A 55,900-nucleotide genomic window follows, 5' to 3' on the forward strand; every position below is an offset into this window, starting at 1 on the left:
CCAAACAGACCAAAGCCTGCCCAGTCCGGGGTATAAAACAATTGGCACTGGCTTTACAAGCACCCTGTTGAGTTCTCAAAGAACAACCACACACCATCCGGAAGCTCTACATCGTAGAACCCCGTTTGGGGCAACCTCTCAAACTTACCCGACTCGACTTTCGCTGTCAACCTCGTGTCTGAGGCGATCAACTTGGTTCGAGTCGACCCACACTGACGCTCACCGTTCCCGGCGCTCGTTGCTCCCGTGGTTTTCGGCGGACCGGCCGGCGTCGCTCTCGCAACCACCCGCCCGGCTCCCTGCCGGCTTTCGAACCCTACCCGGTCGGCTTCGCGTTTGCAACTCCGTGTCTCCGAAGTCTTCCCGCACCGCCCGAATCCTCAGTCTGGCTCGGCGTCACCGCCACCAGCCCGGCGCCCGTTCTCGGCCGGTTTGCCCCGGCCTCCCGCGTGCAGAGAGAAAGTTACGCGGAGCCGCCCGCGAAGGCAAATCAATGATCGTCATTGCCTTCGCACGCCGCCGTCCGGCAGGAAAGACGCCTCGGAGCGGGACGCCCCGAGCCCGGCCGTGCCAGAGTGGTCGGCATGGCTGACCTCTCCCGGTCCCCGGCCCTCGCCGAGGAGGCCCTGCTCGGTCTCCTGCTGCCGTTCTGGCAGCTCGTCATCGGGGCCTTCGTGCTGGCCGTGCTGCTGCTGTCGGTGCGCGGTCTGATCCGGCGGGGTCCGTCGCGGATGACCACCGCGCTGCTGATCACCGCGGTCGCGATCGCCGGCTTCGCCGTGGTCGGCCTGCTCCTGGAGACCTGAGCCGGTGGGCCTGCTCCGGGAGACCTGAAGCGCGGGCTACAGCCGGCGGTTGGCGAGACTGGGCAGCTCGGCCCGGACGGTGCGGAGCCGGTCCAGGTCGATGTCCGCGACGGCCAGCCCCGGACCGTCGGCTACCTGGCTCACCACCGTCCCCCACGGGTCCACCACCATGCTCCGCCCGAAACACGTCCGGCCCGGCTCGTGGTCGCCGGTCTGGCCGGCGGCCGCCACGAAGCACTGGTTCTCGATCGCCCGGGCCCGCAGCAGCACCTCCCAGTGGTCGCGACCGGTGTGCATCATGAACGCGGCCGGCACCACAAGCAGTTCGGCGCCGCCGTCGACGGCGAGTTGCCGGTAGAGCTCCGGGAAGCGCAGGTCGTAACAGATCGACAGGCCGACCCGGAGCCCTTCCACGTCGACCGCCACCGGCTTCTCCCCCGGCGCGACGGTCGCCGACTCCTGATAGGAGACGCGGCCGGGGATCTCCACGTCGTACAGGTGGATCTTGCGGTAGGCGGCGGCGAGCGCGCCCCGGCGGTCGAAGACCAGCGAGGTGTTCCAGGTGTGGGCCGGGTCCGGGCCGGCCTCGTGGAACGAGCCCGCGATCACCCACATGCCGAGCCGGCGGGCGGTCGCGGCGAAGAACCGCCCCACCTCGCCGTCGACCGGCTCAGCCGGGGGCATCCGGTCGGCGGGACCGAGGTAGTCGACGTACTCCGGCAGGAGGGCGAGATCGGCGCCGGCCGCCGCGGCCCTGACCAGCAGGTCCTCGGCGGCGGCGAGGTTCGCCCCCCGGTCGTCGCGGGCGTTGAGCTGGCAGACGGCGACGCGCATGAACCCGAGGGTACGGGTTGGGGGCCGCCGAACGACAGGGCTCAGACGCTTGCCAGCACGAGCGCGGCGGCGGCGAAGCCGAGCCCGGCCAACTGCACCGGACGCAGCCGTTCCCGGTCCACCGCGAGCGCGAGCAGGACGGTGCTCGCCGGGTAGAGCGAGGCGATGGCGGCCACCACGCTGAGATGGCCTCGCCCGGCGGCGGCGAGGAACAGCGCGTTCGCCGCGGAGTCGAGCAGGCCGGCCGCGGCGGCCCAGCCGAGCACCCGCCGGTCCAGCCGCAGGCGCACGCCGGTGCGGGCGGCGAGCGCGAGGCCGAACGCGATCGAGCTGACGCGGACCGCGAGCACCGGCCACATGCCGGCGCCGGGGTCGGCCTGGCCGAGCAGTGCGAAGAAGATGCCGAAGAGCAGGCCGGCGGCGAGCGCGGTGCCGATGATCCGGCCCGAGACGCCGCCGGCGCCACCCCGCTCGCCCAGGCTGACGAGCGCGATCGCCACCACGGCCAGCCCGGCGCCGCCGAGCGCCACCGTCCCCGGGGAGTGGGCCACGACCAGACCGGCGACGATCGGCACCACCGCGGCGGTGATCGCGGTGACCGGCGCCACGACCGCCATCACGCCGGTGGCCAGCGCGCGGTAGAGCAGCACGACGCCGGCGGCGCCGGCCACCCCGGCGAGCAGCCCCCAGGCGAGGTCGACGCCGGTCGGTGTGCCGGGCACCACGAGCACCAGCACGACCAGCAGCGGCAGGCTGAGCATCTGCGACACCACGGTCACGGCGATCGGGTCGGCCCGGCGCGACGCCTTGCCGCCGGAGAAGTCGGCCGTGCCGAACGCGATCGCGGACACCGCGGCGAGCACAATGGGGAGCATCCCGTAGTCGTACCACAATAGTGACCGCGAAGGACAGTATGATGACCGAGGCCGGCGGACGGGTGGGCGCGGTGACCGCCGCGGTCGCCCGGCAGGTACGCGAGTTGCGGGCGGCCCGCGGCTGGTCGTTCGAGGAGCTGGCCGGCCGGTCCAGCGTCAGCAAGGGGATGCTGGTGCAGATCGAGGGCGGGCGGACCAACCCGAGCATCGGCACGCTCTGCCGGGTCGCCGACGCGTTCGGCGTCAACATCGCGCAACTGCTGGAGCCGGCCGAGGAGAACACGGTGCGGGTGACGTCTGCGGACGAGGCGCCGGTGCTGTGGCGCGGCGCGAACGGAGGGGCGGCGCGCCTGCTCAGTGGCATCGGCGAGCCGGACATGGTGGAACTCTGGGACTGGCGCATGCGGCCCGGCGAGGCGTTGCACTCCCCCGACCATCCACCCGGGACCCGGGAGATCCTGCACGTGCTGGACGGCGCCCTGACCGTCACCGTCGACGGCGTCGACCACGCGGTACGCGCCGGCGAGACGGTCGAGTTCCACGCCGACCGGCAACACGGCTATCGCACGGCGGGCGACGGGCCGGTGCGCCTGATGATGGTGACGGTCACCCCGTCGGGCGAGTGGGACCGGCGGACCCGGTCACGCGAACCGCGCCCGAGCTGACCCGGGCGCGGTCGCGGCGGCGGCTCAGGCCGACTTCTCCTCGCGGTCCCGGCGACGCCGGCCGGTGAACTCGCGGGGCACGATCGTCGGGTTGACGTTCTCCAAGACGACCTCGCGGGTGATCAGCACCCGGGCGGCGTCGGGGTTGCTCGGCACCTCGTACATCACGGAGAGGAGCACCTCCTCCATGATGGCCCGCAGGCCACGGGCGCCGGTGCCGCGGAGCATCGCCTGGTCGGCGATGGCCTCCAGGGCCGGCTGCTCGAACTCCAGCTCGACGCCGTCCAGCTCGAACAGGCGCTGGTATTGCCGGACCAGGGCGTTGCGCGGCTCGGTGAGGATCTTCACCAGGGCGTCCCGGTCGAGGCTGCGCACGTTGGTGATCACCGGGAGCCGGCCGATGAACTCCGGGATCAGCCCGAACTTCAACATGTCTTCCGGCATGACCTGGCTGAAGATGTCGTCGGTGGACCGCTCCGACACCGACCGGAGCCGGGCGCCGAAGCCGGTGCCGCCGGAGCCGGTGCGGGCCTCGATGATCTGGTCGAGGCCGGCGAACGCGCCACCGCAGATGAACAGCACGTTCGTGGTGTCGATCTGGATGAACTCCTGGTGGGGGTGCTTCCGGCCGCCCTGCGGCGGCACGTTGGCGACCGTGCCCTCCAGCATCTTCAGCAGCGCCTGCTGCACACCCTCGCCGGAGACGTCCCGGGTGATCGACGGGTTCTCCGACTTGCGGGCGATCTTGTCGACCTCGTCGATGTAGATGATGCCGGTCTCGGCGCGCTTGATGTCGTAGTCGGCGGCCTGGATCAGCTTGAGGAGGATGTTCTCCACGTCCTCGCCGACGTAGCCCGCCTCGGTGAGCGCGGTGGCGTCGGCGATCGCGAACGGGACGTTGAGCATCCGGGCCAGCGTCTGCGCCAGGTGGGTCTTGCCGCACCCGGTCGGGCCGAGCAGCATGATGTTGGACTTGGCCAGCTCGACACCGTCGCTGCCCGAGCCGGGCGCGCCGGCGGCCTCCGCCTGGATCCGCTTGTAGTGGTTGTAGACCGCGACGGCGAGCGCCTTCTTGGCCTGCTCCTGACCCACGACGTAGTTGTCGAGGAACTGGCAGATCTCCATCGGCTTGGGAAGCTCTTCCCACTTCACCTCGCCGGACTCGGCCAGCTCCTCCTCGATGATCTCGTTGCAGAGATCGATGCACTCGTCGCAGATGTAGACCCCGGGGCCCGCGATGAGTTTCTTGACCTGCTTCTGTGACTTGCCACAGAAGGAGCACTTCAGTAGGTCGCCGCCGTCACCGATCCGTGCCACCTACGTTCTCCCTGCACTCATCGGCCGAAGCGCCGGCCCTGACCTGCGGGCGCCGTGGCGCCCGTCCGTCCCTGTCGTCCCACTGTGCTGTCGGCTCCACCCGATCCGACCCGGAGCGGTACAGACCCGACGTTACCCGGTGGCCGGGTTTTCTCCGACCCCCAAAACGGGTGTGTCAGAGGTCGGCCGGGAACGACCCCCGACCGACCTCTGACCCCGCACGTGCTCAGCCCGCGGCGTGAGTCGCCAGCAGACCCTTCTTGCGGCTGGTCAGGATGGTGTCGACCAGCCCGTACTCCTTGGACTCCTCGGCCGTCATGATCTTGTCACGGTCGATGTCCTTGCGAACCTGCTCGATCGGCCGGTTGCAGTGGCGGGACAGCATGTCCTCCAGCTGCGTCCGCATCCGCAGGATCTCCCGGGCCTGGATCTCGATGTCCGACCCCTGACCGTAGCCACCCTCGGTGGCCGGCTGGTGGATGATGATCCGGGAGTTCGGCAGCGCCATCCGCTTGCCCGGGGTGCCCGCCGCGAGCAGCACCGCCGCCGCGCTGGCCGCCTGCCCGAGGCAGACGGTCTGGATGTCCGGCCGGACGTACTGCATGGTGTCGTAGATCGCCGTCATGGCGGTGAAGGAGCCGCCCGGCGAGTTGATGTACATGATGATGTCGCGGTCCGGGTCGGTGCCCTCGAGCGTCAGCAACTGGGCCATCACGTCGTTGGCCGACGCGTCGTCCACCTGGACGCCGAGGAAGATGATCCGGTCCTCGAAGAGCTTGTTGTACGGGTTCGACTCCTTCATCCCGTACGACGTGCGCTCGACGAACGACGGCAGAACGTAGCGGTTGTGCACGGCCGCGAACTGGGGCGGCAGGCTCAGGTCGGTCATCGTCAGCTCCTCGATCAGCTCAGGGTCCCGGCGCCATCCGGAACCTGCGCGGCCCCGATGATCACCTTGTCGATGAAGCCGTAGTCCATGGCCTCCTGGGCGGTGAACCAACGGTCGCGGTCCGAGTCCGCCTCGATCTGGGCCTGGGACTGGCCGGTGTGGTGCGCCACCCGCTCCTGGAACATCCGCTTCGTGTAGAGCATCTGCTCGGCCTGGATCGCGATGTCCGACGCGGTGCCGCCGAGACCGCCCGAGGGCTGGTGCATCATGATCCGCGCGTGCGGCAGGGCGTAGCGCTTGCCCTTGGTGCCGGCGCAGAGCAGGAGCTGCCCCATCGAGGCGGCCATGCCCATGGCCACGGTCGACACGTCGTTGTCGATGTACTGCATGGTGTCGTAGATCGCCATGCCGGAGTAGACCGAGCCACCCGGCGAGTTGATCCAGAGGAAGATGTCGCGGTCCGGGTCCTCCGCCGCGAGCAGCAGGAGCTGCGCGCAGATGCGGTTGGCCACCTGGTCGTTCACCTCGCTGCCCAGGAAGATGATCCGTTCCTTGAGCAACCGGTTGTAGACCGAGTCGTCGAGGTTGCCAATGGAGTCGCCACCGCGGGCCTCGATCGCCCGGAGCGACTTCTTGGGGATGTGCATGTCGGTCATGGCAGCCCTTCGCTCTCCGTACCGTCCTGTCCGACACTAACCGCTCGTCGTGCGGGCGCACTCCCGGTCGGGGCACTGTTCGCTCTCAGCGCAGTCACCCGCACGGCGTACCCGGAAAGGGTTTCGGCCGCCGCCCGGCGCTCAGCGCGGGACGGCGGCCGTCGCCGGAACGATCAGTGCTGGTGGTCGTGCTCGGCCTCGTTCTGGGCCCGCAGCGCGTCGAGGGAGACCTCGTTGCCCGCCGCGTCCTTGATCTTGATCTTCTCCATCACCGCGGCGAGCGCCTTGCCGCGACGGACGTCGCCGAAGACGGCCGCGGCGGCGCCGGAGCGGGCGAGCTGGTCGTAGTACTGCTGCGGGGCCATCCCGGCGCGCTGCGCCCGGTGCACGATCTCGTGCCCGAACTCGTCGTCGGAGACCTGCACGTCCTCGGCGTCGGCGAGCGTGTCCAGCAGGAGCTGGATCTTGACGCCGTCGGTCGCCGCCTCGGTCAGCTCGGCGTCGATCTGCTCCTCGGTCTTCTCCTCCGCGGCGAGGTATTCCTCCAGGGAGGCGCCGATGCGCTCGAGCTGGTCGACCATCGCGGCCTTGCGGCTCTCGACCTCCTCCTTGACGACGCCCTCGGGCGCCGGCACCTCGGCGGCGGCCACCATCTGCTCCAGGGCCTTGTCCCGGGCGGCGTAGATCTGCTCGACCTGCTTGCCCCGGGTCACCCGCTCGCGCAGGTCGCCGCGCAGCTCCTCGATGGTGTCGAACTCGCTGGCCATCTGGGCGAAGTCGTCGTCCAGCTCGGGCAGCTCCTTCTCCTTGACCGTGCGGACGGTCACCGCCACGTCGGCGTCCCGACCGGCGTAGTCGCCGCCCACGAGCTGGGTGGTGAAGGTGGTGCTGTCGCCGGCGGCCAGGCCGACCAGGGCCTCGTCCAGGCCCGGCAGGAGCTGCTTGCTGCCGACCTCGTGCGAGATGTTGCTCGCCGAGCCGCCGGGGACCTCCTCGCCGTCGACCGTGGCGTTCAGGTCGATCTGGACGAAGTCGCCCTCCTGGGCGGCCCGCTCGACGGTCTTCAGCGTGGCGAACCGCTCGCGGAGGCTGCTGATCTGCTCGTCGATCTCGCTGTCGGCGATCTCGATCTCGTCGACGGTCACCTCGATGGTGGCCGGGTCCGGCAGGGTGATCTCCGGCCGGACGTCCACCTCGGCGGTGAAGTTGAGCGAGTCGCCGTCGTTGAACTCGGTGATGTCGACCTCGGGCCGGCCGAGCGTCTTGAGGTCGTGCTCGCGGACCGCGGCGAGGATGTTCTGCGGGATGGCCTCCTGGATCGCCTCGTTGAGGACGGTCCCGCGGCCCACCCGCTGGTCGATCACCGCGCTGGGAACCTTGCCCCGGCGGAAGCCGGGAACCTGGACCTGCTGGCCGATCTCCCGGTACGCCTTCCTGAGGCTCGGCTCGAGCTCGACGAACGGCACCTCGATGGCGAGCCGCACGCGCGTCGGGCTCAGAGTCTCGACGGTGCTCTTCACAGGCGTACTCCTTGACGGATCTGGGTGTCGGTTCTGGGGCGTGATTGCGCGCATCGAGTGTAGGCGAGTCGGCCTGCGGCGTCGGCAGGGCCCGGTCACCGCGCGGAGAAACCGGCGGTTCCCGGGACGATCCGGTCGCGAACGACAGTCGGGGTGGCGGGATTTGAACCCACGGCCCCTCGCTCCCAAAGCGAGTGCGCTACCAAGCTGCGCCACACCCCGTGGCGACGAAGAGTGTATGCCGTCCGGACCCCCGAGTGGGTGACCGGGGCGCGGGTGGGCGCTGCGCGCCCGGTTCCCGGATTCGGTAGGCTGTCGGACGCGCCCCGCGACAGCGAGGCGATCGCGGGCGTAGCTCAATGGTAGAGCTTCAGTCTTCCAAACTGACTACGCGGGTTCGATTCCCGTCGCCCGCTCCACCACCACCACCCGCCGGTCAGGACAGCCGCCGGCGGATCCGTTCCCGGTCGTCCGCCGGCAGCGCGTCGGCCGCCAGCACCCGGGGCAGCAGCTCCGGCTCCGAGGTCACCGCGCGGAACAGGAACGCCACAGTCACCTCGTGCGCGGGCCGGTGCACGACCTCCACCGCGTCCCCGGCGCGCACCTCGCCCGGCTCCACCACCCGCAGGTAGGCCCCGGGCACGGCGGCGGCGGTGAACCGCTTGATCCAGCCCTGCTCCCCCAGCCAGCCCTGGAACGTGCCGCACGGAATGCGCGCGCAGGAGACCTCCAGCACGACGTCCGACCCGATCCGCCACCGCTCGCCGACGAGCGCGCCGTTGACGTCCAGGCCGGTCGTGGTCAGGTTCTCGCCGAAACTGCCGTCGCCCAGCGACCGGCCCAGCTCGGCCTGCCAGCGGTCCAGGTCCTCCCGGGCGTACGCGTAGACCGCCTGGTCGGCGCCGCCGTGGTGGGCCACGTCGTAGACGCGGTCGCCGGCCAGGCCGACCTCGCCGGTGCCCTTCGGGCCGGGCGCGGTGACCGACACCGGGCCCTCGACGGGTCGCTTGTCGATGCCTGTCGCCCCGATCCCCTTCCAGGGGTTGGGCTGCGGCCGGCCGACGTTCACGGAGAGCACCCTCATGGTCCACGACGATAGGCCCGGCGCCCGGCGACCGGCCAACGACTTCCCGGGCCGGGGTGCGCGGCGGCGCGGGCTGCGTACGATGCGGGCCGGACATGCCCGCGTCGGCCGGAGGTAGCGACGGATGTCAGGCCAGCAGGACGGTTTCGCGCTCGGCGTGGACCTCGGCACCTCCAACACGGTGGCGGTGCTGCGCCGGCCGGACGGGACCACCCGGCCAGTGCTCGTGGACGGCCAGCCGATCCTGCCGTCCGGCGTGTACGTCGACGCCGGCGGTCACCTGCACGTCGGGCGGGACGCCCATCGCCTCGCCCTGGCCGACCCGGCCGGCTACGAGCCGAGCCCGAAGCGGCGGGTCGACGAGGAGACCGTCGAACTGCGCGGCCGGGCGTACCGGCCGGCGGAGCTGCTGGCCGCGACGTTGCGGGCGGTCGGGGACGCGGCGGTGGCCGCGGTCGGGCACCTGCCCCCGGCGGTGGTCACGCACCCGGCGGCCTGGACCCCCGACCGCCGGCGGGTGCTGCACGACGCGGTGGAGCTGGCCGGCTGGCCGGCGGCGGCCGAACACACGCTCGCCGGGCCGATCGCGCCCGGCACCCGGCTGCTGCGCGAGCCGGTGGCCGCGGCCCGCTACTACACCCAGGTGCTGCGCCGGCCGGTGCCGGTGGGCGGCGTGGTGGCGGTGTTCGACTTCGGCGGCGGGACGCTCGACGTGGCGGTGCTGCGCAACGAGGGCGCCGACCCGTGGGGCGACTCCGGCTTCCAGCTCGTCGCCACCGGCGGGCTCGCCGACCTGGGCGGGCTCGACCTGGACGCGGCGCTGCTCGGGCGGCTCGGCGAGCTGGTGCGGCCGACCCACGGGCGGCAGTGGGCCCGGCTCACCGAGCCGGCGACCACCGCCGACCGGCGGGACCGCCAGCAGCTCTGGGACCACGTGCGCGGCGCCAAGGAGATGCTGTCCCGGGCCATGGTCGCGCCGGTGGCGGTGCCGGGGGTGGAGGCGGCCGTCCCGCTGACCCGGGCGGACTTCGAGCGCCTCGCCGCGCCGTTGCTCGCCCGCGCGGTCGCGGAGACCCGGACCGTCACCGCCGCCGCCGGGCTGCGCCCGGAGCAGCTCGCCGGGCTGTTCCTGGTCGGCGGCTCGACGCGGGTGCCGCTGGTGGCCCGGTTGCTGCACGCCGAACTGGGCATCGCGCCGACCCTGTTGGAGCAGCCGGAGCTGCCGGTGGCCGAGGGGGCGCTGACCGACCTGCCGCTGCCCCGGCGGGCCGGCCGGCCCGCCGCGCCCGTGCCGCCGGCGCCCGTGCCGCCGCAGGCCGCACCCCCGCCGGCCGCGCCGGCACAGGGCACGCCGACGAACGAGGGCGCGGCCACCGTCCCGGGCGCGGCGGAGCGGGACACGACCGTGGCACACGCGACACCGGCGCCGACGCGGCAGGACCCGGCCGGCGGGTACGCGGCTCCCGGCGGCCCGCACGGCACGCTCGTCGCCGACCCGCCCGGGTACACCCCGGCCGGCCACCGGCAGCCGGCGGGGTACCCGGCTGTCGGCGTACCCCCGGGGTCGCCGGTCGGTCCCGGCGGACAAGGACCCTGGTCCGGCGCTCCCGCCGGCCCGACTCGCGGCGGCGGCCGGCGGGGGCGGTGGCTCGCGGCGGGCGCCGGCCTGGTGGTCGTCGCGGTGGCCGCCGCGACGCTGCTGTGGGTGTTCCGGGACCGGCACCCGGCGCTCGACTTCCACACGCCGGTGGTGGTCGGGACCGTGGCCGTGGGCGACGAACGGCCGGGCGCGATGTTCACCGCGACGGTGGGCGAGCGGTCCTACCTGGCCTGGTCGCTGCCGGACGACCGGCTCACCGTGCGGGCGGTGGACGCCGCCACCGGCCGGAAGGTGTGGGAGCGGCAGACCGGGGCGAGCGCCGAACGGTGGGCCGGGATCCGGGCCCTGCCCGACGGCGTCGTGGTGCTCGCCGACGCCTCCGGATCGAGCACGACCCGGCCGCTGGCGGTGCTCGACGGCGACTCCGGCGAGCAGCGGTGGACCGTCGACATCGCCGGGGACGACGAGATCTTCCTCGGCGCCGGCACGCTGGTCCGGCTGGACCGCGCCGGCAACAAGCTGGTCGGGTTGCGGCTGGACGACGGCCGGGAGCGGTGGACGCAGGACAACCCGCGCACCGAGTACGGCGACACCCGCACGGTGGTGGTGCCGGTCGCCACCGGCGAGGCGCTCGACGGCGCGGCCCACCCGGACGGCTCGCCGAGCGCGCCGTGGTCGGGCGGGGCCGACCGGCTGGTGCAGGTGGGCGCGGACCGCTCGGTGCGGGTGCTGGCCATCGAGACCGGGAAGATCCTGCGCAGCCGGGGCAACGTGGCCGACCTCGACGACCCGGTGGCCGCCCGCGACGACCGGCTCTACGTGGCGGAGGGCGACCGCGGGCTGCGCCTGCTCTCCTACGACCTGGGCAGCCTCGGCACGCCCGACGTGCTCTACGAGGCCGACGCCCGGGACAGCCGGGCGAAGACGCTGGTCACCTGCGGCAAGCACCGCGCCTGCCTGCTGGAGGTGCCCGGCGCCGGCGCCGACGGCACGCGGGTGGTGGCGGTGACCGAGGGCGAGGGGAGCCGGCACTGGCCGGCCCCGCAGGCGGCCCGGCTGGTCCCGCTCGGCGAGCACCTGCTGGCCGAGCGGACCCTGCCCCGGGACGCGGTGACGGTGTTCGCGCCGGACGGGAAGCCGGTGCTGCGCGAGCGCGACGGGGTCGCGGTCCGGCTGGACGCCGGCAACCTGCTGCTGTTCGACAAGGAGCCGAGCGCCTACGAGGACGACCGCGTCCTGGCCGGGTTCGCGGTGGACGGCAAGCCGGTCGAGATGGGGCAGGTGAAGCAGATCCGCAGCGAGTCCTGCTCCTGGAACACCGAGATGCTGGTGTGCGGCGCGGACAAGGAGTTCCGGCTGTACCGGTTCGCCGGCTGAGCGGCGGGCCGGTCCGCCGGCCAGACCGAAAGTGAGCTTGACATCGGTCGATGCCTCGACTGGTCTGGACGTCAGTGAGATCGACGTCCGTCAGGAGGCACCTTGTTCGTCCGACGACGGTGGACCGCGCTCGCCACCACCAGCATCCTGATCACCGCCGGCCTGTTCCAGCCCGACCCCGGCGTGGCCGCGCCGACCGCCCCCACCGTCACCCTGGCGCCCGCCGAGACCGCGCTGGTCCGCGTACGGCTCGCCGACGAGGCGCAGCTCGCCCGCCTGGTCGCCGGCGGCGCGGACCTGGCCAACCGGCCCCGGTCCCGCGACGGCCACCCGGTCGCCGACCTCGTCCTCACCGGCCGGCAGCTCGCCGACCTCACCCGGCAGGGCGCGACAGCGGTGCAGATCGTGCAACGCGCCGACGACGGCGCCCGGCGGCTCGCCGAGAGCGCCCGCGCCGCGCAGGCGCGTACCCGGGCCGGGCTGCGCGCCGCCGACGGGGTGGACACCCTCCAGTTCCTCCAGGCCTACTGGTGGACCACCGGCGGAAAGACGTTCCTGCAGGCCCAGGTGGCCACCACCGCCACGGACGACCCGGACGTGGAGATCACGGTGAGCTGGCGCACCGCCGACGGGGCCACCGGCTCCTTCCCGCTCTACCGGTTCGAGGACTCGGGCGAGTACCAGTACCACTACGCGCTGCCGCAGCCGGTGCCCGGCCGGCCGGTGCAGCTCACCGCCACCTCCAGCCTCGGCGGGACGAGCCGGCCGGTCACCGCCACGCTCTGGCCGAACGCCACCCCGCCGCCGCAGCCGGCCGGCTACCAGAAGGACTTCATCGACGCCTACCTGACGCCCGTCGACATCAAGGCCCGCATCGCCCGGCTCGGCCGCCAGTACCGCGACCTGGTCGACGTCATCGACCTGCCGAACCGCACCCAGGGCTACCGTCGCACCGCCGCCGCGTACCTGGGCGACCCGGCGGTCGCCGCCGTGGTGGTCGAGTCGGTCCGCTTCGGCGACCAGGGCATGAACGGCGTGCAGGCGCGCACCGTCGACCCGGGCCGGCCGAACCGGCCGCTGGCCGTGCGCTACCGCGACCGGGTGCTCACCGTGTCGCTGGCCACCGACGGCGCCGGCAAGGTGACGAGCACCACCGACGACGTCGCCGCCGCGATCAACGCCCGGCAGGGCACACGCCTGCGGGCCACCGTCGAGGACGGCTCGGCCGGGCTGCCCATGCCGGTCGCCGGACCGGTACGCCTCGACGACGGGTTGCAGGGCGCCGAGGTGCCGGCCCGCCCGTGGACCGTGCAGGCGCTGCGCATCGGCAAGCACCGCGACGGCTCCCGGATCGGGGTGCTCGCGTACTCGCAGGAGCACGCCCGGGAGTGGGCGACGCCGCTTGTCACGCTGGAGTTCGCGGAGCGGCTGCTGGCCAACGCGCGCACCGACGCGGCGACCCGGGAGCTGCTGGAGCAGGTGGACGTGTTCGTGATCCCGACGGTGAACCCGGACGGCGCGAACTACTCGTTCCACGACTACAACTTCCAGCGCAAGAACCTGGTCAACCACTGCGCCGGCACCGCCCGCGACCCGAGGTACCGCACCAGTTGGGGCGTCGACGTCAACCGCAACTACACCGTGGGGTCGCTGTTCGACGGCTACGTGGGCGCCAGCGCCAACTGCCTGTCCGGCAACTACGCCGGCACGGCGGAGCTGTCCGAGGCGGAGAGCCGCAACGTCATCGACCTGGCCAAGGCGCACCCGAACATCAGGTTCGCGATGAACGTGCACTCCTACGGCGGCTACTTCATGTGGCCGCCCGGGGCGTACAAGGCCGACGGGCGGGTCACCCTGCCGCGACCGTCGATCGACGAGTCGACGCTGTTCCTGGCCAGCGCCCGCCGGATCGTCGGAGCCATCGCCGCCGAGCGCGGCACGGTCACCTGGCCGTCGCAGACCGGCCCGGTCGCCGACGTGCTCTATTCGGCGGCCGGCAACTCGGCCGACCAGCTCTACTACGAGCTGGGCATCTTCGCCTGGGACTTCGAGGTGGGCAACGACAGGTGGAACGAGACCACCGGCCAGTGGGAGGGCGTCGGCTTCCAGCCGCCCTTCGACGAGGCGCACGGCGAGTCCCAGGAGTATGCGGGCGGCCTGATCGAGCTGGTCCGGGTGGCCCGCGACCACGCGGCCGCCCGGACCACGCCCTGACCGCTCATCCCGACGGGCGACGGATGAACCGGGCGGGGCCGGGTAATGCCAGCGCCGTCCTGGAGGAGTGACGACCGGCGTCGCGGCGAGTACCGCGACCGGGTGTGCGGGCGGGCGGCGTGACGCCGCCCGCCCGCGCCGGGCGCCTCAGTTGCCGGTGACCCAGTTCCAGGCGGAGACCACCCACTCGGTCTGTTGGAGGTAGGCCACCCCCACCCCGGCCAGGAAGAGCGCGGTCAGCATGTGCGCGCCGCGGGCGCTGCGACGCACCCGGCCGAGCTGCCGCTCCAGGACCAGCCGGCCGATCAACCGGGTCAGCGCGAACAGGCCGACGGCGGTGAGCAGGCTGAGCACGAACGTGAGCAGCGGCGCCACCAGGTTGCCCCGGCCGGAGATCGCCCAGATGCCCCAGCAGACGAACGCGAACAGGGCGCCGGCCGCGCTCCACTCCCCGCCCCGGCGCGCCTGCGCCAGGTGCCAGCTCATCGACCGGCGCGGCGCCGGCTCACCGGCCCAGTCGCCGTGCTCCACGGTCGGGAACTGCTCGGTGCGGGGCGTGCGGCGCTGACCGACCGCCGCCACCCCGCGCCGGAACGCGTCCCGCTGCCCGGGCACCGGCTGGGGCGGCACCTCCACGGTGCGCTCCGCCCACGGCTGTGTCTGGTCCGCCATCTTCCGTCCTCCCCCTCGACCGACGTCGGCCTCGGTTCCGAGGGTAGCCACCCGGCAAATAGGGTGCCGACCCCCACGGTGATGGGGTACACACGGGCGATGACCGACGCGGTGGTGCCCCGGGCCGAGGACTTCGACGAGATCGGCGCGCTGCTGGCGTTGGCCTTCCACAACGATCCCGATCCCGAGGTGCACGAGGTCGAACGCCCGATCTTCGAGCCGGACCGGTCGCTGCTGGTCCGCGACGGCCGGACGGCGGTGGCACACGCCGCCGCGTTCGGCCGTGACCTGACCGTTCCCGGGGCGCAGGTGCCCGCCGCGCACGTCAGCATGGTGGCGGTGGCGCCCACGCACCGCCGCCGGGGCCTGCTCAGCGGGCTGATGCGCCGGCAGCTCCGGGAGATCCACGACGCCCGCCGGGAGCCGGTCGCGGTGCTCTTGGCCAGCGAGGGCCGCATCTACCCGCGGTTCGGCTACGGCTCCGCGGCCCAGCGACTGGTGCTGTCCGCCGACACCACCGGGCTGCGACTGCCCGCCCCGACGCCCGCCGAGGGCACGCTGCGCCTGGACCGCCCGGCCGGGCACGCCGACGAGCTGGCCCGGGTGTACGAGCGGGCGCGCGCCGACCGCCCCGGCTGGTCCCGCCGGGACGAGCGCTGGTGGGCGTACGTGCTGGCGGACGTGAAGAGCCGCCGGGGCGGCGCCACCGAGCGCCGGGTGCTGCTGCACGACGGGCCGGACGGGCTCGACGGGTACGCGCTCTACCGGACCAGGGAGGACTGGCCCGGCGACATCCCCCGGGGCGAGGTGCAGGTCGGCGAGGTGGTGGCGCACACGCCGGAGGCGTACCTGGCGCTGTGGCGGTTCCTGCTCTCGGTCGACCTGACCCGCCGGCTCTCCTTCCCGGTCGCCGCGCTCGACGAGCCGCTGCTGCGCCTGGTCGACGAGCCCCGCCAGCTCGCCCCGGTGCTCGCCGACGGGCTCTGGGTGCGGGTGGTGGACGTGCCGGCCGCGCTGGCGGCCCGCCGCTACGCCGCCGACGTCGACGTGGTGGTCGAGGTCGGCGACGACCTGCTGCCGGAGAACACCGGCCGCTGGCGGCTGGTCGGCGGACCGGACGGCGCGGAGTGCGCCCCCACCACCGCGCCGGCGGGGCTGGCCTGTGACATCCGCACGCTCGGCGAGCTCTACCTGGGCGGCGCCACCCCGGCCGCGCTGGCCGCCACCGGCCGCGTCCGCGAGCTGACCCCCGGCACCCTCACCCGCCTCACCCCCGCCTTCACCTGGCACCGCTCCCCCGTCCCCATGGAGAACTTCTGACCCCGTCCCACGCCGCGCGCCTCGGCGGGGCTGGAGGGGAGTGTGGGGCGGTACGGTCGGGGGATGGGTGAGGCGGAGCGACGGCGACGGCGGTTGCGGCATCACGGCGAGGCGCACGAGCCGGCCGACGCCGTCGAGGCCAGCGCGAGCACGGCGGGCGTCCATGACGACGTCGCGCCCCGGCCGGCGCACGGGTCCCGGCGCGTCGAGTCGGAGTCGTCGGACGACGGCTCCAGGCCGGTGCGCGGCGGCCGGCGGAGCACATCCTCCGCCGACGAGGGCGAACGGGGACTGCGTGGCCTCGTCGGCTCCGGGTCCTCCCAGGTGAGCGTGGCCGCCGCGATGCGGGCCCGGGACGCCGCCCGCCCGACCGACGACGACCTCGCCCAGGCCGAGGAGCGGGTGGTGCTGATCCGCCGCAACTGGGTGCCCCGCGAGGAACTGCCCCGCGCCGGACGCTGACCCCGAGGGGGTCACCGGGAGGACGCCGCCGGGCCGGGCCGGGCATGCGGGCGGGCCGGCGTCGGACAGGTCAGGCAGGCAGCTCGGGCAGCTTGCGGCTCTGCTCGTAGTCGGCGACCTGCGCGATCCGCCGGCTGTGCCGGGGGTTGCCGGAGAACGCGGTGGTCAGGAACGCCTCGACCAGGGCGGTGGCCTCGTCCAGCGTGTGCTGCCGGGCACCGATCGCGACGATGTTGGCGTCGTTGTGCTCGCGGGAGAGCTGGGCGGTGTCGACGTTCCAGGCGAGCGCCGCCCGGACGCCTGTCACCTTGTTCGCGGCGATCTGCTCGCCGTTGCCGGAGCCGCCGATCACCACGCCGAGGCTGCCCGGGTCGCCGACCACCCGGTCACCGGTGTGCAGGCAGAACGCCGGGTAGTCGTCGTCCGGGTCGAAGGCGTGCGGACCCACGTCCACCACCTCGTAGCCCTGCTTGGCCAGGTGGTTGGCCAGGTGCACCTTCAGCTCGAAGCCGGCGTGGTCGGATCCCAGGTAGACGCGCATACCGCGCAGTCTGACAGGCCCGCCTCCGGAATCGGCGCCGGGGCGTCGACCCGGAGGCGGTACGTCACACGCCGGTCAGCGGGGCAGCTCCGCCACCACCAGGCCGGCCCGCGCCTTCGGGGTGAACCAGGTGCTCTTGCGCGGCATCTTCTCCCGGGCCAGGTTGACCGCGACGAAGTCGTCCACGGTCACCGGCGCCACAAGCACGGCCAGCTCGGCCCGGCCGGCGTCGACCTCACCGGTCAGCCAGCTCGCCGGGTAGTCGCCCCCGACGTAGGTGATCCGCTTGTCGCCCGGGTCGAGGCCCAGCACGTCACGCAGCAACAGCCGCTCGACGAGCGCGTGGTCCAGGTTCTCCAGCCGGCCGGTGCCGACGTGCGGCAGCGTCACCGCGTACCCCCGTCCGGCGAGGTGGAGGTGCACGGTGCCGCCGGTGGTCGGGACGCCGACCGGGCCGGCGGTCTCGGTGACCTCGGCCCCGGCGGCGCGGAGCCGGTCGAGCAGCTCGTCCGGCGTGGTGGTCAGCTCGCTGACCAGCCGGTTGTAGGGCTGGATGGCGACCGACGCCGGCGTGGTGACCACCGCGAGGAAGCGCGGGAAGCCGCCGGTCTGCGCGGCCAGGCTGCGGTGGTTGCCGTCCGCGACCACCAGGTCGCCGCCGCCGGCCAGCGCGGTCAGCTCGTCCTGCGCCGGGCCGGGGCCGACCAGCCAGATGGCGTGCGTGCGGCCGGACTGGTCGACGTCGGTCGCGGCGGGCGCGCCGGCCTTCTCGGTGGCCGCGGCCAGCGCGGCGTGCAGCTCGTCGCCACGCCCGGTCTGGAGCAGGAGTACGGGCGAGAGCAGGTGACCGAGCGCCTCGGCCAGCGCGACGCGCTCGCGCACCTTGGCGATGAACACGTCCTCGTTGCGGATCACCAGGCCGGGCTCGTCGGCCCGGGTGGAGATCTGGTCGGTGTCGACCATGGCCCACAGGCCGTACGCGTTCTCCTCGCCGGGCGCGCTGATCCGGTAGAGCACCACCACCTGCTCGGCGGGGGTGTAGCTGCCGTCCGCCTTGGCCTCGGTGAGCCGGGCCACCGCGTCCGGGAGGGAGTCGAGGAACGACCTGCCGACGCTGTCCGGCGCCCGGTGGGGCATCTCGATGCCCAGTGCGCTGTGCGGATTGGCCGCCACGATGGCGGTGATCTCCGCGTCGTCGGCGAACTCGTCGTAGTTCTGCGCGCCGGTGCCGCCAGTGGTGATCCAGGCCCGGGCGATCGGATGCACGACCGTCATGCCCGCTGACGCTACCCGCGCCCGCCCCGCCCCCGTCACCGGACTCGCCCCCTTCCACCAGGTGAAAGGAAGGGCCCCTTGTTAACGCCTCCGGTAGAGGCGGGGCCCCCTGTTAACAGCCGGGGTGCTCAGGCGACGGGGTCGCGGTGGCGACCGGGGCCGGCCGGGCGGCGGGGCGGCGCGGACGGGCGGGCGCCGGCGTTGAGGCGTACCGTCGTCGCCCCGGCCGCGGCGCCGGCGGACCGGGTCGGTGGGCGACCGGCGCGGCCCGCCTCGGGCGGCGTCATCCGCGAGGTGGCGACGACCCGGGCCACCCCGACCACGATCGGCGGCGCCACCAGGTCGGCCAGCTCGGCCGGCTCGGCGGGCCAGTCGCCCTCGGCCACCGACCAGTACGTCGCACCGGAGTCCTCGGTCACCGGTTGCGGCGCGTCGTCGGACAGGCGGCGGTGCTTAGCCATCGAGAACGCCTCCAGGAGCTGCCGTGGTGCGGCCTCGCACGGGGCCGCCGGCTGGGACACCCGGTGAAACGAGCCCCGCACCGGCCCGGTGACGGGCGGTGCGGGGCTCGGCGTTGTTAGGCGGGGCCCCCTCCTCTACCGGAGGCGTTAACAGGGGGCCCCGCCTTACCCCTCAGTCGAAGATGGGGCCCTGGGTGCGGGTGCGCTTCAGCTCGTAGAAGCCGGGGGTGGCGGAGACCAGCAGCACGCCGTCCCACAGCCGGCCGGCCGCCTCGCCCTTCGGCGCCGGCGTGATGACCGGGCCGAAGAAGGCGACCTGCCCGCCGTCCGGGCCGGGCGCGTGCACCACGGGCGTGCCCACCTCGGTGCCGACCGGCCGCATACCGGCCTCGTGGCTGGCCCGCAGCGCGTCGTCGTACTGGGTGGACTCGGCGGCGTCGGCGAGCCCCGGGTCCAGCCCGACATCGGTGAGCGCGCCGACCAGCATGTCCCGGCCCAACTCCTCCTTGCCCAGGTGGATCCGGGTGCCCATCGCGGTGTAGAGCTTCGCCAGCGTCTCGGCGCCGTGCGCCTGCTCGACGGCGATGCACACCCGCACCGGACCCCAGCCCTTGGTCATCAGCTCCCGGTATTCCTCCGGCAGCTCCCGCCCCTCGTTGAGCACGGACAGGCTCATCACGTGGAACCGGATGTCCACGTCCCGGACCTGCTCGACCTCCAGCAGCCAGCGAGAGGTGATCCACGCCCACGGGCACAGCGGGTCGAACCACATGTCCGCGGTGACACGTTCGGTCACGGTGTCGTCCCTTCACGTCTTTCCCCGCGCCGGAACCCCGGCGCCTTCATCCTTCGATCCTCACCCCGCGCACCGTCGACCGGTAGCGGAATGAGAGCGTGACCTCGCCCACCGAAGGCGGTGCGTGCATGGAAGACTCGGTCCTGCGCCGGCCGTCACGAGCGGTCCGGGCCGGAACCGGTGCCGCGGGGCGCGGCGAGACGAGTGGGATGGAGACGAACAGTGCCGGGAGTGCGCAACCTGACCCAGGTCGAGGCGACCGAGCGGGCCCGCCTGCTCGAGGTGACCGGGTACGACATCAGCCTTGACCTGTCGACCGCCGTGCAACCGACCGGTCGCACGTTCCGCTCGGTGACCGAGGTCCGGTTCCGCTGCACCGAGCCGGGGGCGACCACGTTCATCGAGACGGCCGCCGACTCGGTGCGCTCGGCCACCCTCAACGGCGACCCGGTCGACCTGTCCGACTGGTCCGCCGAGAAGGGCCTCACGCTGACCGGCCTGGCCGCCGAGAACGTGCTCGTGGTCGACGCCGACTTCGCGTACTCGAACAGCGGGCAGGGCCTGCACCGCACCGTCGACCCGGTCGACGGCGAGACCTACCTCTACAGCCAGTTCGAGACCGCCGACGCGCAGAAGGTCTTCGCCTGCTTCGACCAGCCCGACCTGAAGAGCGTCTACACCTGGCACGCCACCGTCCCGGACCACTGGAAGGTCGTGTCGAACATGCCGGTGGCCCGCGAGGAGGCCGCCGACGAGGGCATGAAGACGCTGCACTTCACCGTCTCCGAGCGGATGAGCACCTACATCACCGCGCTCTGCGCCGGGCCGTACCACGAGGTGCGGCACACCCACGACGGCATCGACATGGGCTACTTCTGCCGGGCCAGCATGGCCCCGCACATGGATGCCGACGACCTGCACCTGATCACCACGCAGGGCTTCGACTTCTTCCAGGAGAAGTTCGGCGTGCGCTACCCGCTGCCCAAGTACGACCAGCTCTGGGTGCCGGACTTCAACGCCGGCGCGATGGAGAACTTCGGCTGCGTCACGCACGCCGAGTCGCACTACATCTTCCGCTCGCAGGTCACCGACTTCGAGTACGAGCAGCGCGCCAACACGATCCTGCACGAGCTGGCCCACATGTGGTTCGGTGACCTGGTCACCATGCGCTGGTGGAACGACCTGTGGCTGAACGAGTCGTTCGCCGAGTGGGCCAGCCACTGGTGCAACACCCACGCGACCCGGTTCACCGACGCCTGGACCACGTTCCTGTCGATCCGGAAGAACTGGGGCTACCGGCAGGACCAGCTCTCCTCCACCCACCCGGTCTACTGCGAGATGCCGGACCTGGAGGCCGTCGAGGTCAACTTCGACGGCATCACGTACGCCAAGGGCGCCAGCGTGCTCAAGCAGCTCGTCGCGTACGTGGGCGAGGAGCCGTTCCTGGCCGGCCTGCGCGCCTACTTCGGCAAGCACGCGTGGGGCAACGCCACCTTCGACGACCTGCTGTCCGAGCTGGAGGCGGCGTCCGGCCGGGAGCTGCGCAAGTTCGCGGCCCAGTGGCTGGAGACCGCGCAGGTCAACACGCTGCGCCCGGAGGTGACCGTCGGGGCCGACGGCACGTACGAGCGGGTGGTGGTCCGGCAGGAGGCGCCGGCCGGGCACCCGACGCTGCGTACGCACCGGATCGGGGTGGGCCTCTACGACCTGACCGACGGCCGGCTGGCCCGCCGCGAGCTGGTCGAGGTGGACGTGACAGGCGAGCTGACCGAGCTGTCCGCGCTGCACGGCAAGCCGGCCGCGGACGTGCTGCTGCTCAACGACGAGGACCTGACCTACACCAAGCTGCGGCTGGACGAGCGGTCCATGTCGACTGTGGTGCAGCACATCTCCGGGTTCGACTCGTCGCTGGCCCGGGCGCTGTGCTGGACGGCCGCCTGGGACATGACCCGCGACGCCGAGCTGGCCGCCCGCGACTACGTGGCGCTGGTGCTGGCCGGGCTGACCGCGGAGACCGACATCAACCTGGTCACCGCCACGCTGCGGCAGGCGACCACCGCGCTCACCTTCTACGCCGACCCGGCGTGGGCGCCGACCGGCTGGGCGGACCTGGCCCGCACCGCGCGGACCGCGCTCGCCGCGGCGGAGCCGGGCAGCGGTTTCCAGCTCGCCTGGGCCCGGGCATACGCCTCCTCGGCCCGCTCCAGCGAGGACCTGGCGACGCTGCGCGGCTGGCTGGACGGCAGCGGGGTGCCGGACGGGCTGACCGTCGACACCGAGCTGCGCTGGACCGTGCTCCAGTCGCTCGTCGCCAACGGCGCGGCCGGGACCGCCGAGGTGGACGCCGAACTGGCCGGCGACCGCACCGCCAGCGGCGAGCGGGAGGCCGCCTACGCGTACGCGCTGGTGCCCACCGAGTCGAACAAGGCGGCGGTGTGGGCGCAGCTCACCGGCCCGGACGCGCTGCCCAACTGGCGCAACCGGGCGCTGCTGCAGGGCTTCACCCACCCGGCGCAGGCGGAGCTGACCGCCCCCTACCGGGAGCGCTACTTCGCCACCGTGGACCAGGTCTGGGCGCAGCGCGACAGCGAGCCGGCGCAGGAGTTCGTGCAGCTCGCCTACCCGTCGTACCTGGTCGACGAGGACACCGTCGCGGCCACCGACGCGTGGCTGGCCCGCGACGGCCAGCCGGCGTCGCTGCGCCGCCTGGTCGCCGAGGGCCGCGACGGCGTGGTCCGCGCGCTGAAGGCCCGCGAGCGGGACACCCGCAGCGCCTGAGCAGGGGCACGACGGCCGGGGCCGGCGTGGGTGGGAGCCCGCGTCGGCCCGGGCCGTTTGTCGGATCCCTCCGCCTGGCCCCGCTGAGACGACGAGAGAGCCCGGCCCACGCGATGCGCGGGCCGGGCTTCGTCGTGTCTGCGGGCGGCGCTCAGCCCTTGCCGGCGTGGCTGGCGAGCTGGTCGAGGCCCTGGATGACGCCGCCGGCCAGGTCGCCGCCGCCGAAGGAGGCCACCATGGAGAGCGCGGCCAGCTTGGCGTACGTGTCCGGGATGCGCTTGCGCGCGTACTTGCCGGTGACGATCTCCAACTGCCGCTGGTTGGGCGACACCGCGATCAGCACCGACCGGTCCGGGTCGGCGAGCTGCCGGTGCAGCCGCTCGGCGTGCTCCCGGATCGGCTCGTCGAGGCCGCCGACGTAGACCGAGAAGACCAGGCCGGTCCCCTGGTCGGCCAGGCGGAGCGCCTCGTCGATGCGGAGCAGCTGCCGGGTCGAGAACGGCCCGTCCAGCACGTCGGGCGGGGTGCCCGTCCCGGTCGTGGGCCGTGCTTCACCAACGGTCACTTGCGCCTCCGGTTCCACTGGCCGGAGCCTCCCGGCCGGCCTGCTCCTGCTTGCGGCTGGTCAGCGCCGGCGCCTGCGCCCCGGCGGTCAGCGCGGTGCCGGCCGAGTCGGCCAGCTGCTCCGGACGGCCCAGGAACCAGACCGGAGTGAAGTCGAAGGGCCGCCCCGGCCGGTAGCGCTTGGCGCCGCCACCGCTGCCACGGCTGCCGGCGGCCGCCAGACCGGCGATCACCAGCACCGCGGCGGCCGGGATGCCGACGAAGAACACCAACGTCTCGGTAACAGACAATCCCAACGCCCCCAGGCGGAAAGAGACCAGGAATGTTCCGGGTCGGGTGGACGGTCACGACGGGCCGCGCCCGACCTCGCTTGTGATGTTCACGTTAGCGGAGTCGACGGCCCGCCAGATTGCGGGGTGCTGATCCCATCCGCCACAGGAGTGCTCCAGTTGCGCGGCAGTGGCGGTCAATGTCGCGTCGTCGCCGTACCGGCCGGTGAGCAGCACCCCGACCGGCAGGCCCTCGGCGGTCCGGCCGACCGGCAGCGAAACGGACGGATCGCCGGTGACGTTGAAGACCGCGCAGTATGGCGAGAAGCGCCGCTGCCTGTCGAAGTCGTCCGCCGGGTCGAGCGCGGCGAACGCGCCGACCGGCGCCTGCGGTGCGGCAAGCGTGGGACAGAGCAGCAGGTCACAGCCGGCGGTACGGCGCACGCCGAGGCGTACCTGCGCCTGCAGCTCGCCGAGCGCGGCCATCAGCCGGGCCGCGCCGACCGCCTCGCCACGCGCGCGCAGGAACCGGGTCAGCGGCAGCAGCTCGCCCTCCCGGTCGTGCGGCACCGGGGCGAGCGCGAGCGCGTACCAGACGGTCTCGAACATCGGCCAGACCTCCGGGCCGAGCGGCGCGGGGACCTCGACCACCTCGTGCCCGGCGTCGGCGAGCAGCGCGGCGGCCCGGTCGACGGCGGCCAGGCAGGCGGGGTGGACCGGCTCGTCGGCGAGCATCCCGGCGGTGAAGCGGCCGATCCGCAGCCGGCCCGGCTCGGCGGCGCGGGCCGCGCCGAGGTAGCCGCCGGCGGGCGCGGCCGGCGGCAGGTAGGGCTCGCCGGGCACCGGCCGGGCCAGCACGTCGAGCAGCGCGGCCACGTCGGCGACGGTGCGGCCGATCGGCCCGTTGGTGGGCAGTCCGAACGCGCCGAAGCCGAGCGGGCCGCCGGAGACCAGCCCCCGGCTCGGTTTGTGCCCGACCAGGCCGCAGAGCGCGGCCGGGATGCGCAGCGAGCCGCCGCCGTCGGAGCCCTGCGCCACCGGCACCAGGCCGGCGGCCACCGCGGCGGCCGCGCCGCCGCTGGAGCCACCCGCGGTGTACGCCAGGTCCCACGGGTTGCGGGCCGGCGGCGCGACCCGCCCCTCGGAGTAGAGCGAGCAGCCCAGCTCGGAGGTGGTGGTCTTGCCGAGGCTGACCAGGCCCGCGTCGGCCAGGAACCGGACCACGTCGGCGTCGACGGGCGGCACGAAGTCGGCGAAGGCGGCCGAGCCGAACGTGGTCCGCACCCCGGCGGTCAGCGTGAGGTCCTTGATCGCGGTGGGCACCCCGTGCAGCGGTCCGCGCGCGTCGGCGGGGGCGGCGTCGGCGGCCCGGGCGGCGGTCCGGGCCCGCTCGGCGGTGACGGTGACGAACGCGCCTACCGTGTCGCCGAGCGCGTCGACCCGGCGCAGGTGGTGCTCGACCAGTTCCAGGCTGGACAGTTCGCCGCGGCGGATCGCGGCGGCCTGCTCCAGCGCGGTCAGGTCGTGCGGCTCGGCCATGCCGCCATCCTGCCCGTTCGGCGGCCGGACGGCGGGACGACACGTCCGGGACGGGGTCCATACCCGGTTGGCATGACCGGACCGGGATTGCCGGGGCGGGGCACGGACGCGGACGATGACCACATCGATCGACTTGAGTCGATGTCGCCGCAACCGCCACCCCAGGGAGCGCGCCGTGCCACACGTACCCGACCCGCAGAGCACCCCACCGCCGACCCGCCGCCTTCCGCGGGTCCTCCACCCACTGCTCGCCCTGGCGCTGACCGCCGCCGGTCTCGCCGTCCCGCCCGCGACCCCGGCGGGGGCCCGCGACGGCGCCCCGGTCACGACGCTGGCCGCCAACCCCTACGAGCGGGGTCCCGCGCCCACGGTGACCAGCATCGAGGCCACCCGCGGACCGTTCGCCATCGCGCAGACCACTGTCGCCGCGTCGAGCGTGAGCGGTTTCCGGGGCGGCACGATCTACTACCCGACGAGCACCGCCGAGGGCACCTTCGGCGCGGTCGCCATATCCCCCGGCTTCACCGCCAGCCAGTCCTCCGTCGCCTGGCTCGGACCGCGCCTGGCCTCCCAGGGGTTCGTGGTCATCACCATCGACACGCTGTCCGTCTACGACCAGCCGGCCAGCCGCGGCACCCAACTCCTGGCCGCCGTGGACTACCTGGCCACCACCAGCTCGGTACGCGCCCGGGTGGACCGGAACCGGCTCGCCGTGATGGGGCACTCGATGGGCGGCGGCGGCAGCCTCTCTGCGGCCAACGCCCGGCCCTCACTCCAGGCGGCGATCCCGCTGACCGGCTGGCACACCGTCAAGAACTGGTCGTCGGTGCGCGTGCCGACGCTCGTCATCGGCGCCGAGAACGACACGGTCGCGCCGGTGTCGTCGCACTCCGAGCCGTTCTACACCAGCCTGCCGGCAACCCTGGACAAGGCGTACCTGGAGTTGAACGCGGCGACCCACTCGGCGCCGACCTCGCCGAATGTGACGGTCGCGAAGTACAGCATCTCCTGGCTCAAGCGGTTCGTCGACGACGACACCCGCTACGAGCAGTTCCTCTGCCCGGCGCCCCGAGGCAGCGCCATCGAGGAATACCGCGACACCTGCCCGCACTCCTGACCGGCCGTCCCGGCGCTTCGGGTGCGTCTGTTGTCGCCGGAGCAACGACAGACGCACCCGAAGCCGTCAGGACAGGGTCCCGGGCGGAGCCACCCACTCCGACCGGGGGCCACCGACATCCGCCAGCAGATCGAAGTCCCGGTCGTAGTGCAGGACGGTCGCGGAGTATTCCGCCGCGACCGCCGCCACTCCGGTTTCCTTATATATCGACTCGGCCGAGGAAGCGCAGGGCGTTGCCGCCGAGCAGCGCGGCCCGCTGCGCGTCGGTGAGGAAGTCGGAGCGGTGCACCACCTGCCCGACCGGCCGCTCCCCCAGCGGGTACGGGTAGTCGCTGCCCAGCAGCACCCGGTCCGCGCCCATGGTGTCCACCAGCAGGCGCAACGCGGCCGGCTCGAACACCACCGAGTCGACGCTGAACCGGTCGACGTACGAGCTGGGCGGCGCGACGGACGCGCCGCGTACCAGGTCGCCGCGGCGGTGCCAGGCGTTGTCGGCGCGCCCCAGCCAGAACGGGAAGCTGCCGCCGCCGTGGGCGAAGCAGATCCGCAGCGTCTCCGGCACCCGGTCGAAGACGCCGCCGAGGATCAGCGCCAGCACGGACAGGTGCGTCTCGGCCGGCATGCCGGTCAGCCAGCGGGCCATCCACCGGTTCAGCCGGGGGCCGCCGGGCATGTCCCACGGGTGCACGAAGACCGGCGCGCCGACCTCGGCGCAGTGGGTCAGGAACTCCACGATGCCGGCGTCGTCGAGGTCCCGGTCGCCGACGTGGTTGCCGATCTCCACGCCGGCGTGCCCGGCGGCGAGGCAGCGGTCCAGCTCGGCACAGGCGGCGTCCGGGTCCTGCAACGGCACCTGGCAGAACGGCACCAGCCGGCCGCCGCCGGCCGCGGTGACCTCCAGGGTGAGGTCGTTGAAGATCCGGGCCACCCTGACCGCCTGGTCGGCCGGGCGGTCGTAGCCGAAGAAGACCGGGGTGGGCGACACCACCTGCACGTCGACGCCGTCGGCGGCCATGTCGGCGAGCCGGGTGGGCGCGTCCCAGCACGGCGCGCCGACCGGCCGGAACTCCGTCTCCCCCACCATGATCATGGCGGCCCGCTCGGAGTCCACCCGCAGCCACGGCCAGCCGGACCCGCCGCAGGCCGCGGCGAGGTCCGGCCATCCCTTCGGTACGACGTGCGTGTGCACGTCCACCACCGGCAGCGGCATCAGCCCTTGCCCGGGTGCAACGCGCCGCAGTTGTCGCAGGTGCGGGCCTTCTCGTCGGCGTAGAACGCGCTGAAGACCGGGGGCAGGTCGGCGGCGATGTCGCGCACCTGCAACTCGACCTCGTGCACCTTGTGGCTGCACTCGGCGCAGTACCACTGGAACTTCTCCAGCGTGCCCTCCTCGCGCACCCGCTCGATCACCATGCCGATCGAGCCGGCCTCCGGCCGCTGCGGCGAGTGCGGGGTGTTGCGCGGCAGCATCCACATCTGCCCCTCGCGCACGTGCACCGTACGCGGGCCCTCGGGCGTCATGAGGTTGACGTGCATGTTGCCCTTGACCTGGTAGAAGAACTCCTCGTACGGGTCGACGTGGAAGTCGGTGCGCTGGTTCGGCCCGCCCACCACCATGACGATGAAGTCGTCGCTGCCGGGCAGCATCTCCTTGTTGCCCACCGGCGGCTTGAGCAGGTGCTGGTTCTCCCCGATCCAGCCGGTGAAGCTGAACGGCTCGGCGATCTCACTCATGACTGACCTCCGGACGGCAGTAGGGCCACGGCCTGCATCTCGATCAGCAGGTGCGGGTGCGGAAGCTGGTGCACGGCGACGGTGGTCCGGGTCGGACCGGTGGCGTCGAAGAACTCCGCCCACACCTCGTTGTAGCCACCGAAGTCGTTCATGTTGACCAGGTAGCTGGTGACCTGCACCAGGTCGGCCAGGTCGGCGCCGACCGAGCGGAGCAGGTCGCGGATGTTCCCGATCACCGCCCGGGTCTGCTCCCGGACGTCCAGGTCGGTGGTGCCGAACTCGTCCACCGCCACACCGGCGAACGTGTTGTCCGGCCGGCGCGACGACGTACCGGAGACGAAGACGAACCCGCCGGCCACCTTGACGTGCGGGAACGCCCCGCGCGGCACGGCCTTGCCGGCGACGACCCGGCCGGTCACGAGACTGCCCTGAGCGAGGCGGACCCCAGCTTCTCCACGACGGCGCGCACGTGCGCGCCCGGGCGCAGCGGCACCGCCGCGGTGGCCGCGCCGGCCAGGAAGACCCAGCCCTTGCGCAGCCGGACGCCGTGCCGGCCGGCCAGCCGCAGGCCCTCGTCGAGCGCCCGGCGTGGATCGCCGAGGATCGCCGCGGTCGAGCCGACCTGCGCCACCCGCCCGTCGATCTCCAGCAGCACGCCCAGATTGTCCAGCCCGTCCGGCACCGGCGACCAGGGCCCGATCGCGAACGCGGCGGCCGAGGTGTTGTCCGCGACCACGTCCGGCAGGGAGAAGGTGAAGTTCGCGTACCGGGAGTCGATCAGCTCGATCGCGGGGGCGACCGCGCGGACCGCCCGGGTGAACGAGCCGACCGGCTCACCCGGCTCGGGCAGCCGGTCCAGCAGGAACGCCACCTCCGGCTCGACCCGGGGGTGGATGAAGTCGCCGGTGTCGACGGTCCCGCCGTCCGGCACCCGCATCACGTCGGTGAGCCGGCCCCAGATCACCTCGTCCACGCCGACCTGGGCCATCTTGGCCTTGCTGGTCAGCCCCATCTTCAACCCGACCAGGCGCTCGCCGCGGTCGAGACGACGCCGCACCAGCGCCTCCTGCACCGCGTACGCGGTGTCCACGTCGAGGCCGGTCTCGGCGGCGAGCTGCGGAATCGCGGTGGCGGAGTCCGCCGCCGCGCCAAGCTTCTCCGCGATCCCCGCGACGTCCGGCCCGATCATGCGGTCTGCTCCTTGCCGGCGAGGTCCAGTGCCACGTCCACGATCATGTCCTCCTGACCGCCGACCATCCGTCGACGGCCCAACTCGACCAGGATCGACCGGACGTCCACCCCGTACTTCGCCGACGCCCGCTCCGCGTGGCGCAGGAAGCTGGAGTAGACGCCCGCGTACCCCAGGGAGAGCGTCTCCCGGTCGACCTGCACCGGCCGGTCCTGCAACGGGCGGACCAGGTCGTCGGCGGCGTCCATCAGCGCGAACACGTCGCAGCCGTGCTTCCAGCCGTGCAGCTCGGCGACCGCGACGAAGACCTCCAGCGGGGCGTTGCCGGCGCCCGCGCCCATCCCGGCCAGCGACGCGTCCACCCGCACGGTGCGCCCGGACGGCGAGCCGAGCGGACCGTCGCCGAGGATCCGGCCGTGCTCCACCGCCAGCACGCTGTTCGCCACGCCGAGCGACAGGTTGTGGTGCGCGTGGATGCCGATCTGCGTCTCCGGCGCCAGCACCTGCCGGTACGCGTCGACGCGCTGCGCCACGTCGGACATCAGCAGCCGGCCGCCGGAGTCGGTGACGTAGACGCAGTGCGCGCCGTACGACTCCATCAGCCTGGCCTGGGCGGCCAGTCCGGCCGGGTCGTTGAGGTGCGACATCATCAGGAACCCGGAGACGTCCATGTCGTTCTCCCGGGCCCAGGCGATGTGCTGGGCGGAGATGTCGGCCTCGGTGCAGTGGGTGGCGACCCGCACGCTCGTCACACCCAGCGCCTTCGCCGCCTTCAGGTCGGCGATGGTGCCGATGCCCGGCAGCAGCAGCGTGGTGAGCCGGGCGTTCGTCAGCACCTCGGCGGCGGCCGAGATCCACTCGGCGTCGGAGGCCGCGCCGTGGCCGTAGTTGACGCTCGACCCGGCCAGCCCGTCGCCGTGCGCCACCTCGATGGCCGCCACCCCGGCCGCGTCGAGCGCGGCGGCGATGGCGCGGACCTGGTCGACGGTGTAGCGGTGGGCGATGGCGTGCATGCCGTCGCGCAGCGTCACGTCCTGGAGGTAGAGGTCGGTCATCGCGCGGCCACCTCCCGCAGGGCCACCAGCCGCTCGGCGGTGCGCAGCGCGGCCGACGTCATGATGTCCAGGTTCCCGGCGTACGCGGGCAGGTAGTGCCCGGCGCCGGAGACCTCCAGGAACACCGACACCTGGAGGCCGGTGACGTGCCGCCCGAGCACCGGCGCGTACGTGTCCACCGGGTCGAACTGCACCTCCTGCTTGAGCCGGTAGCCGGGCACGTACTCCTGCACGGTCGCCACCATGTCGGCCACCGAGGCGGCGATCTCCACCCGGTCGGCGTCGGCGTCCGGGCAGAGGCAGTAGACGGTGTCCCGCATCAGCAGCGGCGGGTCGGCCGGGTTGAGCACGATGATGGCCTTGCCGCGCTCCGCGCCGCCGACCACCTCGATGGCCCGCGCGGTGGTCTCGGTGAACTCGTCGATGTTGGCCCGGGTGCCCGGGCCCGCCGACCTCGAGGCGATCGAGGCGACGATCTCCCCGTAGGCGACCGGGGTGACCCGGCCGACCGCGTGCACGATCGGCACGGTGGCCTGCCCGCCGCAGGTGACCATGTTGACGTTCGGCTCGTGCAGGTGCTCGTCCAGGTTGACCGTCGGCACCACGTACGGGCCGAGCGCGGCCGGGGTCAGGTCGACGACGGTCCGGCCGTGCGCGCGCAGCACCTCGTCGTGGCGACGGTGCGCGCCGGCCGAGGTGGCGTCGAAGACCAGCTCCACGTCGGCGAACTCGGGCAGCGCGACCAGGCCGTCGACACCCTCGGCGGTGGTGGCCACACCGAGCCGGCGGGCCCGGGCCAGACCGTCGGAGGCCGGGTCGATGCCGGCCATCGCCACCATCCGCAGCTCGGTACTCAGCCTGAGCACCTTGATCATCAGGTCGGTGCCGATGTTGCCCGACCCGAGCACCGCCACCCCGACAGTCATGAGGTCTCCTTCGAGAAGCAGGTACGCACCGAGCCGAGCCCGGAGATCCGTGCCTCGTACGCGGCGCCCGGCGTCACCGGCACCATCGGGCCGAGCGCGCCGGAGAGCACCACGTCACCGGCCTTCAGCGGGTCACCCGCGCGGGCCATGGTGCCGGCCAGCCAGCGCAGCGCGTGCAACGGGTTGCCGAGGCAGGCCGCGCCCGCGCCCACCGAGACCGGCTCGCCGGCGTGCTCCAGCACCATCCCGCACAGCCGCAGGTCCACGTCGGCGAGCCGGCGCGGCGCGGTGCCGAGCACGAACAACCCACTCGACGCGTTGTCCGCCACCGTGTCCACGATGGAGATGTCCCAATCGGCGATCCGCGAGTCGACGATCTCGATGGCCGGCAGCACGTGGTCCACGGCCCGGACCAGGTCGACGGTGGTCACCCGCTCGTCCGGCAGGTCGACGCCGAGCACGAAGGCGATCTCCGCCTCCACCCGGGGCTGGAGCAACCGACCGATCGGCACCTCCTCGCCGTCACCGACCGCCATGTCGTCGAAGAGCACCCCGAAGTCGGGCTGGAACACGCCGAAGCTCTCCTGCACCGCCCGGGAGGTCAGGCCGATCTTCGCGCCGACCCGGCGGTGCCCCTTGCCCAGGCGCTGCCGGGTGTAGACCTGCTGCGCCTGGTAGGCGGCCTCGACGTCGCCCTCCGGCAGCAGCCGGCCGCGCAGCGGCGGGCAGGGTTTCCCCTCCTGCCGGGCCTCGGCCAGCTCCCGGTTGGCGGCCTCGATGTCCACCGTCATGTCGGCTCCTCGCTCGCGGTCCTCGGGCTGCCGGCCATTCTCACCCATCGCGCTCACGACAGATCCACGCAGACGTTCGTCAGTTCGGAGTAGAACGCCAGCGAGTGCACGCCGCCCTCGCGGCCCACACCCGACGCCTTCACCCCGCCGAACGGGGTGCGGAGGTCGCGCAGGAACCAGGTGTTGACCCAGACGATGCCGGCGTCCAGCCGAGCCCCGGCCCGGTGCGCCCGGCCCACGTCCCGGGTCCACACGGTCGCCGCCAGGCCGTAGTCGGTGCCGTTCGCCAGCGCGTACGCCTCGTCCTCGTCGTCGAACGGCGCGACGTGCACCACCGGGCCGAAGATCTCCTCGCGGTTGGTCCGGGCGTCCGCCCCGAGCCCGGTGAGCACCGTCGGTTGCACGTACGCGCCGCCGTCGCGGGCGTCGCCGAAACGCGGCGTCCCGCCACCGGCGCGCACCTCGGCGCCCTCGGCGCGGGCCAGCGCGTAGTGGCCGAGCACCTTGTCCCGGTGGCCGTGCGAGATCAGCGGCATGTTCGCCGTCGCCTCGTCGGCCGGCCAGCCGTACGCCAGCTCGTCGGCGCGCTTCGCCAGCCGCGCGGTGAACTCCTCGAACACCTGCCGCTGCACGTAGATCCGCTCGGTGCAGAGGCAGACCTGGCCACCGTTGGTGAAGCTGGACCGCACCGAGCCGGCGACCGCCGCGTCCAGGTCGGCGTCGGCGAAGACCAGGCCGGCGTTCTTGCCGCCCAGCTCGAAGCTGACCGCCTTCACCCCGTCGGCGGCGGCGCGCATGATGGCGCCGCCGGTGGCCGACTCGCCGGTGAAGGTGATCGCGTCCACGCCGGGGTGCCGGGTCAGGTGCTCGCCGGCCGAGCCGGGCCCGAACCCGTGCACCAGGTTGAACACGCCGTCCGGCACGCCGGCCGCGGCCATCACCTCGGCGAGCAGCGTGGCCGACGCCGGGGTCTCCTCGCTGGGCTTCACCACCACCGCGTTGCCGCAGGCCAGGGCCGGGGCGACCTTCCAGGTGAGCAGCAGCAGCGGCAGGTTCCACGGCACGATGACGGCGACCACGCCGACCGGCTTGCGGACCGCGTAGTTGAGCGCCCGGCCGCCGCTCGGGGTGACCGTGGTGAACGACTCGGTCGGTGCGGTCGCCACGATCTCGGCGAACGCCCGGAAGTTGGCCGCGCCGCGCGGGATGTCCAGCGTGCGGGCCTGCGAGATGGCCTTGCCGGTGTCCGCGACCTCGGCCGCCACCAGGTCGTCGAAGCGGCGTTCCAACTCGTCGGCGACCCGGCGCAGCACCTCGGCGCGGTCCCGCTCCCCCATCCGGCCCCACGGGCCGCGCAGCGCGGCCCGGCCGGCGGCCACCGCGTCGTCCACCACCGTGGACGACGCCTCGACCACCTCGAACACGGGTTCGCCGGTGACCGGGCTGCGCTTGGGGAACCGGGGGCCGGCGTCGACGAACGCGCCGCCGACGAAGTTGCGCAGCAGGCCGGGCCCGTCCGGCGCGTACCCGGTCATCAGCCGGGGGTCCCAGAGCGTCACCGCCGCCCCCTCAGCGCCGCGCCGACGCCGGCGGCCAGCAGCGCCGCCGCGCCGGCCGCGACCGCGCCGACTGTCGCGTACTGGCGGCGAACCCGGCGACGGACCTCGGCGTACGGGGTGGTGGAGAACGACACCAGCTCGTACTGGGAGACGTAGCGGCCGGGCAGCGCCCGTTCCAGCGCGTGCTCGACCGTCTTGCGGGCGCGGAACACCGGCGAGGCGACCTTGTCCCGCATCTCCACGAAGTTGGCCAGCGCCATCCGGGCGATCGCCTCGGCGTCGTCCTGGCGGCGGCGCTGGAACAGCGGCAGCGCGGCGGCCCACTCGTCGTCGCACTCGTCCAGGCAGCGGTCCAACGCGACCACGTCCTCGAACGCGCAGTTCGCGCCCTGGCCGTAGAACGGCACGATGGCGTGCGCGGCGTCGCCGACCAGGCCGACCGTGCCGGCCACCTGCCACGGCGTGCAGCGCACCGTGCCGAGCACGCCGACCGGGTTGTGCTGGTAGTCGTCGACCAGGTTCGGCGCCAGCGGGACCAGGTCCGGGTAGTGGGCGGCGAAGAACCGCTCGATCGCGGCCGGGCTGCTCAGCGACGCGAAGCTGCTGGTGCCGTGGGTGGGCCAGAACAGCGTGCAGGTGAACGAGCGGTCCGGGTTCGGCAGCGCGATCATCATCGAGGTGCCGCGCGGCCAGATGTGCAGCGCGCCCGGGTCCAGGGCGAACTCCCCGCCGATCGGCGGGATGGTCAGCTCCTTGTAGCCGTAGTCGAGGAAGTCCAGGCTCTCGGTCAGACCCCCGTACGCCAGCAGTAGCCCGCGCACGGCGGAGCCGGCGCCGTCGGCCCCGAGGACGACGGGCGCGGTGGCGGTGACCTTGCCCTGCGGGGTCTCGAACGTCATCTCGCCGCCGACCGGGTCGAGGCCGACCAGCCGGTGGTCGAACGCGAGCCGCACGCCCGGCAGCGCGGCGGCGGCGTCGAGCAGCGCGTTGTTCAGCGCGCCCCGGCTGATCGAGTTGATCGCCCGGTCCCCGGAGACGCTGTACGACTGGAACTGCGGCGCGCCGTCGACCGGGTGGATCATCCGGCCGCGCATCGGCAGCGCGTCCGCCATCACCTGCTCGTCCAGGCCGATCCGGCGCAGCGCGTCCAGGCCGCGCTCGGAGAGCGCCAGGTTGATCGAGCGGCCCCGTTCGACAGTGCCGGCGCGCGGGTCCGGCCGGCGCTCGTAGAGGGCGACCGGGTAGCCGCGCCGGGCCAGGAAACAGGCCAGCAGGCAGCCGGCCAACCCGGCCCCGACCACCGCGATCTCGTCGCGTTCCGTGCTCATCGGCCCTCCTCCGGCGACACCGTCGCGGCCAGCGCCTCGGCGACCCGCCAGCAGTCGTGGTACGTCGAGTAGAGCGGCACCGGGGCGAACCGAACGATGTCCGGTTCCCGGGCGTCGGCGATCACGCCGTGCTCGTGCCGCAGCAGCTTGGTCAGCTCGCTCGCACTTCCCGTGCCGATGCGGACGGAGAGCTGGCAGCCGCGCCGGGCCGGGTCGCGGGGCGTGACCACGGTCAGCGGCCGGCCCGGCGTCACCTCGTCGAGCAGCCGCTCCAGCCAGCCGGTGAGCCGCAGGCTGCGCTCCCGCAGCGCCGGCATGCCGACGGTGTCGAACAGCTCCAGCGAGGTCCGCACCGGACCCATCGCGAAGATCGGCGGGTTGGAGATCTGCCACGCCTCCACGGTGGCCGGTGGCCGGGACGTCGGCGTCATCTCGAACCGGGTGGCCGCCTCGGTGCTCCACCAGCCCTCGAACCGGGGCAGCGCGGGGTCGCCGAGGTGGCGCTCGTGGACGAAGACGCCGCCGAGCGCGCCCGGCCCGGAGTTGAGATATTTGTAGGAGCACCAGGCCGCGAAGTCGACGTCCCAGTCGTGCAGCGCCAGCGGCACGTTGCCGGCCGCGTGCGCCAGGTCCCAGCCGACGACCGCGCCGGCGGCCCGGCCCGCTGCGGTGATCGCCGGGATGTCCATCAGCTCGCCGGTCAGGTAGTTGACGCCGCCGAGCAGCAGCAGCGCCACCGTGTGCCCCTCGGCCGCCAGGAAGTCGGTGACGTCGGCGGTGCGCAGGGTGTCCTCGCCCGGGCGGGGCGTGAGGCGTACCACCGTGGCGTCCGGGTCGAGGCCGTGGAAGCGGGCCTGGCTGCGCACCGCGTAGCTGTCCGAGGGGAAGGCGCTGTCCTCGATGACGATCCGGGTGCGCTCCCCGGCCGGGCGGTAGAAGCTGACCATCAGCAGGTGCAGGTTGACCGTCAGCGAGTTCATCACCACGGTCTCGGTGGGCCGCGCGCCGACCAGCCGGGCGGCCGGCGCGGTCAGCAGCTCGTGGTAGGGCAGCCAGGGCCGGTCCGCCTCCAGGTGCCCCTCGACGCCGAGCCGGCGCCAGGCGTCCAGGTCGGCGGCGAGTTCGTCTGCGGTGGCCCGGGGTTGCAGGCCGAGCGAGTTGCCGGCCAGGTACGCCACGTCGGGGTGCCGCCCGCCCTCGGCCGGCGGCACGTGGAACAGGTGCCGGTGACCGGGGTCGGCGGCGTCGAGCCGGTGGGCTTCGCTCTCGGGGGTGTGCATTGCGTTGTTCTCCGCCTCACATCGCGGTACGGGCCGACCACAGCTCCGGGAAGACCACCCGGGCCATGCTGCGCTGCAACCATGCCAGCCCGGCCGAACCGCCGCTGCCCACCTTCGCGCCCATGGTGCGCTGCACGGCCTTGACGTGGTTCCAGCGCCAGTCGCCGAACCGCTCGGCCACCTCGGTCAACGCGTCGCCGAGCAGCCGCAGGTGGTTGTCCGGGCCGGCGTCGCCGTAGACGCGCACCCAGGCCGCCTCGACGCTCGGGTGCGACTCGTGCTCGACCGTCACGTCCCGCTCCAGCAGCTCGGCCGGCAGGGCGAAGCCCCGGCGGGCGAGCAGCGCGACCACGTCGTCCCAGAGGCTCGGCGTGGCCAGCGCGGCGGTCAGCTCGGCGTGCACGTCGGTCTGCCGGCGGAACGGGCGGATCAGCGCCGGGTCCCGCAGGCCGAGCAGGAACTCCAACTGCCGGTACATCGCCGACTGGAAGCCGGAGCCCTCGCCGAGGCGGTCGCGGAAGCGGTTGAAGTCGGCCGGGGTCATCCACCGCAGCCCCTGCCAGGCCGCGTTGAGCCCCTCCAGGTGCAGCGCGGCGCGGCGCAGCGGCGGCAGCGCCTCCCAGACCCGGTTGGCCCGCACCTCGCGCTGGGCGTGCCGCAGCTCGTGGCAGGTGAGCTTGAAGTACAGCTCCATGATCTGGCTGACCATCAGGAAGGACATCTCGCCCGGGTCCTCGCTGAGCGGCTGCTGGAGCCGGTGCAGCGTGCTGGCGTGGACGTAGGCGTCGTAGGGCACGCGCTCGGCGAACTCCAGCGTCGGCTCGCCGCCGTTGCGCGCCGCCCGGGCGGCCCGCTGCTGCGGGGTGGCCGGGCGCACCGCCGTCGTGTGTTCCACCGTCTTCTCCGTCCGTGCGCGGGGTAGACGCCATGATCCCGCCGGTGGACGCACGGACGGAATGCCTGTTCAACGGCGGTAGGGTGGGCTGACTTCATGAACTGAAAGCATCTCGGGTCACCGACTTCACGGAAGAAAGGTCGCCGCGTGGACGACATGGACTGGGCGTTGCTGCGCGAGCTGCAGGCCGACGCCCGGCTCTCCTACAGCGAGCTGTCCCGCCGCGTGCACCTGTCACCGCCGGCCGTCGCGGAACGGGTGCGCCGGCTGGAGGAGTCGGGGGTGATCACCGGCTACCACGCGCACGTTGACCTGGCCCGGGCCGGGCGGACCGTGCTCGCGCTGATCCGGATGTCCTGCTACGGCGCCCGCTGCATCCTCAACGACCCGGACGTGGCGCGCTGGCCGCAGATCATGGAGATCCACCGGATCACCGGCGACGCGTGCAGCATGCTCAAGGTCGCCGCCGGGTCGATGGGCGAGTTCGAGGCGGTGATCGACCGCCTGGCCCCGTACGGCCAGCCCGCCAGCACGATGGTCCTCTCCACGCCGCTCGCGTGGCATCCGGTGGAGAAAGGAGGGGCCCCCGCTTAACGCCTCCGGTATAGGAGGGGGCCCCTGTTAACAGCCCCGCCGACCGGGAAGGCAGCCCCCGCTGCCCGTCAGCGGGTCCGGTGCGCCGCCGCACCGGGAGGGGAGAACCATGCGAGGGCTTCTGTCACATCGCGCGCTGTCGTCCGTCCTGGGCCTGGTCGGCCTGGTCGCGGCGTTCGTCCTGACCACGGCCGTACCGGCCCGGGCCGGGGAGAGCGTCTTCATCGAGGTGACGCCGAACAGCGTCCAGGCCGGCTCCCGGGTCAACCTGCGGGCCGGCTGCGACAACAACAACGACCGCCAGGCGCAGGTCACCTCGGACGCGTTCGGCCGGGTGACGCTGCGCTCGAACAACGGCTTCCTGACCGGCGCGGTCACCGTGCCCGGCAACAAGACGCCCGGCGACTACCCGGTCAACCTGGACTGCGCCAACGGCAACACCGCCTCGACCATGCTCACCGTGCTGAACATGTCGCAGCCGAGCAAGGGCCCGGCGACCGGCGGCGGGGGCACCGCGGGCGAGGGCCGGGGCGCGGGCTCGCTGCTGCTGGTCGGCGGCCTGGTGGCGGTGGCCGTGGTGGCCGGCGTGAGCGCCCGCCGCAAGACCGGTGGCCGCGTCTGACCCCGGCGCCGACATGGCCCACTCACCGCGCCGCCACGGCGCCGGCCGGCGGCGTCGCCCGCCACCGGAGGGGACCGGGCGGATCCGGTCCGCGCTGCGACTGGCCTCGGCCGCCGCGCGCCGGTTCCGCCACACCGCCGGGCACGCGTTCTCGGCGAGCGTCACCACCGCCGACCCGCCGGACCGCCCGGGCGCGGCCCGCGCCGCGCCGGCCACCACCCGGCGGTACGCCCCGAGGCGCGGTCCCGGCGTCCCGGTGCTCGTGGTGGCGGCCCTGATGGCGATGATCGTGGCCATGCTCGGGGTGGAACGGGTGACCGGGGCCAGCGTGCTGCCGGACCGGATCGTGGCCGGCCTGCGGCCGCCGCCGAAGAAGTTCCCGGTGCTGCCGGCCAGCCCGCCGACCGACCTGACCATCGGCAAGCTCGACCTGCGCGCGCCGGTGCACCGGGTGGGCATCGCGCCCGACGGCAGCATCGCCGTGCCGGACGTCAGCCGGGCCGGCGAGGTCGGCTGGTACGACCAGGGCCCCACCCCCGGCCAGTACGGCCCGGCGGTGTTCGTCGGGCACGTCGACACCACCACCGGGCCGGCCGTCTTCCACGGGCTGCGGGACCTCGACGACGGCGACCGGATCGAGGTGACCCGGCAGGACCGCTCGGTGGCGGTCTTCGAGGTGACGTCGATCGAGCGCTACGGCAAGGAGAAGCTGCCGGTGCAGGAGGTCTACGGGGACTTCAGCCGCCCCGCCCTTCGGCTGATCACCTGTGGCGGGCGGTGGGTGGGCGGCGAGACCGGCTACGCCGACAACCTGGTCGTCTACGCCTCGCTGGTCAAGGCGCGCTGAACGGCCGACCGGCTCAGGCCGCCTCGGTCTCCGGCTCGCGCAGGTCGAGCCAGTCGGCCCAGCGCGGGTCGGGGGCCCGGTGGCCCAGCACCCGCCAGGCGTTGCCCTTCGGCGCCACCGGCGGGTGGTGCAGCCGCCAGCCCAGCTCGGCCGGCGTCTTGTCGCCCTTGGTGTGGTTGCACCGGGCGCAGGCGGCGACGACGTTCTCCCACGCGTGCCGGCCGCCCCGGCTGCGCGGGAAGACGTGGTCGATGGTCTCCGCCGGCCCGCGGCAGTAGGCGCACCGCCACCCGTCGCGGGCGAAGATCGCCCGGCGGGAGAGCCCGACGTGGGTGCGGTAGGGCACCCGGACGTAGCGGGTCAGCCGCACCACCGAGGGGATCGGGAGCGTGTTGCGCGCGCTGTGCAGGATGCCCTCGCCGTCGGCCACGCAGACCGCCTTGGCGGAGAGGATGAGGATGGCGGCGCGACGCACCGACACGACGCACAGGGGTTCGTAGGTGGCGTTGAGAACGAGCGCACCGGAGCCCGCCGTGGGTCGTATGTCAGGCATCGCGCTTCACCCTCCCGGTCCAGCCCGCTTCCGCCGCCTCTGCGCCGGAACCGCCCCGCGGACAACGCGGAACGACCCCGACGCCGGCCGGATCACCGACGTCCGTTGCGCCAATAGTCCCTGATCGCGCCCCCGATTGCACGCACGAATCTTCAAGCTGCCCGTCGGATCACCCGCAACGGGTCGTTCGGCGGAACTCGCGCTACGCCACACCGGCACCGCGCAGCGTGTTGAGCCTGACCCAGTGGCCGGCGTAGGCGCCGGAGGCCAGCCGGTAGTGCTGCGTACCGTTGAGGACTGCGCGCAGGTCGACGGTCACCCGGTCGCCCACCGCGAGGCCGGCCGCCACCGAGTCCATCCGCCCGTCCGGGTCGATGGTGTACGCCTTCACGGGCGCGACGGCGACCACGGCCGCCCGCGGGATGCGGTAGCCGATCGCCGCCGTCCGCCCGATCTGGTACGACCTCCCGGGGATCTCCTCGACCAGGTAACCGCGCAGGCTCCCGTCGCTGACGGCGTACCAGGTGCCGGCCTGGCGCAGCACCCGGTGCCGCTCGGAGGACGTCACCTCACCACCCCGGGGCAGGGAGATCCGCTTCCGCTCAAGGACCGCGCCGGTCGCGTCGAACCGGTAACCCACGTGCGTCCCCGGGGCGAGCATGACCGTTCCGGACACCCCACGTGGCGGGTGGTCGGAGTAGAACAGATCCATGATCCCGGCGAACGTCGGGTCGCCGGTGATCGCGTGCAGCACGGAGTGCTGCAGGATGTGGGTGGTGTGGTAGAAACCCGCGTCCTTGCGGTGGGTGAGGCAGTACCTGCTCCGCCACCCGCGGGTGCGGACGAGGTGGTGCACGTCCCGGGCGGTGGTGATCGCCCCCTGGAGCATCCGCTCGGCCCGGGCGTCCCGGCTCAGGCTCCAGTAGTCCCAGAGGCCGAAGGCCGAGAAGATGTGCCCGTTGTAGGTCTGGTCGCCGCGCACCCGCGTCGGGTGCGCGTACTCCTCCAGCCAGAGCAGCCCGCCCTTGACGTACACCCCCCACGGTCTCCCCGCCACCGGCGGGATCAGGTAGGAGGCGAACGTGGCGTCGGCGGCCTGGCGCCACCGGGTGCGCTGCCCCAGGATCTGCGCCAGTCGGACGAACAGGCTCATCGCCTGCCCCTGGGCCATCATCGAATACCACGGCGTCTCGTAGATGTCGGACTCGCGGTGCATGGCGTGCCGGAAGCGGTACGGGTAGAACCAGCCGTACCGATGGACGACCCGCCGGTCGATCAGGCGCTGCGCCTGTGCCATCGCCCGCCGGAGGTACACCTGCTCGCCGGTGACCCGGTAACTCTCCAGCAGGTTGATGCCGTACTGGGCCTGCCCGACGGGATGGTCGTAGAGCTTCCCGGTGAGCAGCGCCATGCGTACGCCGTGCTCGTCGTGCGTACCCGGGTCGGCGATCGGCAGTCGGACGCCGCTGTGGTACGGCCGCTGGCCCAGCGGCAGATCGCGGATCTCGAACGGGTCGCGGCGGAATCCGACCGACGCGTCGGCGGACAACCGCGCCGCCCCCGCCGCCACCAGCGGCGCGGTGCCGACCGCCGCCGCGGCCACCGTCAGCACCTGCCGACGGGACCAGGGTGGCCGGGTGCCTGAGAAATCCCCCGCCATGTCGCTCTTCTCCCCCTTGCTCCGCCCAACCTCGACCTGGACGGCCGGTCGCGAGGCCCCCGTGCGGGCCGGGGCGCGTTTCTCACCCCTCCGGTGGACGGCGCCGAGGGGGGATCTGGTTGCCTGGCCGCCCGGCGAGCAGTCGGGCGGGTCACCACCGGCCGCTCGGGCACCGCGGCGCCGGTGGGTCCGCGCGGGACGGGCCCGGCCCATGCGGTACGAAAGCACGGTGAACGTCTCCGACCTGATCACCGCGCTGCTGTCCGCGTTCTCCGACCGGCGCCCGGACTGCCAGGGCAGCACCTCCTGCGAGTTCCTCTACCGGCTCACCGGGTCCGCCTGGTTCGCCGAGAGCAGCTACTGGGTGCTGCTCAAGCCGCTGCGGGTGGCCCTGATCCTGCTGATCGCCGTGGCCGCCCGCTGGGCCCTGCACCGGACCATCAACCGGCTGGTGCGCACCACCACCCAGGGCGCGGTGCCGACCATGCTGCGGCCGCTGCGCGAACGCATCCCCAGCGCCACGCTGGACCCGGAGCAGTTCGTGCCGGAGCGGCGGCGGCAGCGGGCCGAGGCGATCGGGTCGGTGCTGCGCAGCCTGGTCACCGCGTTCGTCTTCGGCATCGCGCTGCTGATGATGCTCAAGGAGTTCAGCTTCGACCTGGCGCCGCTGCTGGCCAGCGCGGGGATCGCCGGCGTGGCGCTCGGCTTCGGCGCGCAGAGCCTGGTCAAGGACCTGATCGCCGGCCTGTTCATGCTGATCGAGGACCAGTACGGCGTGGGCGACACGGTGGACCTGGGCGAGGCGACGGGCGTGGTGGAGGCGGTGGGCCTGCGGGTGACCACGGTGCGCGACGGCCGGGGCGTGCTCTGGTACATCCGCAACGGCGAGATCGTCCGGGTCGGCAACAAGAGCCAGGGCTGGGCGCTCGTCGTGGTGGACCTGCCGATCGGTTTCGCCGGCACCGAGGACGCCACCGCGGTGCTGCGGACCGCGGCGGCGTCGGTGGCGCTGGACCCGGAGTTGGCCCCGATGATCGTGGAGCAGCCGGAGGTGCTCGGCGTCGAGCAGGTGACAGTCGACGGCTCGGTGATCCGTACCGTGGTCAAGACCACCGCCGACGGACAGTTCGCGGTGGGCCGCGAGTTGCGCCGCCGGCTCGCGGAGGCGTTGGAGAACTCCGGGATCACCGCCCAGATCGCCGCCGCCCGGCTCTATCCCGGGCTGCCGCCGCAGCCACCGCGGCCGTCCCGGGGCGAGGGCACGGGCACCGGCGGAGCCACCTGAGGCCGGCCACGACGGGACGATTTCGGGGGTCGCGCGTCGCGCGGCCCCTCGGGTATCGTCCGTTCGTTCAGTCGGAGATGCGACGATCTATCCGTTCGCCCTAGTCAGTTGTCAGACGATCGGGCAGAATCCGGGAAACACCCTCCACCGGGGAGTGTGTTCGTGTCCTCGCCGATCGGTTGATCTGACGACGGTTCCCGGTCGGGCCATCACAAGTGGCCGGCCCGGAACGATGGAGGCGACGGTGTCCGACCAGCGGCCCGCCCAGGAGAGCCCGGCCACCTTCCGCGACGTCTTCGCTCAACCGGAGTTCCGCGCCCTCTTCGCGGCCAACGTCCTGTCCTGGGTCGGCGACTACCTCGCCAAGGCCGCGGTCACCGTGCTCGTGCTGCGCGAGACCCAGTCGGTGGCGCTCTCCGCCGCCGCGTTCGCGGCCAGCTACCTGCCCTGGCTGATCGGCGGCCCGCTGCTCTCCGCGCTCGCCGAGCGACACCGCTACCGCCGGGTGATGGTGCTCTGCGACCTGATCCGGATGGCGCTGATGGTGCTGGTCGCCATGCCCTTCATGCCGGCCTGGTCGATCCTCGCCCTCGTCTTCGTGGCGACGCTGGCCAACCCGCCGAGCCAGGCGGCCCGCTCGGCGTTGCTGCCGCACATCCTCACCGGCGACCGGCTGGTGGTGGGCCTCACCGTCTCCACAAGCGCGGTGCAGGTCGCCCAGGTGGTCGGCTACCTGGCCGGCGCCGCCATCGCGGTGCTCAACCCGAGCACCGCCCTGCTGATCAACGCGGGCACGTTCGCCCTGTCGGCCGCGCTGGTCCGGTTCGGGCTGCGGGACCGCCCCCCGGCGATGACCGAGGCGCACCGCAGTCACCTGCTGCGGGAGACCGCCCAGGGCTTCCGGATCGTCTTCGAGCGGCCGGTGCTGCGCGCCATCGCGGTGCTGGTGTTCAGCGCCATGCTCTTCTCGATCGTCCCCGAGGGGCTCGCCGCCGGCTGGGCCGCCGACCGGACCGGCGGCGGCATGGACGCCGGCACCGCCCAGGCGGTGATCATGGCGGCCAACCCGGTGGGCTACGTCCTCGGCGGCCTGCTCCTCGCCCGGCTGGCCAGCCCGTCCCGCCGGCTGACCCTGATGCCGGTGCTCGCGGTCGTCGCGCCGGCGGTGCTCGTACCCTCGCTCCTCGACCCGCCGCCGGCCGTGGTGGCCCTGCTGGCCGGCGCGTGCGGTTTCGCGGTCGGCGGCCTCGTCCCGGTCGCCAACGGACTCTTCGTGCAGGCGCTGCCGGACGGCTACCGCGCGCGGGCGTTCGGAGTGATGGCCAGCGGCACGCAGATCATCCAGGGGGCCTCGGTGCTGGCCACCGGCGCGCTGGCCGAGCGGTTCACCATTCCGACCGTGGTCGGGCTCTGGAGCGCGGCCGGGGTGCTCCTCATGCTCGCCGCCGCGATCACCTGGCCCCGCCCGGCGACGATCGCGGCGGCCGTCGAGACCGCCCGGTCCGAGTCGGCCCCCTGCAGCGCGCAGGCGCCGCAGCGGGGGCCGGCGGCGGGCGACCGGGGGCGCGAGCACGGCCGGCACCGGCACGCGGTGACGTGACGCGCGCCGCCCGGAGGACGGGCGCGCCCGCCGGGTGGCACCTGGCAGGATGGAAACGTGACTTCCCCAGGCGAGTCGATGACGCTGTTCGAGGCGATCGGCGGTGAGCCCGCCTTCCGCAAGCTGGTCGACGTGTTCTACGCCGGCGTCGCCGACGACCCGCTGCTGCGGCCGATGTATCCGGAGGAGGACCTCGGTCCGGCGGCGGACCGGCTGACCCACTTCCTGATCCAGTACTGGGGCGGCCCGCGGACCTACTCGGAGCAGCGCGGGCACCCGCGGCTGCGGATGCGGCACGCCCCGTTCCGGATCGGCGCCGCCGAGCGCGACGCCTGGCTGCGGCACATGCGGCAGGCGGTGGACGCGCTGGACCTGCCGCCGCAGTTGGCCGGCGCGCTCTGGGACTACCTGGAGCGGGCCGCCTACTTCATGGTGAACGCGGAGGACTGACCCGCCCGGCGACGCTCAGAGCAGGGCGCCCTCGTCGTGCAGCCAGTCGACGAACGTGGTGGCCACCGCCGCGCCGCAGTCGAGCATCTCGACCAGGAGCGCGTCGTGGGTGCCGGCGCCGAGCGGCACCTGCAGCTCGGCGTAGATCGGCAGTTGGCCGCGCTCGGTCGGGTCGCCGATGTAGGCCTTGCAGAACCGGCGGGTGTGGTTCCACTCGTTGACCACCCGGTAGGCCCGGTCGGCCCAGTCCGGCGGCACCGTCGCGTGTGGACGGGCCCGCATCACCAGGATCTCGTCCTCCGGGCCCTCCAGCGCGACGAGCACGGCGTGCCGCTCCCACATGGCCAGCAGGTTGCCGTCGCCGTCGGCCAGGTAACGCACGTCGAGCAGGTCGAGCGCGTCGCAGACCCGGCCGAGGGTGACCGGGGCGACAGTGGCCGGCATGTCCGCGATGACGGACCGCTCGGGTGTCGCCGCCGCGTCGTCACCCGGCTGGCGCGGGGTCGGTGGCCCGACCCGGACGGCGTCGTCCACTGTGGTCCCGCTTCGAGTTTCCGGATCGCCGCCACCGGCGGGACCGGGGCGCCATGACCACCACGGCATCGCTCGCGCACCTCACTCCCCAGCGGATCCAGTCGCCTACGGTGCGTTGGATCCGAGGATGGACGGTACCCGGACAGCCGGCAGGAGGCATCCCCCCAACGACCGCCCCGGCCCGGAAGAACGATGCCGGGTCATCCGTTCGGATGAACTCTGGTAGGCGTGAGTGCAAGGTCCGCGACGGTCCGCGACCATGCCGCCCCGTACGGACCGACCAGACCGACCCAACGGCCCGCCACCCGCACCTGAACGTCGCCGTCGCCGAGGAAGCCCATCCGCACCACGCCCTGCACCAACCGCTGCGACACCTCCACCGGCGCCGCCGGCGCCTCGTCCGGGGTCACCACCACCGCGACGTGGTCGAGCAACGCGTCCCGCAGCACCCGCTGGCCGACCGCCCGGCCCGCCACCCCGTGGGTGGCCGCCTCGCGCAGCGTGCCGGCGGCCGCGTCCGCGATCCGGCGCAGCTCCGCGCCGGGCAGCACCTCGACCGGCCGGCTGGCCGGCGGCGGCAGCGGCCAACGCCAGCCGTCGTCCCGCCGCCGGGGCAGCGCCGTGCCGCCGGCGCCCAGTTCGGCCAGCAGGTCGCCGGCGGCGACCGTCGCGTCGCCGGGTGCCGTGCCGGGCACGGTGCGGACCACCAGCACGTCCCACGGCAGGCGGGCCCAGAGGGCGGTCCGGCCGGTGCCCGGCACCGGCCGGAGGCGGACCAGCACGGCCGGGTCGAGCCGGACCAGGCGGGCCAGGAAGGCCCCGGCGTCGGCCACCCCGGCCAGCCCGTGCCCGGCCGTCGGCCCGGTCATCCGGTGAGCCCGGGCGCGTAGCGGAGCAGGAACGCCCGCTCCTCGGCCGAGATCCGGCGCGGGCGTTGCACGGACAGGTCGAACGGGACCAGCACCGAGCGGGCGGTGCCGGCCAGCGTGTCGCCGTCGTACAGCTCGTAGGCGACCGAGAAGGACGCGGCCCGGATCTGGTCCACCCACAGCTCGATCCGGACCGTCGGGGCCGCCTCCGCGCTGGACCGGCCGAGCGCGTAGTCGACCGGGCGCAGGTAGTCGACCTCGTGCCGGCGGATGACCACCCCGTCGGCGAACGAGTCGACGCCCCACGCCCGGCCGCCGGCGAACATCATCGCCACCCGGGCCTCCTCGTAGAGCGTGAGGAAGCGGGCGTTGTTGACGTGGCCGTACGCGTCCAGGTCGGACCAGCGCAGCGCGCAGTGGTAGACGAACCGGTCAGACAAGGGTCAGCACCGGTCAGTCACGGGTGAGCTTGCGGTAGGTCACCCGGTGCGGGCGGGCCGCCTCGGCGCCGAGCCGGTCGATCTTGTTCTTCTCGTACGCCTCGAAGTTGCCCTCGAACCAGAACCACTTCGACGGCTCCTCCTCGGTGCCCTCCCAGGCGAGGATGTGCGTGGCCACCCGGTCCAGGAACATCCGGTCGTGGGAGATGACCACGGCGCAGCCGGGGAACTCCAGCAGCGCGTTCTCCAGGCTGGAGAGCGTCTCCACGTCCAGGTCGTTGGTCGGCTCGTCGAGCAGGATGACGTTGCCGCCGATCTTGAGCGTCAGCGCCAGGTTGAGCCGGTTCCGCTCGCCACCGGAGAGCACCTTTGTCGGCTTCTGCTGGTCCGGCCCCTTGAAGCCGAACGCGGCGATGTACGCCCGCGACGGCATCTCGACCTTGCCCACCATGAGGTGGTCCAGGCCGTCGGAGACGACCTCCCAGACGGTCTTGTCGCCGTCGAGGCCCTGCCGGTTCTGGTCGACGTACGACAGCGAGACGGTCGGGCCGACCTTCACGTCGCCGCCGGTCGGCTGCTCCAGCCCGACGATGGTCTTGAACAGCGTGGTCTTGCCGACGCCGTTCGGGCCGATGATGCCGACGATGCCGTTGCGCGGCAGCGAGAAGGACAGGTCGTCGATCAGCACCCGGTTGCCGAAGCCCTTGGTCAGGTCGTGTGCCTCGATGACGGTGCTGCCCAGCCGCGGACCCGGCGGGATCTGGATCTCCTCGAAGTCCAGCTTGCGGGTCTTCTCCGCCTCGGCGGCCATCTCGTCGTAGCGGTCGAGGCGGGCCTTGGACTTGGTCTGCCGGGCCTTGGCGTTCGACCGGACCCACTCCAGCTCGTCGGAGAGGCGCTTCTTCATCTTGGCGTCGCGGCGACCCTCGACGGCCAGCCGGGCGGCCTTCTTCTCCAGGTAGGTGGAGTAGTTGCCCTCGTACGGGTAGGCCCGACCGCGGTCCAGCTCCAGGATCCAGTTCGCCACGTTGTCCAGGAAGTACCGGTCGTGGGTGATGGCGATGACGGTGCCGGCGTACTTGGCCAGGTGCTGCTCCAGCCACTGCACGCTCTCCGCGTCCAGGTGGTTGGTGGGCTCGTCGAGCAGCAGCAGGTCGGGCGCCTCCAGCAGCAGCTTGCACAGCGCGACCCGGCGGCGCTCACCACCGGAGAGCTTGGTGACGTCGGCGTCCGGCGGCGGGCAGCGCAGCGCGTCCATGGCCAGTTCGAGCTTGGAGTCGATGTCCCAGGCGTCGGCGTTGTCCAGTTCCTCCTGGAGCCGGCCCATCTCCTCCATCAACTCGTCGGAGTAGTCGGTGGCCATCTGCTCGGCGATGGCGTTGAAGCGCTCCAGCTTCGTCTTGATCTCGGCGACCGCCTCCTCGACGTTGCCGAGGACGGTCTTGCTGTCGTTGAGCGGGGGCTCCTGGGCGAGCATGCCGACGGTGAAGCCGGGCATCAGCCGGGCCTCGCCGTTGCTCGGCTGGTCCCACCCTGCCATGATCTTGAGAAGGCTGGACTTACCAGCGCCGTTCGGGCCGACCACACCGATCTTGGCCCCCGGCAGGAAGTTCAGCGTCACGTTGTCGAGCACGACCTTGTCGCCGTGCGCCTTGCGCGCCTTCTCCAGGACGTAGATGAACTGGGCCACGGTGCGGGCTACCTCCGTCGGTTGCGATCGCGGGCTTGCGGGTGCGGGGCGCGGGCTTCGACCTCCGCCCGCCGCCGCGGGCCGGGAGCCGGCCGCGCACACCGCCGTCAATCCTGACAGGTACGGGCGGCCACGCCCACATCACCCCACCCCAGCACCGGTACGGCGGGTCACGCGGGCCCCCGGGCCGCCGGTGTCGACAAGATCACGGGGAGGGTTCGGCGCCTTCCGGGCGGGTAGAGGACTCCGGCACGGGGGATCAGACGCCGCAGCTACGCTCAGTACGCTCATCGCGGTGGACCCGTCAGTACCCGGAGGTGGCCGATCGTGACCGTCCGCAGCTCCTTTGTCGTAGTGGCCAACCGACTGCCGGTCGACGAGGTGAGCACACCCGAGGGGCGGCAGTGGCGGCGCAGCCCGGGCGGCCTGGTGACCGCGCTGCACCCGGTGCTCGCCGAACACCAGGGCACCTGGGTCGGCTGGGCCGGTGGCACCGGCGCCGCGCCCGAGCCGTTCGACCTGGAGGGGATCCGGTTGCACCCGGTGCCGTTGAGCGCCGAGGAGCTGGAGCGCTACTACGAGGGCCAGTCCAACGCGACGATCTGGCCGCTCTACCACGACGCGGTGGAGACACCCGCCTACAAGCGGCGCTGGCGCGAGGCGTACCGCCTGGTCAACGCCCGGTTCGCGGAGGCCGCGGCGGACGTGGCGGCCGAGGGCGCCACGGTCTGGGTGCAGGACTACCAGCTCCAGCTCGTCCCGGCGATGCTGCGCGAGCTGCGTCCCGACCTGAAGATCGGGTTCTTCCTGCACATCCCGTTCCCGCCGATCGAGCTGTTCATGCAGATGCCGTTCCGGGCCGAGATCCTGCGCGGTCTGCTCGGCGCGGACCTGGTCGGTTTCCAGCAGCGGCTGGCGGCGCAGAACTTCGTCCGGCTGGCCCGGCACCTGCTCGGCCTGCGCTACGAGGGGCAGATGATCCAGGTCGACGGCCGGCAGGTGAAGGCCGGCGCGTTCCCCATCTCGATCGAGACCCGGGAGATGGAGCGGCTGGCCGAGGACCCGGCGATCCAGGCCCGCGCCAAGCAGATCCGCGAGGAGCTGGGCAACCCGAAGACGATCATCCTGGGCGTCGACCGGCTCGACTACACCAAGGGCATCGAACTTCGGCTCAAGGCCTTCCGCGAACTCCTCGCTGACGGAAAGTTGACAGTTCCGGACGCGGTTATGGTGCAGGTCGCCACGCCCAGCCGCGAGCGCGTGGAGCACTACCAGGCACTTCGGGTGAAGGTGGAACGCGAGGTTGGCCGGATCAATGGTGAATTCGGCCGGGTCGGCGTGCCGGCGGTGCATTATCTGCATCAGTCGTACAGTCGCTCCGAACTGGCCGCGATGTACGTCGCGGCCGACGTGATGATGGTGACCCCGCTGCGAGACGGAATGAATCTGGTGGCCAAGGAGTACGTCGCATCGCGCGCCGACCAGGGCGGCGCGCTCGTGCTCAGTGAGTTCGCCGGCGCCGCCACCGAGCTGCGCCAGGCGTTCCTGTGTAATCCGCACGACCCGGACGCGGTGAAGGACGCGTTGCTCCGGGCCGTGCACGTCGAGAAGCCCGAAGCCCGCCGCCGGATGCGCGTCATGCAGCGCCATCTGCGCAGCCACGACGTGGGCCACTGGGCCAAGTCGTTCCTCAGCGAGCTCGGCGTCCCCGATACGGAGGCTGCGTGACCTCGCCCGCCGCCGCCACCTCCAACGGTGGCGTGCTCGACCCGGAACTGCGCGCCGCGATCGGCCGCATCGCCCGGATCCCCCAACTCCTCGTCGCCTGCGACTACGACGGCACACTCGCCCCGATCGTCGAGGACCCCAGCAAGGCCGTACCGCTGCCCGAGTCGGTGGCCGCGATCCGCGCGCTGGCCTCGCTGCCGCAGACAAGCGTCGCGGTGGTCTCCGGCCGCGCGCTGCGCGACCTGGCCACCCTCTCCCGGCTGCCGAGCGAGGTGCACCTGGTCGGCAGCCACGGCTCGGAGTTCGACATCGGCTTCGTCGAACGGCTGAGCCCGGAGCTGATCGCGGTCCGGCACCGGCTCCGCCAGGAGCTGCGGGAGATCGCCGCCGCGCACCCCGGGGTGCGGCTGGAACGCAAGCCGGCAAGCGTGGCCGTGCACACCCGCGGGGTCGACCCGCAGGTCGCCGCCGCAGCCGTGGACGCGGTCCGCAGCGGCCCCGCCACCTGGGACGACGTCACCGTCACCCAGGGCAAGGAGGTCATCGAGCTGTCCGTGGTGGCCACCCACAAGGGCACCGCGGTCGACCAGCTCCGCACCCAGCTCGCGGCCGGCGCGGTGCTGTTCATCGGCGACGACGTCACCGACGAGAACGCGTTCGGCAACCTCCAGGGGCCGGACGTCGGCATCAAGATCGGTCCCGGCGAGACGCGGGCCGACTACCGGGTGGCCGAGCCGATCGAGGCGGCCCGCGCGCTGGGCCTGCTGCTGGAGACCCGGCGGCACTGGCTCTTCGGCGAGCGGGCGGTGCCCATCGAACGGCACTCGATGCTCGCCAACGGACGTACGGTCGCGCTCGTCACCCCGGAAGCCAAGATCACCTGGCTGTGCCACCCCAAGCCGGACTCGGCGGCGATCTTCGCCGACCTGGTCGGCGGCAGCCCGGCCGGGCACTTCACGGTCGGCCCGGAGCGCGGCGGCATCCCGCTCGGCCAGCGCTACCGCAGCAACACGATGACCGTGGAGACCCGCTGGTCCGGCCTGACCGTCACCGACTGGCTGGACCTGCCCGCCCGGCAGACCACGCCGGACGACCCGGCCGTGGTCAGCGGCGACTCGACCCTGGTCCGGGTGCTCAGCGGCACCGGGCGCGCCCGCGTCGAGTTCGCGCCGCGCCCCGAGTTCGGCCAGGTCGCGGTGCAGCTCCAGCCGCTCGACGACGGGCTGCTGGTGCTCGGCTCCAACGAGCCGGTCGCGCTGCACTCCCCCGGCCTGGAGTGGGAGGTCACCAACGACGCCGGATACGAGACCGCGAAGGCCGTGGTGGACCTGTCCGCCGTCGGCGGACAGGTGGTGCTGGAGCTGCGCTTCGGCACGCAGAGCCTGGAGCCGCACCGGGTGCCGGTGCACGAGCGGCAGGCCGCCGCCGAGCAGCCCTGGAAGGACTGGGTGGCCTCGCTGCGGCTGCCCGCCACCGCCAAGGACCTGGTCGCCCGCAGCGCGCTGACCCTGCGCGGGCTCACCCACGAGCCGACCGGCTCGATCCTCGCGGCGGCGACCACCTCACTCCCCGAGGAGCTGGGCGGCGTCCGCAACTGGGACTACCGCTACTGCTGGCTGCGGGACGCGGCGATGACCGCGCGGTCGCTCGTCGACCTCGGCTCCACCGAGGAGGCCGAAGGGCTGCTGCGCTGGATCGACGGCGTGGTCGAGCGCACCGGCGGCCACCCCGAGCGGCTGCACCCGCTCTACACGGTCGACGGCTACGAGCTGGGCGCCGAGGCGGTCATCGACACGCTGCCCGGCTACGCCGGCTCCCGGCCGGTCCGGGTCGGCAACCTCGCCAACCACCAGCTCCAGCTCGACGTCTTCGGCCCGGTCGCCGACCTGATCGCCGCGGTGGCCGACGCCCGGGGCTCGGTCCGCGACGACGAGTGGCGGGTGCTGGAGAACATGGTCGAGGCGGTCCGCCGCCGCTGGCACGAGCCCGACCACGGCATCTGGGAGGCCCGCCTCCCACCCCGGCACCACGTCTTCTCCAAGGTCATGCTCTGGATGACCGTCGACCGGGCGCTGCACGTGGTGCGCCAGCACGGCGGCGAGGACCGGCCGGAGTGGGTCGAGCTGCGCGACCGGATCGGGGCCAACGTGCTGGAGCACGGCTGGCACCCCGACGCCGAGGCGTACAGCGTTGCGTACGGGCACGACGAGATGGACGCGTCCTCGCTCTGGATCGGCCTCTCCGGGCTGCTCCCCGGCGACGACCCGCGCTTCCTCTCCACCGTGTTGAAGATCGAGGCGGACCTGCGCAGCGGCCCGGTGGTCTACCGCTACCACTGGGACGACGGCCTGCCCGGCCGGGAGGGCGGCTTCCACATCTGCACGGCGTGGCTGATCGAGGCGTACCTGCGCACCGGCCGCCGCACCGACGCCGAGGAGCTGTTCACCCAGATGGTCGACACGGCCGGCCCCACCGGTCTGCTCCCCGAGCAGTACGATCCGCTCGCCGAGCGGGGCCTGGGCAACCACCCCCAGGCGTACAGCCACCTGGGCCTGATCCGCTGCGCCCTGCTCCTGGACAACATGCTCAAGCAGTAACCCGCACCCGAGAGACGCGGCCCGGTACCCCCTGGGGTCCCGGGCCGCACGCGTCCCGCCCTCACCCCGCCGATCTTGCACTTACCGCCCCGACAGAAGGGGCATAGCGGGGCAGCACGGGGGCACGAAATGCAAGATCGGCGGCGTCAGACGAGGGGTGCGGGGTGCAGGGCGTCGACCACGTCGCCGATCACCACGATCGCGGGTGGGCGGAGGGCGGCGGACTCGACGTCGGCGGCGACCGTGGCGAGGGTGGCGCGCAGGGTGCGCTGGGCCGCCGTGGTGCCCTCCTGGATCACCGCGGCGGGGGTGTGCGGGGGCTTGCCGTGCGCGATCAGCGTGGCGGCGATCGCGGCCAGGTTCTTCAGGCCCATCAGGATCACCAGCGTGCCGCGCAGGCCGGCGAGCGACTCCCAGCGCACCAGCGAGGCCGGCGCGTCCGGCGCCACGTGCCCGGAGACCACCGTGAACTCGTGCGCCACCGACCGGTGCGTCACCGGCACGCCGGCCGCCCCGGGCACCGCGACCGCGCTCGTCACGCCCGGCACCACGGTCACCGGCACCCCCGCCTCGGCGCAGGCCAGCAGCTCCTCCCCGCCCCGCCCGAAGACGTACGGGTCGCCGCCCTTGAGCCGCACCACGACCCGGCCGGCCCGGGCCCGTTCCACCAGGATCCGGTTGATCTCCTCCTGGGCGCGCGACGGCCCGTACGGGATCTTCGACGCGTCGACCAGCTCGACGTCCGGCCGCAACTCGTCCAGGAGCAGCCCCGGGACGAGCCGGTCGGCGACCACCACCTCGGCCTCGGTGAGCAGCCGCCAGCCCTTCACGGTGATCAGCTCCGGGTCACCCGGCCCGGCGCCCACCAGCGCGACGCGCCCGCCGGACGTGTTAACCGGGGCCCCCTCCGCTACCGAAGGCGTTAACAGGGGACCCCTCCTTGCGCTCAGGAGGGCGCGGACGGCGTCGCGGACGGCCATCGCGCGGTGCGGGTCGCCGCCGCCGAGCACGGCCACCGTCACCGGGCCGTGGCGGGTCACCGCGGGCGTCCAGGCGCTGGCCGCCGCCCGGTCGTCGGCCCGGACGCAGAAGATCCGCCGTTGCGCCGCGGCGGCGCTGACCGCCGCGGCGGCCGCCCGGTCGTCCACCGCCACCTGCACCAGCCAGGCGCCGTCCAGGTCGTCGGCGGCGAACCGGCGCGGCTCCCAGCGCAGCCGTCCGGCGTCGACGTGCGCGCGCAGCGCCGGGGTCAGCTCCGGCGACACCAGCAGCACGTCCGCGCCGGCGTCGAGCAGCGCCGGCACCCGCCGGGTCGCCACCGCTCCCCCACCCACCACGACCACGCGCCGCCCGGCCAGCCGCAACCCCAGCGGGTACGGGCTCGGCTCGCTCACTTCTCGGCCACCCCGGCCGAGTCGAACGTGGCCACCTCGTGCAGCACCCGGACCGCGCCGGTGACCACCGGCAGGGCGAGCAGCGCCCCGGTGCCCTCGCCGAGCCGCAGTCCCAGGTCGATCAGCGGGTCCAGCCCGAGGTGCCGCAGCGCCGCCGTGGCGCCCGGCTCGGCGCTGCGGTGCCCGGCGACCATGGCGCCCACCGCGTCCGGCGCGAACGCGGCGGCGGCCAGCGCGGCGCTGACCGCGATCACGCCGTCGAGCAGCACCGGCACCCGGCGCGCGGCGGCGCCGAGGATCAGGCCGGCCAGCGCGGCGTGCTCCAGCCCGCCGACCGCCGCGAGCACGCCCAGCGGGTCCGCCGGGTCGGGCGCGTGCCGGGCCAGCGCGGCCCGGACCACCTCGACCTTGCGGGCGTACGTGCCGTCGTCCACACCGGTGCCCCGGCCGGTCGCCTCCGCCGCGTCCACCCCGGTGAACGCGGCGACGAGTGCCGCCGCCGGGGTGGTGTTGCCGATGCCCATGTCACCGGTGAGCAGGATGCCGGCGCCCGCGCCGATCAGCTCGTCGGCGACCCGGATGCCGGTCTCCACCGCCGCCCGCGCCTCGTCCCGGGTGAGGGCGGCGGTGACCGTCATGTCCCGGGTGCCGGTGCGCACGTTCGCCACCACCAGACGCGGACCGTCCGGGTCGGCGGGCGTCGCGACCACGTCGGCGGAGAGCACGGGCGGGGCGACCGGGTCGGCGGCGCGGGCCGCCGGGTCGGCCGGGGTGACCGACAGCGGGGTGGCGACGCCGACGTCGACCACGGTGACCGAGGCGCCGGCCTGGCGGGCGAACGCGTTGACCACCGCGCCGCCGGCCAGGAAGTTGCCGATCATCTGGGCGGTGACCTCCTGGGGCCACGGGGTGACGCCCTGGGCGTGGACGCCGTGGTCGCCCGCGAAGATCGCCACCGCCGGCGACCCCGGCAGCGGCGGCGGGCAGGACTCGGCCAGCCCGGCCAGGCGTACCGAGAGCGGCTCCAGGGCGCCGAGCGAGCCGGCCGGCTTGGTGAGCCGACCCTGCAGCTCGCGGGCCGCCGCCATGGCGGTCTCGTCGAGCGGCCGGATCGCCGCGACGGTGGACTCCAGCATCATGCCTCCAGGATCCGTGCCAGCGTGTCGACGAACGCGTCGGTGGTGGCCCGGTCGCGGACCGCGATCCGGAGCCAGTCCGGGCCGAGCCCGGGGAACGTGTCGCCCCGGCGCACCGCCCAGCCGTGCTCGCGCAGCCGCTGCCGCACCTCGGCGGCGCCGGGCCGGTGGAGCAGGACGAAGGCGCTGGCCGGCCGGCCGGCCACGCGTACCCCGGGCAGGCCGGACAGGCGGGTCACCAGGTGGTCGCGGTCGGCGGCGAGTTCGGCGGCGATGGCACGCTCGGCGGCGACCGCGGCCGGCGCGGCGCAGGCGGTGGCGGCGGCGAGCGCCGGGGTGGAGACGGCCCAGAGCGGCTGGGCGGCGGCGAGGCGGGCCAGCAGCCCGGCGTCGCCGAGCAGGTAGCCGATCCGCAGTCCGGCCAGCCCCCAGGTCTTGGTGAGGCTGCGGACCACCAGGAGGCCGGGCAGGTCGCGGCGGGCGGCGAGGGACTCGGGCTCGCCGTCGACGCCGGGGGCGAGGGTGGTGTCGGCGAACGCCTCGTCGACCACCAGCACCCGGCCGGGGCGGGCCAGCGCGGCGACGGTGTCCGCCGGGTGCAGCACCGAGGTCGGGTTGGTGGGGTTGCCGATCATGACCAGGTCGGCGTCGGCGGGGACGTGGGCCGGGTCGAGCCGGAAGCCGTCGGCCGGGTCGAGCAGCACCCGGTCCACCCGGTGCCCGGCCGCGCGCAGGGCGGCCTCCGGCTCGGTGAACTGGGGGTGCACCACCACCGGGCGGCGGGCGTCGCGCAGCGCGCGGGCGATCAGCACGAAGCCCTCGGCGGCGCCGGCGGTGAGGAGTACCTCGTCCGGGGGTCGCCCGTGCCGGTGACCGACGGCGGCGCGGGCGGGCGCGGGGTCCGGGTAGGCCGCCAGGTCGCCAAGCGCGGCGGTGATCGGGTCGGCCAGCCAGTCGGGCATGGCGGCGCGGCGCACGTTGACCGCCAGGTCGACCAGGCCGGGCGTGACCTCGGCGTCGCCGTGGTGCCCGAGGTCGGGTTCGGCGGTCACGGCGGCGGTCGGTGCGGCGGGCATGACCGCGATCCTGCCGGGAAGCCGCCGTCCGGGACAGCGCATCCCGGCGTGGGACGCGTCACGACCCTCGCCCGTTTATGAATTCTTCTCATTTCCGAATCGGAAATGTCATAGCTTGACCCCGTGAGCAATCGACAGCTTGCCTCCGCTGGTCGTGCCGTACCCCTCCTCCGCGCCGGGCTGATCGCCGGCATCGTCGTCGCCGCCGCGCTCTATCCGCTGGCCGCCGTCACCGGCATCGGCGCGAAGGCCACCGCGCACGCCGTGGAGCAGAAGACGAACATCCTCAAGACCGCGCTGCCGGCCGAGACCTCGTACGTCTACGCGCCCGACGGCAGGACCGTGCTGACCATGTTCTACGAGGAGTACCGGCAGTACACCAAGATCGAGAACATGTCGCCGAACATCCAGCAGGCGATCGTCGCCGCCGAGGACAA

53 protein-coding genes and 2 tRNA genes (1 of these 55 cut by a window edge) are annotated in these 55,900 nt (G+C 73.4%); 18 read left to right on the plus strand and 37 right to left on the minus strand.

All coding sequences use genetic code 11. The annotated features are described in order from the left end of the window. The first annotated feature begins 584 nt into the window (after positions 1-584). Entirely contained in the window at positions 585-806 is a 222-nt protein-coding gene (locus ACIA5A_RS24435) for a hypothetical protein (RefSeq protein WP_396766618.1), read from the plus strand. Between the two features lie 36 nt (positions 807-842). Here ACIA5A_RS24435 and ACIA5A_RS24440 read toward each other — a convergent pair whose 3' ends face one another. Both ACIA5A_RS24440 and ACIA5A_RS24445 read right to left on the minus strand, forming a co-directional pair. After that, the gene (locus ACIA5A_RS24440) at positions 843-1,640 is read right to left on the minus strand and encodes a carbon-nitrogen hydrolase family protein (protein WP_396766621.1); all 798 of its coding nucleotides are present in this window, start codon (positions 1,638-1,640) and stop codon (positions 843-845) included. Positions 1,641-1,681: 41 nt separating this feature from the next. After that, positions 1,682-2,515, minus strand: a complete 834-nt coding sequence (locus tag ACIA5A_RS24445; RefSeq protein ID WP_396766623.1) for an EamA family transporter — start codon at positions 2,513-2,515, stop codon at positions 1,682-1,684. 41 nt (positions 2,516-2,556) lie between these two features. On the opposite strand from ACIA5A_RS24445, the gene ACIA5A_RS24450 reads away from it, so the two are divergent. Continuing rightward, positions 2,557-3,180 (plus strand): helix-turn-helix domain-containing protein, encoded by a 624-nt coding sequence (locus ACIA5A_RS24450; RefSeq protein WP_396766626.1) that lies wholly within the window; start codon positions 2,557-2,559, stop codon positions 3,178-3,180. Between the two features lie 24 nt (positions 3,181-3,204). On the opposite strand, the gene clpX is transcribed toward ACIA5A_RS24450, so the two are convergent. The 5 genes from clpX to ACIA5A_RS24475 form a co-directional block, all read right to left on the minus strand. Further along, complete coding sequence (gene clpX / locus ACIA5A_RS24455; RefSeq protein WP_396766629.1) at positions 3,205-4,497, minus strand: ATP-dependent Clp protease ATP-binding subunit ClpX; 1,293 nt, start codon at positions 4,495-4,497, stop codon at positions 3,205-3,207. 226 nt (positions 4,498-4,723) lie between these two features. Next, positions 4,724-5,386: an ATP-dependent Clp protease proteolytic subunit gene (locus ACIA5A_RS24460; protein WP_091069591.1), complete on the minus strand. Its 663-nt coding sequence runs from the start codon at positions 5,384-5,386 to the stop codon at positions 4,724-4,726. A 14-nt stretch (positions 5,387-5,400) separates the two neighbouring features. Beyond that, positions 5,401-6,042: an ATP-dependent Clp protease proteolytic subunit gene (locus ACIA5A_RS24465; RefSeq protein WP_089158260.1), complete on the minus strand. Its 642-nt coding sequence runs from the start codon at positions 6,040-6,042 to the stop codon at positions 5,401-5,403. A gap of 173 nt (positions 6,043-6,215) precedes the next feature. Next, positions 6,216-7,562, minus strand: a complete 1,347-nt coding sequence (gene tig, locus ACIA5A_RS24470; protein ID WP_396766633.1) for a trigger factor — start codon at positions 7,560-7,562, stop codon at positions 6,216-6,218. A 148-nt stretch (positions 7,563-7,710) separates the two neighbouring features. Further along, positions 7,711-7,784: transfer RNA gene (locus ACIA5A_RS24475), tRNA-Pro, on the minus strand. 123 nt (positions 7,785-7,907) lie between these two features. Between ACIA5A_RS24475 and ACIA5A_RS24480 the strand changes: the two genes are divergently transcribed. After that, positions 7,908-7,981, plus strand: a tRNA-Gly gene (locus ACIA5A_RS24480). Positions 7,982-7,998: 17 nt separating this feature from the next. Here ACIA5A_RS24480 and ACIA5A_RS24485 read toward each other — a convergent pair. Continuing rightward, entirely contained in the window at positions 7,999-8,646 is a 648-nt protein-coding gene (locus tag ACIA5A_RS24485) for an MOSC domain-containing protein (RefSeq protein ID WP_396766636.1), read from the minus strand. Positions 8,647-8,770: 124 nt separating this feature from the next. On the opposite strand from ACIA5A_RS24485, the gene ACIA5A_RS24490 reads away from it, so the two are divergent. Next, on the plus strand, positions 8,771-11,623 hold the full coding sequence (locus ACIA5A_RS24490) for an Hsp70 family protein (RefSeq protein WP_396766639.1): 2,853 nt from the start codon (positions 8,771-8,773) through the stop codon (positions 11,621-11,623). Between the two features lie 102 nt (positions 11,624-11,725). After that, a complete protein-coding gene (locus ACIA5A_RS24495) occupies positions 11,726-13,837 on the plus strand; it encodes a M14 family zinc carboxypeptidase (protein ID WP_396766642.1) in 2,112 nt (703 codons plus the stop codon). Positions 13,838-13,984: 147 nt separating this feature from the next. On the opposite strand, the gene ACIA5A_RS24500 is transcribed toward ACIA5A_RS24495, so the two are convergent. Beyond that, positions 13,985-14,509 (minus strand): hypothetical protein, encoded by a 525-nt coding sequence (locus ACIA5A_RS24500; RefSeq protein WP_396766645.1) that lies wholly within the window; start codon positions 14,507-14,509, stop codon positions 13,985-13,987. Between the two features lie 99 nt (positions 14,510-14,608). On the opposite strand from ACIA5A_RS24500, the gene ACIA5A_RS24505 reads away from it, so the two are divergent. Together ACIA5A_RS24505 and ACIA5A_RS24510 are read left to right on the plus strand one after the other, a co-directional pair. Next, positions 14,609-15,829, plus strand: a complete 1,221-nt coding sequence (locus ACIA5A_RS24505; RefSeq protein ID WP_396766647.1) for a GNAT family N-acetyltransferase — start codon at positions 14,609-14,611, stop codon at positions 15,827-15,829. 63 nt (positions 15,830-15,892) lie between these two features. Next, positions 15,893-16,291, plus strand: a complete 399-nt coding sequence (locus tag ACIA5A_RS24510) for a hypothetical protein (RefSeq protein ID WP_396766649.1) — start codon at positions 15,893-15,895, stop codon at positions 16,289-16,291. Positions 16,292-16,361: 70 nt separating this feature from the next. Here ACIA5A_RS24510 and ACIA5A_RS24515 read toward each other — a convergent pair whose 3' ends face one another. The 4 genes from ACIA5A_RS24515 to ACIA5A_RS24530 form a co-directional block, all read right to left on the minus strand. After that, on the minus strand, positions 16,362-16,832 hold the full coding sequence (locus ACIA5A_RS24515; RefSeq protein WP_396766651.1) for a ribose-5-phosphate isomerase: 471 nt from the start codon (positions 16,830-16,832) through the stop codon (positions 16,362-16,364). Between the two features lie 75 nt (positions 16,833-16,907). Beyond that, complete coding sequence (locus tag ACIA5A_RS24520) at positions 16,908-18,107, minus strand: DUF1015 family protein (protein ID WP_396766653.1); 1,200 nt, start codon at positions 18,105-18,107, stop codon at positions 16,908-16,910. A gap of 128 nt (positions 18,108-18,235) precedes the next feature. Then, positions 18,236-18,568 (minus strand): hypothetical protein, encoded by a 333-nt coding sequence (locus tag ACIA5A_RS24525; RefSeq protein ID WP_396766655.1) that lies wholly within the window; start codon positions 18,566-18,568, stop codon positions 18,236-18,238. A 172-nt stretch (positions 18,569-18,740) separates the two neighbouring features. Further along, positions 18,741-19,364, minus strand: a complete 624-nt coding sequence (locus tag ACIA5A_RS24530) for a disulfide bond formation protein DsbA (protein WP_396766657.1) — start codon at positions 19,362-19,364, stop codon at positions 18,741-18,743. A gap of 231 nt (positions 19,365-19,595) precedes the next feature. On the opposite strand from ACIA5A_RS24530, the gene pepN reads away from it, so the two are divergent. After that, positions 19,596-22,142 (plus strand): aminopeptidase N, encoded by a 2,547-nt coding sequence (pepN, locus tag ACIA5A_RS24535; RefSeq protein WP_396766659.1) that lies wholly within the window; start codon positions 19,596-19,598, stop codon positions 22,140-22,142. A 151-nt stretch (positions 22,143-22,293) separates the two neighbouring features. Here pepN and ACIA5A_RS24540 read toward each other — a convergent pair whose 3' ends face one another. The 3 genes from ACIA5A_RS24540 to ACIA5A_RS24550 form a co-directional block, all read right to left on the minus strand. Continuing rightward, positions 22,294-22,707: a DUF5130 family protein gene (locus ACIA5A_RS24540; RefSeq protein WP_091069547.1), complete on the minus strand. Its 414-nt coding sequence runs from the start codon at positions 22,705-22,707 to the stop codon at positions 22,294-22,296. Continuing rightward, the gene (locus tag ACIA5A_RS24545) at positions 22,694-22,978 is read right to left on the minus strand and encodes a hypothetical protein (protein ID WP_181572519.1); all 285 of its coding nucleotides are present in this window, start codon (positions 22,976-22,978) and stop codon (positions 22,694-22,696) included. The genes ACIA5A_RS24540 and ACIA5A_RS24545 overlap by 14 nt, the downstream gene beginning before the upstream one ends. 72 nt (positions 22,979-23,050) lie before the next feature. Continuing rightward, complete coding sequence (locus ACIA5A_RS24550) at positions 23,051-24,514, minus strand: amidase (protein WP_396766661.1); 1,464 nt, start codon at positions 24,512-24,514, stop codon at positions 23,051-23,053. A 175-nt stretch (positions 24,515-24,689) separates the two neighbouring features. On the opposite strand from ACIA5A_RS24550, the gene ACIA5A_RS24555 reads away from it, so the two are divergent. Beyond that, positions 24,690-25,631: a dienelactone hydrolase family protein gene (locus ACIA5A_RS24555; RefSeq protein ID WP_396766663.1), complete on the plus strand. Its 942-nt coding sequence runs from the start codon at positions 24,690-24,692 to the stop codon at positions 25,629-25,631. A gap of 66 nt (positions 25,632-25,697) precedes the next feature. Here the strand turns inward: ACIA5A_RS24555 and ACIA5A_RS24560 are convergent, their stop codons facing one another. Genes ACIA5A_RS24560 through ACIA5A_RS24615 form a run of 12 tightly spaced genes read right to left on the minus strand, consistent with a single transcriptional unit; the run spans position 25,698 to position 36,388 of the window. Then, entirely contained in the window at positions 25,698-25,820 is a 123-nt protein-coding gene (locus ACIA5A_RS24560; RefSeq protein WP_396766665.1) for a hypothetical protein, read from the minus strand. 10 nt (positions 25,821-25,830) lie between these two features. Next, on the minus strand, positions 25,831-26,841 hold the full coding sequence (locus tag ACIA5A_RS24565; RefSeq protein WP_396766667.1) for an amidohydrolase family protein: 1,011 nt from the start codon (positions 26,839-26,841) through the stop codon (positions 25,831-25,833). Continuing rightward, positions 26,841-27,365 carry a 3-hydroxyanthranilate 3,4-dioxygenase gene (locus tag ACIA5A_RS24570; RefSeq protein WP_396766669.1) on the minus strand — a complete coding sequence of 175 codons (525 nt, stop codon included), beginning with the start codon at positions 27,363-27,365 and terminating at the stop codon, positions 26,841-26,843. Before ACIA5A_RS24570 ends, ACIA5A_RS24565 begins: the two co-directional genes overlap by 1 nt. Further along, on the minus strand, positions 27,362-27,784 hold the full coding sequence (locus ACIA5A_RS24575; RefSeq protein WP_396766671.1) for a RidA family protein: 423 nt from the start codon (positions 27,782-27,784) through the stop codon (positions 27,362-27,364). Before ACIA5A_RS24575 ends, ACIA5A_RS24570 begins: the two co-directional genes overlap by 4 nt. Continuing rightward, positions 27,781-28,554 (minus strand): 2-keto-4-pentenoate hydratase, encoded by a 774-nt coding sequence (locus ACIA5A_RS24580; protein ID WP_396766673.1) that lies wholly within the window; start codon positions 28,552-28,554, stop codon positions 27,781-27,783. Before ACIA5A_RS24580 ends, ACIA5A_RS24575 begins: the two co-directional genes overlap by 4 nt. Beyond that, the gene (gene dmpG / locus ACIA5A_RS24585; protein ID WP_396766675.1) at positions 28,551-29,609 is read right to left on the minus strand and encodes a 4-hydroxy-2-oxovalerate aldolase; all 1,059 of its coding nucleotides are present in this window, start codon (positions 29,607-29,609) and stop codon (positions 28,551-28,553) included. Before dmpG ends, ACIA5A_RS24580 begins: the two co-directional genes overlap by 4 nt. Next, complete coding sequence (locus ACIA5A_RS24590) at positions 29,606-30,535, minus strand: acetaldehyde dehydrogenase (acetylating) (RefSeq protein WP_396766677.1); 930 nt, start codon at positions 30,533-30,535, stop codon at positions 29,606-29,608. The genes dmpG and ACIA5A_RS24590 overlap by 4 nt, the downstream gene beginning before the upstream one ends. Then, positions 30,532-31,326 (minus strand): 2-keto-4-pentenoate hydratase, encoded by a 795-nt coding sequence (locus ACIA5A_RS24595; RefSeq protein ID WP_396766679.1) that lies wholly within the window; start codon positions 31,324-31,326, stop codon positions 30,532-30,534. The genes ACIA5A_RS24590 and ACIA5A_RS24595 overlap by 4 nt, the downstream gene beginning before the upstream one ends. 53 nt (positions 31,327-31,379) lie before the next feature. Beyond that, complete coding sequence (locus tag ACIA5A_RS24600) at positions 31,380-32,861, minus strand: 2-hydroxymuconic semialdehyde dehydrogenase (protein WP_396766748.1); 1,482 nt, start codon at positions 32,859-32,861, stop codon at positions 31,380-31,382. 20 nt (positions 32,862-32,881) lie between these two features. After that, entirely contained in the window at positions 32,882-34,213 is a 1,332-nt protein-coding gene (locus tag ACIA5A_RS24605) for an FAD-dependent oxidoreductase (protein WP_396766681.1), read from the minus strand. Continuing rightward, positions 34,210-35,493 (minus strand): kynureninase, encoded by a 1,284-nt coding sequence (gene kynU, locus ACIA5A_RS24610; RefSeq protein WP_396766683.1) that lies wholly within the window; start codon positions 35,491-35,493, stop codon positions 34,210-34,212. The genes ACIA5A_RS24605 and kynU overlap by 4 nt, the downstream gene beginning before the upstream one ends. A 16-nt stretch (positions 35,494-35,509) precedes the next feature. Further along, a complete protein-coding gene (locus ACIA5A_RS24615; RefSeq protein WP_396766685.1) occupies positions 35,510-36,388 on the minus strand; it encodes a tryptophan 2,3-dioxygenase in 879 nt (292 codons plus the stop codon). Between the two features lie 147 nt (positions 36,389-36,535). Between ACIA5A_RS24615 and ACIA5A_RS24620 the strand changes: the two genes are divergently transcribed. From ACIA5A_RS24620 to ACIA5A_RS24630, 3 genes are all read left to right on the plus strand, one after another. Beyond that, entirely contained in the window at positions 36,536-36,982 is a 447-nt protein-coding gene (locus tag ACIA5A_RS24620) for an Lrp/AsnC family transcriptional regulator (RefSeq protein WP_396766687.1), read from the plus strand. 109 nt (positions 36,983-37,091) lie between these two features. After that, a complete protein-coding gene (locus ACIA5A_RS24625) occupies positions 37,092-37,604 on the plus strand; it encodes a hypothetical protein (protein ID WP_396766689.1) in 513 nt (170 codons plus the stop codon). A gap of 13 nt (positions 37,605-37,617) precedes the next feature. Continuing rightward, positions 37,618-38,451: a class F sortase gene (locus ACIA5A_RS24630; protein WP_396766691.1), complete on the plus strand. Its 834-nt coding sequence runs from the start codon at positions 37,618-37,620 to the stop codon at positions 38,449-38,451. Positions 38,452-38,464: 13 nt separating this feature from the next. Here the strand turns inward: ACIA5A_RS24630 and ACIA5A_RS24635 are convergent, their stop codons facing one another. Together ACIA5A_RS24635 and ACIA5A_RS24640 are read right to left on the minus strand one after the other, a co-directional pair. After that, positions 38,465-39,004, minus strand: a complete 540-nt coding sequence (locus ACIA5A_RS24635; protein ID WP_396766693.1) for an HNH endonuclease — start codon at positions 39,002-39,004, stop codon at positions 38,465-38,467. Positions 39,005-39,206: 202 nt separating this feature from the next. Beyond that, entirely contained in the window at positions 39,207-40,616 is a 1,410-nt protein-coding gene (locus ACIA5A_RS24640; RefSeq protein WP_396766695.1) for a D-glucuronyl C5-epimerase family protein, read from the minus strand. Positions 40,617-40,875: 259 nt separating this feature from the next. Between ACIA5A_RS24640 and ACIA5A_RS24645 the strand changes: the two genes are divergently transcribed. The 3 genes from ACIA5A_RS24645 (at position 40,876) to ACIA5A_RS24655 (ending at position 43,999) form a co-directional block, all read left to right on the plus strand. After that, on the plus strand, positions 40,876-41,949 hold the full coding sequence (locus tag ACIA5A_RS24645) for a mechanosensitive ion channel family protein (RefSeq protein WP_396766697.1): 1,074 nt from the start codon (positions 40,876-40,878) through the stop codon (positions 41,947-41,949). Between the two features lie 232 nt (positions 41,950-42,181). Then, a complete protein-coding gene (locus ACIA5A_RS24650) occupies positions 42,182-43,549 on the plus strand; it encodes an MFS transporter (RefSeq protein WP_396766699.1) in 1,368 nt (455 codons plus the stop codon). Positions 43,550-43,627: 78 nt separating this feature from the next. Continuing rightward, positions 43,628-43,999 carry a globin gene (locus tag ACIA5A_RS24655; RefSeq protein ID WP_396766750.1) on the plus strand — a complete coding sequence of 124 codons (372 nt, stop codon included), beginning with the start codon at positions 43,628-43,630 and terminating at the stop codon, positions 43,997-43,999. Positions 44,000-44,014: 15 nt separating this feature from the next. Here the strand turns inward: ACIA5A_RS24655 and ACIA5A_RS24660 are convergent, their stop codons facing one another. The 4 genes from ACIA5A_RS24660 to ettA form a co-directional block, all read right to left on the minus strand. Beyond that, a complete protein-coding gene (locus ACIA5A_RS24660) occupies positions 44,015-44,602 on the minus strand; it encodes a YbjN domain-containing protein (protein WP_396766701.1) in 588 nt (195 codons plus the stop codon). A 131-nt stretch (positions 44,603-44,733) separates the two neighbouring features. After that, positions 44,734-45,402 carry a hypothetical protein gene (locus ACIA5A_RS24665; RefSeq protein ID WP_396766703.1) on the minus strand — a complete coding sequence of 223 codons (669 nt, stop codon included), beginning with the start codon at positions 45,400-45,402 and terminating at the stop codon, positions 44,734-44,736. Continuing rightward, positions 45,399-45,842 carry an acyl-CoA thioesterase gene (locus ACIA5A_RS24670; protein ID WP_396766704.1) on the minus strand — a complete coding sequence of 148 codons (444 nt, stop codon included), beginning with the start codon at positions 45,840-45,842 and terminating at the stop codon, positions 45,399-45,401. The genes ACIA5A_RS24665 and ACIA5A_RS24670 overlap by 4 nt, the downstream gene beginning before the upstream one ends. 13 nt (positions 45,843-45,855) lie before the next feature. After that, entirely contained in the window at positions 45,856-47,532 is a 1,677-nt protein-coding gene (gene ettA / locus ACIA5A_RS24675; RefSeq protein ID WP_396766706.1) for an energy-dependent translational throttle protein EttA, read from the minus strand. Between the two features lie 327 nt (positions 47,533-47,859). On the opposite strand from ettA, the gene ACIA5A_RS24680 reads away from it, so the two are divergent. Both ACIA5A_RS24680 and otsB read left to right on the plus strand, forming a co-directional pair. Next, complete coding sequence (locus ACIA5A_RS24680) at positions 47,860-49,260, plus strand: trehalose-6-phosphate synthase (RefSeq protein ID WP_091069502.1); 1,401 nt, start codon at positions 47,860-47,862, stop codon at positions 49,258-49,260. Then, a complete protein-coding gene (gene otsB, locus ACIA5A_RS24685) occupies positions 49,257-51,857 on the plus strand; it encodes a trehalose-phosphatase (RefSeq protein ID WP_396766707.1) in 2,601 nt (866 codons plus the stop codon). Before ACIA5A_RS24680 ends, otsB begins: the two co-directional genes overlap by 4 nt. Positions 51,858-52,003: 146 nt before the next feature. Here otsB and cobA read toward each other — a convergent pair whose 3' ends face one another. The 3 genes from cobA to cobC are packed head-to-tail and all read right to left on the minus strand — an operon-like array spanning position 52,004 to position 55,463. Beyond that, complete coding sequence (gene cobA / locus ACIA5A_RS24690) at positions 52,004-53,251, minus strand: uroporphyrinogen-III C-methyltransferase (RefSeq protein WP_396766709.1); 1,248 nt, start codon at positions 53,249-53,251, stop codon at positions 52,004-52,006. After that, on the minus strand, positions 53,248-54,387 hold the full coding sequence (locus ACIA5A_RS24695) for a nicotinate-nucleotide--dimethylbenzimidazole phosphoribosyltransferase (RefSeq protein WP_396766752.1): 1,140 nt from the start codon (positions 54,385-54,387) through the stop codon (positions 53,248-53,250). The genes cobA and ACIA5A_RS24695 overlap by 4 nt, the downstream gene beginning before the upstream one ends. Continuing rightward, entirely contained in the window at positions 54,387-55,463 is a 1,077-nt protein-coding gene (cobC, locus tag ACIA5A_RS24700) for an Rv2231c family pyridoxal phosphate-dependent protein CobC (protein ID WP_396766711.1), read from the minus strand. Before cobC ends, ACIA5A_RS24695 begins: the two co-directional genes overlap by 1 nt. A 123-nt stretch (positions 55,464-55,586) precedes the next feature. On the opposite strand from cobC, the gene ACIA5A_RS24705 reads away from it, so the two are divergent. After that, a protein-coding gene (locus ACIA5A_RS24705; RefSeq protein ID WP_396766712.1) for a transglycosylase domain-containing protein crosses the window boundary here: on the plus strand, positions 55,587-55,900 show its 5' portion. 1,828 nt of this gene lie beyond the right edge of the window; 314 of the gene's 2,142 nt are visible here — the first part of the coding sequence; the start codon lies at positions 55,587-55,589; the stop codon falls past the right edge of the window.

The sequence above is a fragment of the Micromonospora sp. NPDC051300 genome (assembly GCF_044455315.1).
Taxonomy (GTDB): Bacteria; Actinomycetota; Actinomycetes; order Mycobacteriales; family Micromonosporaceae; genus Micromonospora; species Micromonospora robiginosa.

Coding starts and splice junctions, on each gene's coding strand:
- ACIA5A_RS24625 (WP_396766689.1), top strand. CDS start 37,092: ATGCGAGGGCTTCTGTCACATCGCGCGCTGTCGTCCGTCCTGGGCCTG.
- ACIA5A_RS24520 (WP_396766653.1), bottom strand. CDS start 18,107: ATGACGGTCGTGCATCCGATCGCCCGGGCCTGGATCACCACTGGCGGC.
- dmpG (WP_396766675.1), bottom strand. CDS start 29,609: ATGACCGACCTCTACCTCCAGGACGTGACGCTGCGCGACGGCATGCAC.
- ACIA5A_RS24595 (WP_396766679.1), bottom strand. CDS start 31,326: ATGACGGTGGACATCGAGGCCGCCAACCGGGAGCTGGCCGAGGCCCGG.
- ACIA5A_RS24665 (WP_396766703.1), bottom strand. CDS start 45,402: ATGACCGGGCCGACGGCCGGGCACGGGCTGGCCGGGGTGGCCGACGCC.
- ACIA5A_RS24645 (WP_396766697.1), top strand. CDS start 40,876: ATGCGGTACGAAAGCACGGTGAACGTCTCCGACCTGATCACCGCGCTG.
- ACIA5A_RS24695 (WP_396766752.1), bottom strand. CDS start 54,387: ATGCTGGAGTCCACCGTCGCGGCGATCCGGCCGCTCGACGAGACCGCC.
- ACIA5A_RS24655 (WP_396766750.1), top strand. CDS start 43,628: ATGACGCTGTTCGAGGCGATCGGCGGTGAGCCCGCCTTCCGCAAGCTG.
- cobC (WP_396766711.1), bottom strand. CDS start 55,463: ATGCCCGCCGCACCGACCGCCGCCGTGACCGCCGAACCCGACCTCGGG.
- ACIA5A_RS24570 (WP_396766669.1), bottom strand. CDS start 27,365: ATGAGTGAGATCGCCGAGCCGTTCAGCTTCACCGGCTGGATCGGGGAG.
- ACIA5A_RS24550 (WP_396766661.1), bottom strand. CDS start 24,514: ATGGCCGAGCCGCACGACCTGACCGCGCTGGAGCAGGCCGCCGCGATC.
- ACIA5A_RS24435 (WP_396766618.1), top strand. CDS start 585: ATGGCTGACCTCTCCCGGTCCCCGGCCCTCGCCGAGGAGGCCCTGCTC.
- ACIA5A_RS24525 (WP_396766655.1), bottom strand. CDS start 18,568: ATGGCTAAGCACCGCCGCCTGTCCGACGACGCGCCGCAACCGGTGACC.
- ACIA5A_RS24490 (WP_396766639.1), top strand. CDS start 8,771: ATGTCAGGCCAGCAGGACGGTTTCGCGCTCGGCGTGGACCTCGGCACC.
- ACIA5A_RS24450 (WP_396766626.1), top strand. CDS start 2,557: ATGACCGAGGCCGGCGGACGGGTGGGCGCGGTGACCGCCGCGGTCGCC.
- ACIA5A_RS24635 (WP_396766693.1), bottom strand. CDS start 39,004: ATGCCTGACATACGACCCACGGCGGGCTCCGGTGCGCTCGTTCTCAAC.
- ACIA5A_RS24440 (WP_396766621.1), bottom strand. CDS start 1,640: ATGCGCGTCGCCGTCTGCCAGCTCAACGCCCGCGACGACCGGGGGGCG.
- ACIA5A_RS24500 (WP_396766645.1), bottom strand. CDS start 14,509: ATGGCGGACCAGACACAGCCGTGGGCGGAGCGCACCGTGGAGGTGCCG.
- ACIA5A_RS24630 (WP_396766691.1), top strand. CDS start 37,618: ATGGCCCACTCACCGCGCCGCCACGGCGCCGGCCGGCGGCGTCGCCCG.
- ACIA5A_RS24510 (WP_396766649.1), top strand. CDS start 15,893: ATGGGTGAGGCGGAGCGACGGCGACGGCGGTTGCGGCATCACGGCGAG.
- ACIA5A_RS24445 (WP_396766623.1), bottom strand. CDS start 2,515: ATGCTCCCCATTGTGCTCGCCGCGGTGTCCGCGATCGCGTTCGGCACG.
- kynU (WP_396766683.1), bottom strand. CDS start 35,493: ATGCACACCCCCGAGAGCGAAGCCCACCGGCTCGACGCCGCCGACCCC.
- ACIA5A_RS24460 (WP_091069591.1), bottom strand. CDS start 5,386: ATGACCGACCTGAGCCTGCCGCCCCAGTTCGCGGCCGTGCACAACCGC.
- ACIA5A_RS24650 (WP_396766699.1), top strand. CDS start 42,182: ATGGAGGCGACGGTGTCCGACCAGCGGCCCGCCCAGGAGAGCCCGGCC.
- ACIA5A_RS24505 (WP_396766647.1), top strand. CDS start 14,609: ATGACCGACGCGGTGGTGCCCCGGGCCGAGGACTTCGACGAGATCGGC.
- ACIA5A_RS24605 (WP_396766681.1), bottom strand. CDS start 34,213: ATGAGCACGGAACGCGACGAGATCGCGGTGGTCGGGGCCGGGTTGGCC.
- ACIA5A_RS24515 (WP_396766651.1), bottom strand. CDS start 16,832: ATGCGCGTCTACCTGGGATCCGACCACGCCGGCTTCGAGCTGAAGGTG.
- ACIA5A_RS24580 (WP_396766673.1), bottom strand. CDS start 28,554: ATGATCGGGCCGGACGTCGCGGGGATCGCGGAGAAGCTTGGCGCGGCG.
- ACIA5A_RS24660 (WP_396766701.1), bottom strand. CDS start 44,602: ATGCCGTGGTGGTCATGGCGCCCCGGTCCCGCCGGTGGCGGCGATCCG.
- ACIA5A_RS24485 (WP_396766636.1), bottom strand. CDS start 8,646: ATGAGGGTGCTCTCCGTGAACGTCGGCCGGCCGCAGCCCAACCCCTGG.
- ACIA5A_RS24565 (WP_396766667.1), bottom strand. CDS start 26,841: ATGCCGCTGCCGGTGGTGGACGTGCACACGCACGTCGTACCGAAGGGA.
- ACIA5A_RS24600 (WP_396766748.1), bottom strand. CDS start 32,861: ATGACCGGGTACGCGCCGGACGGGCCCGGCCTGCTGCGCAACTTCGTC.
- ACIA5A_RS24590 (WP_396766677.1), bottom strand. CDS start 30,535: ATGACTGTCGGGGTGGCGGTGCTCGGGTCGGGCAACATCGGCACCGAC.
- ACIA5A_RS24465 (WP_089158260.1), bottom strand. CDS start 6,042: ATGACCGACATGCACATCCCCAAGAAGTCGCTCCGGGCGATCGAGGCC.